At 73.0% G+C, this 56,788-nt stretch carries 54 protein-coding genes, 5 tRNA genes and 1 pseudogene (1 of these 60 cut by a window edge); 31 read left to right on the forward strand and 29 right to left on the reverse strand.

The annotated features are described in order from the left end of the window. Positions 1–63: 63 nt before the first annotated feature. The gene (locus DEI95_RS14310) at positions 64–750 is read left to right on the forward strand and encodes an alpha/beta hydrolase fold domain-containing protein (protein ID WP_111060657.1); all 687 of its coding nucleotides are present in this window, start codon (positions 64–66) and stop codon (positions 748–750) included. Between the two features lie 130 nt (positions 751–880). Further along, positions 881–1,537: a hypothetical protein gene (locus tag DEI95_RS14315; protein WP_111060658.1), complete on the forward strand. Its 657-nt coding sequence runs from the start codon at positions 881–883 to the stop codon at positions 1,535–1,537. Positions 1,538–1,595: 58 nt separating this feature from the next. Here DEI95_RS14315 and DEI95_RS14320 read toward each other — a convergent pair whose 3' ends face one another. The 7 genes from DEI95_RS14320 to DEI95_RS14350 form a co-directional block, all read right to left on the reverse strand. Further along, on the reverse strand, positions 1,596–2,501 hold the full coding sequence (locus DEI95_RS14320) for an NAD(P)-dependent oxidoreductase (protein ID WP_181436360.1): 906 nt from the start codon (positions 2,499–2,501) through the stop codon (positions 1,596–1,598). Further along, positions 2,498–3,691 carry a cytochrome P450 gene (locus DEI95_RS14325; RefSeq protein ID WP_111060660.1) on the reverse strand — a complete coding sequence of 398 codons (1,194 nt, stop codon included), beginning with the start codon at positions 3,689–3,691 and terminating at the stop codon, positions 2,498–2,500. The genes DEI95_RS14320 and DEI95_RS14325 overlap by 4 nt, the downstream gene beginning before the upstream one ends. Beyond that, the gene (locus DEI95_RS14330) at positions 3,688–4,497 is read right to left on the reverse strand and encodes a glycosyltransferase family A protein (protein ID WP_110911276.1); all 810 of its coding nucleotides are present in this window, start codon (positions 4,495–4,497) and stop codon (positions 3,688–3,690) included. Before DEI95_RS14330 ends, DEI95_RS14325 begins: the two co-directional genes overlap by 4 nt. Before the next feature lie 70 nt (positions 4,498–4,567). Continuing rightward, positions 4,568–4,804, reverse strand: a complete 237-nt coding sequence (locus DEI95_RS14335) for a hypothetical protein (RefSeq protein WP_110911277.1) — start codon at positions 4,802–4,804, stop codon at positions 4,568–4,570. Positions 4,805–4,945: 141 nt separating this feature from the next. Further along, positions 4,946–5,833 (reverse strand): SMP-30/gluconolactonase/LRE family protein, encoded by an 888-nt coding sequence (locus DEI95_RS14340; RefSeq protein WP_181436363.1) that lies wholly within the window; start codon positions 5,831–5,833, stop codon positions 4,946–4,948. A 64-nt stretch (positions 5,834–5,897) separates the two neighbouring features. Continuing rightward, entirely contained in the window at positions 5,898–6,446 is a 549-nt protein-coding gene (locus DEI95_RS14345) for an alternate-type signal peptide domain-containing protein (protein ID WP_110889759.1), read from the reverse strand. A 117-nt stretch (positions 6,447–6,563) separates the two neighbouring features. Then, positions 6,564–8,135, reverse strand: a complete 1,572-nt coding sequence (locus DEI95_RS14350; RefSeq protein WP_110889760.1) for a peptide chain release factor 3 — start codon at positions 8,133–8,135, stop codon at positions 6,564–6,566. A 183-nt stretch (positions 8,136–8,318) separates the two neighbouring features. Between DEI95_RS14350 and DEI95_RS17130 the strand changes: the two are divergent. Next, a pseudogene (locus DEI95_RS17130) lies at positions 8,319–8,510 on the forward strand (type II toxin-antitoxin system PemK/MazF family toxin); the annotation flags it as partial. A 96-nt stretch (positions 8,511–8,606) separates the two neighbouring features. Here the strand turns inward: DEI95_RS17130 and DEI95_RS14360 are convergent. Further along, positions 8,607–9,008, reverse strand: coding sequence for a MerR family transcriptional regulator (locus DEI95_RS14360; RefSeq protein WP_110900083.1), 402 nt, complete (start codon positions 9,006–9,008; stop codon positions 8,607–8,609). Between the two features lie 93 nt (positions 9,009–9,101). Here DEI95_RS14360 and DEI95_RS14365 point away from each other — a divergent pair, with 93 nt between their 5' ends. The 3 genes from DEI95_RS14365 to DEI95_RS14375 all read left to right on the forward strand — a co-directional run bounded on the left by DEI95_RS14365 (position 9,102) and on the right by DEI95_RS14375 (position 11,856). Continuing rightward, complete coding sequence (locus DEI95_RS14365) at positions 9,102–9,803, forward strand: SDR family oxidoreductase (RefSeq protein ID WP_110911281.1); 702 nt, start codon at positions 9,102–9,104, stop codon at positions 9,801–9,803. A gap of 127 nt (positions 9,804–9,930) precedes the next feature. Continuing rightward, positions 9,931–10,149 (forward strand): hypothetical protein, encoded by a 219-nt coding sequence (locus tag DEI95_RS14370; RefSeq protein ID WP_110889764.1) that lies wholly within the window; start codon positions 9,931–9,933, stop codon positions 10,147–10,149. Positions 10,150–10,266: 117 nt separating this feature from the next. Further along, positions 10,267–11,856, forward strand: coding sequence for a Na+/H+ antiporter (locus tag DEI95_RS14375; protein WP_110889765.1), 1,590 nt, complete (start codon positions 10,267–10,269; stop codon positions 11,854–11,856). Positions 11,857–11,919: 63 nt separating this feature from the next. On the opposite strand, the gene DEI95_RS14380 is transcribed toward DEI95_RS14375, so the two are convergent. Continuing rightward, positions 11,920–12,519, reverse strand: coding sequence for an ABC transporter ATP-binding protein (locus tag DEI95_RS14380; RefSeq protein WP_111060662.1), 600 nt, complete (start codon positions 12,517–12,519; stop codon positions 11,920–11,922). Positions 12,520–12,599: 80 nt separating this feature from the next. Between DEI95_RS14380 and aztB the strand changes: the two genes are divergently transcribed. The 17 genes from aztB to csrA all read left to right on the forward strand — a co-directional run bounded on the left by aztB (position 12,600) and on the right by csrA (position 27,719). Then, complete coding sequence (aztB, locus tag DEI95_RS14385; RefSeq protein ID WP_111060663.1) at positions 12,600–13,514, forward strand: zinc ABC transporter permease AztB; 915 nt, start codon at positions 12,600–12,602, stop codon at positions 13,512–13,514. Beyond that, on the forward strand, positions 13,439–14,659 hold the full coding sequence (locus tag DEI95_RS14390) for an ABC transporter (protein WP_111060664.1): 1,221 nt from the start codon (positions 13,439–13,441) through the stop codon (positions 14,657–14,659). The genes aztB and DEI95_RS14390 overlap by 76 nt, the downstream gene beginning before the upstream one ends. Beyond that, on the forward strand, positions 14,656–15,579 hold the full coding sequence (locus tag DEI95_RS14395) for a metal ABC transporter substrate-binding protein (protein ID WP_181436365.1): 924 nt from the start codon (positions 14,656–14,658) through the stop codon (positions 15,577–15,579). Before DEI95_RS14390 ends, DEI95_RS14395 begins: the two co-directional genes overlap by 4 nt. A 26-nt stretch (positions 15,580–15,605) precedes the next feature. Next, positions 15,606–16,817 carry a hypothetical protein gene (locus DEI95_RS14400; protein WP_110824881.1) on the forward strand — a complete coding sequence of 404 codons (1,212 nt, stop codon included), beginning with the start codon at positions 15,606–15,608 and terminating at the stop codon, positions 16,815–16,817. Between the two features lie 215 nt (positions 16,818–17,032). Continuing rightward, positions 17,033–17,320, forward strand: coding sequence for a flagellar FlbD family protein (locus tag DEI95_RS14405; protein WP_110824882.1), 288 nt, complete (start codon positions 17,033–17,035; stop codon positions 17,318–17,320). A 1-nt stretch (position 17,321) separates the two neighbouring features. Continuing rightward, positions 17,322–18,134 carry a motility protein A gene (locus DEI95_RS14410; protein WP_110824883.1) on the forward strand — a complete coding sequence of 271 codons (813 nt, stop codon included), beginning with the start codon at positions 17,322–17,324 and terminating at the stop codon, positions 18,132–18,134. Between the two features lie 2 nt (positions 18,135–18,136). Next, complete coding sequence (locus DEI95_RS14415) at positions 18,137–19,066, forward strand: flagellar motor protein MotB (protein WP_110824884.1); 930 nt, start codon at positions 18,137–18,139, stop codon at positions 19,064–19,066. Between the two features lie 66 nt (positions 19,067–19,132). Then, positions 19,133–20,014 carry a flagellar motor switch protein FliM gene (locus DEI95_RS14420; protein ID WP_110825195.1) on the forward strand — a complete coding sequence of 294 codons (882 nt, stop codon included), beginning with the start codon at positions 19,133–19,135 and terminating at the stop codon, positions 20,012–20,014. Then, positions 20,011–20,724, forward strand: coding sequence for a flagellar motor switch protein FliN (gene fliN, locus DEI95_RS14425; RefSeq protein WP_110889772.1), 714 nt, complete (start codon positions 20,011–20,013; stop codon positions 20,722–20,724). The genes DEI95_RS14420 and fliN overlap by 4 nt, the downstream gene beginning before the upstream one ends. A gap of 5 nt (positions 20,725–20,729) precedes the next feature. Then, positions 20,730–21,299 (forward strand): flagellar biosynthetic protein FliO, encoded by a 570-nt coding sequence (locus DEI95_RS14430; RefSeq protein ID WP_111060665.1) that lies wholly within the window; start codon positions 20,730–20,732, stop codon positions 21,297–21,299. Continuing rightward, on the forward strand, positions 21,296–22,123 hold the full coding sequence (gene fliP, locus DEI95_RS14435; RefSeq protein ID WP_110900093.1) for a flagellar type III secretion system pore protein FliP: 828 nt from the start codon (positions 21,296–21,298) through the stop codon (positions 22,121–22,123). The genes DEI95_RS14430 and fliP overlap by 4 nt, the downstream gene beginning before the upstream one ends. A 24-nt stretch (positions 22,124–22,147) precedes the next feature. Beyond that, complete coding sequence (locus DEI95_RS14440) at positions 22,148–22,423, forward strand: flagellar biosynthetic protein FliQ (protein ID WP_110824888.1); 276 nt, start codon at positions 22,148–22,150, stop codon at positions 22,421–22,423. Next, positions 22,423–23,184 carry a flagellar biosynthetic protein FliR gene (locus DEI95_RS14445; RefSeq protein WP_110824889.1) on the forward strand — a complete coding sequence of 254 codons (762 nt, stop codon included), beginning with the start codon at positions 22,423–22,425 and terminating at the stop codon, positions 23,182–23,184. Before DEI95_RS14440 ends, DEI95_RS14445 begins: the two co-directional genes overlap by 1 nt. 4 nt (positions 23,185–23,188) lie before the next feature. Next, positions 23,189–24,388: a flagellar biosynthesis protein FlhB gene (locus DEI95_RS14450; RefSeq protein WP_111060666.1), complete on the forward strand. Its 1,200-nt coding sequence runs from the start codon at positions 23,189–23,191 to the stop codon at positions 24,386–24,388. Then, positions 24,385–26,439: a flagellar biosynthesis protein FlhA gene (locus tag DEI95_RS14455; RefSeq protein ID WP_110824891.1), complete on the forward strand. Its 2,055-nt coding sequence runs from the start codon at positions 24,385–24,387 to the stop codon at positions 26,437–26,439. Before DEI95_RS14450 ends, DEI95_RS14455 begins: the two co-directional genes overlap by 4 nt. Beyond that, entirely contained in the window at positions 26,414–27,391 is a 978-nt protein-coding gene (locus tag DEI95_RS14460; protein ID WP_111060667.1) for a hypothetical protein, read from the forward strand. The genes DEI95_RS14455 and DEI95_RS14460 overlap by 26 nt, the downstream gene beginning before the upstream one ends. A gap of 79 nt (positions 27,392–27,470) precedes the next feature. Beyond that, positions 27,471–27,719: a carbon storage regulator CsrA gene (gene csrA / locus DEI95_RS14465; RefSeq protein ID WP_110824893.1), complete on the forward strand. Its 249-nt coding sequence runs from the start codon at positions 27,471–27,473 to the stop codon at positions 27,717–27,719. Positions 27,720–27,823: 104 nt separating this feature from the next. On the opposite strand, the gene DEI95_RS14470 is transcribed toward csrA, so the two are convergent. The 6 genes from DEI95_RS14470 to DEI95_RS14495 form a co-directional block, all read right to left on the reverse strand. Then, positions 27,824–29,959: an acyl-CoA dehydrogenase gene (locus DEI95_RS14470; RefSeq protein WP_111060668.1), complete on the reverse strand. Its 2,136-nt coding sequence runs from the start codon at positions 29,957–29,959 to the stop codon at positions 27,824–27,826. A 345-nt stretch (positions 29,960–30,304) separates the two neighbouring features. Further along, positions 30,305–30,643, reverse strand: coding sequence for a hypothetical protein (locus DEI95_RS14475; RefSeq protein ID WP_111060669.1), 339 nt, complete (start codon positions 30,641–30,643; stop codon positions 30,305–30,307). A 68-nt stretch (positions 30,644–30,711) separates the two neighbouring features. Further along, complete coding sequence (locus tag DEI95_RS14480) at positions 30,712–34,077, reverse strand: ATP-binding protein (RefSeq protein WP_111060670.1); 3,366 nt, start codon at positions 34,075–34,077, stop codon at positions 30,712–30,714. Further along, positions 34,074–34,889, reverse strand: a complete 816-nt coding sequence (locus tag DEI95_RS14485; RefSeq protein WP_111060671.1) for a DUF4194 domain-containing protein — start codon at positions 34,887–34,889, stop codon at positions 34,074–34,076. The genes DEI95_RS14480 and DEI95_RS14485 overlap by 4 nt, the downstream gene beginning before the upstream one ends. Continuing rightward, a complete protein-coding gene (locus tag DEI95_RS14490; protein ID WP_110889783.1) occupies positions 34,886–36,406 on the reverse strand; it encodes a DUF3375 family protein in 1,521 nt (506 codons plus the stop codon). Before DEI95_RS14490 ends, DEI95_RS14485 begins: the two co-directional genes overlap by 4 nt. A gap of 114 nt (positions 36,407–36,520) precedes the next feature. After that, positions 36,521–36,593, reverse strand: a tRNA-Val gene (locus tag DEI95_RS14495). Positions 36,594–36,841: 248 nt separating this feature from the next. Between DEI95_RS14495 and DEI95_RS14500 the strand changes: the two genes are divergently transcribed. From DEI95_RS14500 to DEI95_RS14510, 3 genes are all read left to right on the forward strand, one after another. Beyond that, positions 36,842–36,913: transfer RNA gene (locus DEI95_RS14500), tRNA-Gly, on the forward strand. 86 nt (positions 36,914–36,999) lie between these two features. Further along, a tRNA-Cys gene (locus DEI95_RS14505) sits at positions 37,000–37,073 on the forward strand. A gap of 23 nt (positions 37,074–37,096) precedes the next feature. Continuing rightward, a tRNA-Val gene (locus DEI95_RS14510) sits at positions 37,097–37,171 on the forward strand. Positions 37,172–37,349: 178 nt separating this feature from the next. Here the strand turns inward: DEI95_RS14510 and DEI95_RS14515 are convergent. The 3 genes from DEI95_RS14515 to DEI95_RS14525 all read right to left on the reverse strand — a co-directional run bounded on the left by DEI95_RS14515 (position 37,350) and on the right by DEI95_RS14525 (position 40,591). Beyond that, a complete protein-coding gene (locus tag DEI95_RS14515; RefSeq protein WP_146243685.1) occupies positions 37,350–38,261 on the reverse strand; it encodes a hypothetical protein in 912 nt (303 codons plus the stop codon). Between the two features lie 43 nt (positions 38,262–38,304). Then, positions 38,305–39,051, reverse strand: a complete 747-nt coding sequence (locus DEI95_RS14520; protein WP_111060673.1) for a hypothetical protein — start codon at positions 39,049–39,051, stop codon at positions 38,305–38,307. A 502-nt stretch (positions 39,052–39,553) separates the two neighbouring features. Next, positions 39,554–40,591, reverse strand: a complete 1,038-nt coding sequence (locus DEI95_RS14525) for an LLM class flavin-dependent oxidoreductase (protein WP_111060688.1) — start codon at positions 40,589–40,591, stop codon at positions 39,554–39,556. A 124-nt stretch (positions 40,592–40,715) separates the two neighbouring features. On the opposite strand from DEI95_RS14525, the gene DEI95_RS17020 reads away from it, so the two are divergent. Beyond that, a complete protein-coding gene (locus tag DEI95_RS17020; protein WP_258367618.1) occupies positions 40,716–40,841 on the forward strand; it encodes a hypothetical protein in 126 nt (41 codons plus the stop codon). Positions 40,842–40,862: 21 nt separating this feature from the next. On the opposite strand, the gene DEI95_RS14535 is transcribed toward DEI95_RS17020, so the two are convergent. Further along, positions 40,863–42,296 carry an NAD(P)/FAD-dependent oxidoreductase gene (locus DEI95_RS14535; RefSeq protein ID WP_111060675.1) on the reverse strand — a complete coding sequence of 478 codons (1,434 nt, stop codon included), beginning with the start codon at positions 42,294–42,296 and terminating at the stop codon, positions 40,863–40,865. Beyond that, positions 42,293–43,189 carry a UbiA family prenyltransferase gene (locus tag DEI95_RS14540; RefSeq protein WP_111060676.1) on the reverse strand — a complete coding sequence of 299 codons (897 nt, stop codon included), beginning with the start codon at positions 43,187–43,189 and terminating at the stop codon, positions 42,293–42,295. Before DEI95_RS14540 ends, DEI95_RS14535 begins: the two co-directional genes overlap by 4 nt. A 62-nt stretch (positions 43,190–43,251) precedes the next feature. Between DEI95_RS14540 and DEI95_RS14545 the strand changes: the two genes are divergently transcribed. Together DEI95_RS14545 and DEI95_RS14550 are read left to right on the forward strand one after the other, a co-directional pair. Then, positions 43,252–44,448, forward strand: coding sequence for a glycosyltransferase (locus tag DEI95_RS14545; protein ID WP_111060677.1), 1,197 nt, complete (start codon positions 43,252–43,254; stop codon positions 44,446–44,448). Between the two features lie 121 nt (positions 44,449–44,569). After that, positions 44,570–46,552, forward strand: coding sequence for a cellulose binding domain-containing protein (locus DEI95_RS14550; RefSeq protein WP_111060678.1), 1,983 nt, complete (start codon positions 44,570–44,572; stop codon positions 46,550–46,552). 12 nt (positions 46,553–46,564) lie between these two features. Here the strand turns inward: DEI95_RS14550 and DEI95_RS14555 are convergent, their stop codons facing one another. Next, positions 46,565–47,947: a serine hydrolase gene (locus DEI95_RS14555; RefSeq protein ID WP_111060679.1), complete on the reverse strand. Its 1,383-nt coding sequence runs from the start codon at positions 47,945–47,947 to the stop codon at positions 46,565–46,567. Positions 47,948–48,070: 123 nt separating this feature from the next. On the opposite strand from DEI95_RS14555, the gene DEI95_RS14560 reads away from it, so the two are divergent. After that, positions 48,071–48,142, forward strand: a tRNA-Gly gene (locus DEI95_RS14560). 45 nt (positions 48,143–48,187) lie between these two features. On the opposite strand, the gene DEI95_RS14565 is transcribed toward DEI95_RS14560, so the two are convergent. The 6 genes from DEI95_RS14565 to DEI95_RS14590 all read right to left on the reverse strand — a co-directional run bounded on the left by DEI95_RS14565 (position 48,188) and on the right by DEI95_RS14590 (position 53,966). Then, entirely contained in the window at positions 48,188–48,439 is a 252-nt protein-coding gene (locus tag DEI95_RS14565; RefSeq protein WP_110824908.1) for a DUF6510 family protein, read from the reverse strand. Beyond that, a complete protein-coding gene (locus DEI95_RS14570) occupies positions 48,439–49,254 on the reverse strand; it encodes a ferredoxin reductase (RefSeq protein WP_309146546.1) in 816 nt (271 codons plus the stop codon). The genes DEI95_RS14565 and DEI95_RS14570 overlap by 1 nt, the downstream gene beginning before the upstream one ends. Further along, positions 49,251–49,844, reverse strand: a complete 594-nt coding sequence (locus DEI95_RS14575; RefSeq protein WP_110825197.1) for a molybdopterin-dependent oxidoreductase — start codon at positions 49,842–49,844, stop codon at positions 49,251–49,253. The genes DEI95_RS14570 and DEI95_RS14575 overlap by 4 nt, the downstream gene beginning before the upstream one ends. 116 nt (positions 49,845–49,960) lie before the next feature. Further along, positions 49,961–50,821, reverse strand: a complete 861-nt coding sequence (locus DEI95_RS14580) for a glycosyltransferase family 2 protein (RefSeq protein ID WP_258367619.1) — start codon at positions 50,819–50,821, stop codon at positions 49,961–49,963. A gap of 53 nt (positions 50,822–50,874) precedes the next feature. Further along, positions 50,875–52,467 (reverse strand): D-glycero-beta-D-manno-heptose 1-phosphate adenylyltransferase, encoded by a 1,593-nt coding sequence (rfaE2, locus tag DEI95_RS14585; RefSeq protein WP_111060681.1) that lies wholly within the window; start codon positions 52,465–52,467, stop codon positions 50,875–50,877. Next, entirely contained in the window at positions 52,464–53,966 is a 1,503-nt protein-coding gene (locus DEI95_RS14590) for an aldehyde dehydrogenase (protein WP_111060682.1), read from the reverse strand. Before DEI95_RS14590 ends, rfaE2 begins: the two co-directional genes overlap by 4 nt. Before the next feature lie 216 nt (positions 53,967–54,182). Between DEI95_RS14590 and DEI95_RS14595 the strand changes: the two genes are divergently transcribed. Then, on the forward strand, positions 54,183–55,283 hold the full coding sequence (locus DEI95_RS14595) for a glycosyltransferase family 9 protein (protein ID WP_110889792.1): 1,101 nt from the start codon (positions 54,183–54,185) through the stop codon (positions 55,281–55,283). A 91-nt stretch (positions 55,284–55,374) separates the two neighbouring features. Here DEI95_RS14595 and DEI95_RS14600 read toward each other — a convergent pair whose 3' ends face one another. Both DEI95_RS14600 and DEI95_RS14605 read right to left on the reverse strand, forming a co-directional pair. Then, positions 55,375–56,079, reverse strand: a complete 705-nt coding sequence (locus DEI95_RS14600; protein ID WP_111060683.1) for an SDR family oxidoreductase — start codon at positions 56,077–56,079, stop codon at positions 55,375–55,377. A 49-nt stretch (positions 56,080–56,128) separates the two neighbouring features. After that, positions 56,129–56,788, reverse strand: partial view of a PfkB family carbohydrate kinase gene (locus tag DEI95_RS14605; protein ID WP_111060684.1) — the final stretch only. The gene runs 732 nt beyond the window's last position; the window shows 660 of its 1,392 coding nt (coding positions 733–1,392); its start codon lies beyond the right edge, outside the window; its stop codon occupies positions 56,129–56,131.

Below are 56,788 nucleotides of genomic sequence, written 5' to 3' on the forward strand. Positions count from 1 at the left end.
CGTCCGCCCAGACCGCCCCGACCGCCCCGACCCGTTCGACCACCCACACCGAGGAGACCACCCGTGCCTGAGACCACCGCCCTGCCCCGCCCGCCGTTCGACCCCGAGTTCGTCCCGTTCCTGACGGCCATGGACGAACGCGGCCGGTTCCACCTCACCGATCACCCCGACCCCTACCCGGTCGAGGACTGCTACGCCGGCCTCGTCTGGACCGCCGAGCACGCCGACGACCTCGGCATCGACGCGGAGCGCATCGTCCTCGTCGGACAGAGCGCCGGCGCCGGGCTCGCCGCCGGCACCGCGATCCTCGCTCGTGACCAGCAGGGGCCGGGCGTGATCGGGCAGGTGCTCGTCAGTCCGATGCTCGACGACCGGGACGCCACCGTGTCGGCACGACAGTTCGACGGCGTGGGTGTCGCCGACCGGGAGATGACCGGGTTCGGCTGGGACGCGTACCTCGGCGACCGACGCGGTGGCGACGACGTGTCCGTCTCCGCCGCCCCCGGCCGCGCGACCGACCTCGCCGGGCTGCCGCCGGCGTACGTCGACTGCGGCAGCGCCGAGGTGTTCCGGGACGAGACCGTGGCCTACGCGAGCGCACTCTGGGCGGCGGGCGTACCGGCGGAGTTGCACGTGTGGCCGGGAGCGTTCCACGGGTCGACGAGCATGGTGCCGGAGGCGGTCCTGTCGCAGCGATCCGTCCGTGCCCTGCGGGAGTGGACCGGACGCCTCCTGGGGACCACCGCCTGACGGGACCCGGGCGGGCGCGCCCCCTCGTCGGGGGGAGGACGGTCCCGGGCCGTCTCCGCCCGGGACCCGTAGGCTCGGTGGTGGATCCGCCGGTGCACGGGGCGCACGGCGGGAGGCAAGGGGGAACCACATGTCCGTCACGTCCAGGATCACCACCGCAGCAGCGGCCGCCGTGCTCGTCGCCGTCGCACTGTCCGGCTGTGCCGGGAACGGGGGCACAGCGCCGCGGGCCGAGCGGTCCGCCCCGACGACTCCGGCGTCGACGACACCGACACCGGTGTCGCCGACGCGCACACCGACGGCGGAGGCGGCACCGCCCACCGACCTCACCTTCGAGGACGGCGCCGGCCTCTCCGCCAGCACCCTGCCCGCGTTCAGCCTCGAGGTCTCGGGACTCGACGGGTGGGAGCAGACCGGCGAGGACCCGACCGCCGGGTCGCGGGAGTACACGAACGCGGACGGTTCGGTCGCCACGATCACGCAGCAGCGCATCACCGACCTCGACCCGGCCATGGGCGACCGGGCGGCCACGGTGCAGATGTTCACCGCGGCGGGTTTGCCGGCCGAGCAGCTCGAGGAACAGCTCCTGCCGACGATGACCGGTGGCACGGCTCAGTTCCTGTCGATCGCGGGGCAGGGCAGCGACGGGTCGTGGTCCGCGACGGTGGCGCGCGCGTTCGCGAAGCCCGGAGCGGCGCTCATCGTGAAGGTGCGGACGTCCTCGCAGGAGGCGCTCCGCCCGGACCTGCACGACGTCCTCGTGCACGCGCAGGTCGCCCTGACCTGACCTGATCGTCGTGCGCTCGACCGGGCCGCTCAGCACGACGTGGCCCGCCCGGACCTGCTCAGCTCGGGCGCAGGGCCGCGAGCCGTGCGAGGGTCCCGGGCTCGGGCGCCCACCCGAGGAGTTCCTCCGTCCCGCCCACGTCGTAGGTGCGCTCGAGACCGAGCTGCCGGACCGAGTACGGGGAGATGCCCGACCGGCCCCGGGCGACCGCGGCGACGTGCCGAGCGGCGCGCATCGGCACGTGCACGACCCGCAGCGGCCGGCCGACGACGGCCCGGAACGCGTCCCCGATGGGGACCGGGTCGTCGTCCGTCACGTTCACCGCGTGCGTGCCGTCGACGTCGGCACGGAGTGCGGCGAGGACGGCGGCGGCGAGGTTGTCGACCCAGGTGAGCGCGTGGGGCGCGCGTCCGCCGAGCGGGAGCGGCAGCACCCCGTGTCGCGACGCACGCAGCACGCGGGGGAGCAGCGTGGCGTCGCCGGAGCCGTAGACGGCGTGCGGGCGGAGGATGACCGCCGACGCGCGGCGGGCCGCCACGAGCTGCCCTTCGTTCGCGAACTTCGACTCACCGTAGGTGCCGAACCAGCGGTAGCGGCCCGTCGCCTCGGCCGGCTGGGCGCGGACGGACGGGCGAGCGAGGTCGTACACCGAGGACGAGCTGACGTGGACGACCCTGCCCGTCGTGAGGGCGAGCGCGGATTCCATGATCCGGGAGTTCCGGTCGAACATGCCCCGGTCGAACCCGTCCCGGACCTCCGCTGCGCAGTGGACGAGCGGCACGTCCCCGAGCCGCGGCACCCGGGCGCGACCGGCGGCGAGGTCGACGTGGACGTGCTCGTCGGCGCCGCCCCGACCGGGACGGCGCCCGAGGTCGATGACGTGGTGCCCCTCCCGCTTCAGGGCCGAGATGACCCGGCCCCCGACGAACCCGCTCCCGCCGGTGACGGCGACGGTGCTCGTCACGGCGTGCGCTCCGCACGGACGACGAGCCGGCTGTAGGAGGCGGCCATCGTGCGCTGCTTCCGCACCCGCGACCGGACCCGGAGCGGACCGGCCGCCGCGGCCGCACGGGCGAGCGCCGCCGCGAACACCTCCGCCTCGAGCGTGGCGAGCGGCATCCCGATGCAGAAGTGCGCTCCGGCGCCGAACCACAGCTGCCGCATCTCCTTCGGCACGGGGCGGGAGGGGTCGAAGTCGCCGGCCCGGGCACAGGCGAAGATGTTCGCGAGGATGATCCGCTCCCCGGCACGGACACGGACGCCGTCGACGCGGTGGTCGCGGAGCACGCTGCGGATCATGACGGGTGAGGGCACGGTGACGCGCATCGCCTCCGCGACGGCCGCGGGGACGTCCTCGGGGTGTCGGGCCAGGTGGTCGAGGTGGCCGGACTCGATGACCAGGTTCGTGAAGCGCGGGACGAAGCTGACGATCGTCTCGGTCCCGGCCACGATCATCGCGGTGACGACCGACACGGTGTCCTCCTCGGTGATCCCCTCGGCTCGCATGAGCGCGGGGACCGTCCCGGGAGCGGCCGCTCGGTAGGCGGCGCGGGTGCTCGCGTTGAGGACGGCGAGCTTCTCGTGGACCACCGCGAGTTGCGCGTCCGAGAACTCCTTCGTCGTCAGGGTGACGAAGCCGAGGATCTCCCGGGCCCGGGCGAGCTGCGCCGCGGCGTCGTCCTCCGGGTACCCGGTCAAGCGACAGATGATGAGCGCGGCCGCGCGTTCGATGACGGCCACGACGTCGACGTCCTCGCGTCGGCCCACCGCGTCCTCGAACCGGTCCAGCTCCGGGGTGAGCACCTCGTCGACGATGCTGCGGAGGAACCGCTGGGAGAACAGGGGGGTGAGCTTCCGGCGCAGGTGCGCGTGCTCCTCCCCGTCCATGTTGAGCAGGCCCCTCGGACCGATGATGGGCGTCCAGAGCCGGTCCGAGCCTCCCGGCCCGACCTTCGAGTAGGTGACCGGGTCGAGGAGGATCTGTCGCATCCGCGCAGCGTCGCTCACGACGACCCCGAGACCGGGGACCCGCACGACCCGGCCGAGCCGGGTGATCCCGCGGAGCGCCAGGTAGCCGGCACGGTGGGCGTGCAGGACGACGCGGCGGTCCTCCCGCGTGGCTCGTCGCGCGGCACGCGCGTCGATGCCGGTCACGGTCGGACGTCCACCGTGCTCGTGGACCGCGGGCGGTACCGGTGGCCGGCGTACCAGGCGAGCGACCGGACGATGCCCCACACGGCGATCCGGCGGACGGACATCGTGACGACCATCTCGCGGTGCAGGCCGTACCGGTCCGTCACCCGCCGGACGGCGTTGGTGAGGTCACGGTCCTCGTGCGTGTCCTCGATGGCGGTCCGCGGGAACCCGCCGACGCGCTCGTACAGCTCGCTGGTGATGGCGAGGTTGTTCCCGGCGACCATCACGTAGGGCCCCTGGTACTGCCTGCCCCGGTTCTCCGGCAGGAGGCGCCCACACCAGATCGCGACCTCGTTGACGACGCACAGGAACCGGTAGCGGAGCGGCCCGACCGGGAAGTCGTCGCGCCTCGGCAGCGTCAGGCCGCCGAAGAACAGGTGGTCCGTCTCGGCGAACAGGCGCTTGACTGTGGCGGTCCAGTCCGGGGCCGGGAGGCAGTCCGCATCCGTCCGGACGAGGTGCGTGCACCCGGCGGCGATCGCGGCGCGGGCGGCGGTGTCCGATGCGGCACCGGTGCCCTTCTGCCGCTCGACGACGACCTGCCAGGACAGGTCGTGCCGACGGACGTGGTCGGCGACGATCCGCTCCGTGCCGTCGGTCGACCCGTTGTCGCAGACGACGACGGTGAAGTCCGGGTCGACCTGGTCGCGGAGCGCGTCGAGCAGACCGGGGACGAGGCGAGCCTCGTTCCAGGCGGGGACGATGACACCGAGACGGATGCCGACGCTCGTCTCGGGTGTGTCGGACGGGACGGGACGGGACATGGTCGCTCTCCGGACTGACGGAACTCGTGCGCGTGGTGCCGCCGAGGCGGAGTCGTGCGCGGACGGCTCGTCAGGCGACGGAGGACATCCCTGCGGCACCGGAGGTCCCGGGGTGCGCTGCCCTCGAGATGCCCTCGGCGGTCGACCGCGCTGCGTCCATGTCGGCGACCGCGCGGTCCCCGACGGCCCGGTCCGGACGTCCCAGGTGGCCGAGGACTCTCCGTCGGCGGCGGTCCTGCAGCTCGAGGACGACGAGTGCGGACACGACGAGCACGGCCACGGCGGTGAGTGTCAGGACGACGATCACGGTGTTCCCCCCTTCCCGGACGATGTCCGGTAGGGACAACCTAGCGGCCCGGGGACCGCTGCCGGGAACGGTCTCCTGGGAGCGTGTCGGATTGTCCCGGGGGACTGCCGTCCCGGGGACTGCCGTCCCGGGGACTGCCGGTCAGGCGCCGTCCGGCGCGCCGGTCACGGGCCCGGGGACGGCGACCTGCACGGCACTGATCCGACCCGCGCGCGTCTGCGCGGTGGTGGCCGGGTCGTAGCTGTCCGCGGTGGCGAGGTACAGCGTCCGGCCGTCGGGTCCTCCGAGCGCGCAGTCGATCGCGCAGCGGCCGGGGGCGTCGATGCGGTCCGTGACCTCGCCGCCCTCGACGACGCGCAGGAACTCTCCCGTGTCGACCGAGCAGACCCAGATCGCCCCCTCGCTGTCCACCGTGCTCCCGTCCGGTGTGACCCCGTCCGGCAGCGCCGCCCACTCGCGTCGTCCCGTCAGGCTGCCGTCCGGCTCGATGTCGAACGCGGTCAGACGGCCGCCCCAGGTCTCGCTGACCACCAGGGTCCGCGTCCCGGGCAGCACGTTCGCACTGTTCGGGAACACCAGTCCGTCCGCGGCGAGCCGGGAGGAGCCGTCCCGGTCGATCACGTACAGCGGGCCGGGGCGCAGCTCCTCGCCGCCGTACAGGTCGTACCCGAACGCGCCGATGTACGTGCGGCCGCTCTCCGGGTCGACGACCAGGTCGTTCAGGAGCGACGGCTCGGTGGCGGACAAGTCCGCGAAGACGCTCGTCGTCCCCACGGCGTCCACCGCCACGACCGTGCGGGACTCCATCGCGCTGACGACGAGCCGTCCGTCGGGCAACCACCCGAGCCCGGACGACTGGCCGTCCACGGTGGTCTCCAGACGCGGCCCGTCCTCCGTGCCGGGGTCGATCGAGAAGACCTCGCCCGTGTGCATGTCGGAGTACCAGAGCCGCCCGCGGTACCAGCGGTTCCCCTCGGGGAAGCGGATACCGGTGACGACGTCGGTCGCGGACTGCAGGGTGGTGTGCACACCCCCAGCCTGCCACCCGGCCCGGCGTCCGCGCACGGGGAGGACGTGTGCCGGACGACCGGGCTCAGGGTCCGATCGGCTTCTGGGTGAGCGTGAACGCGATGCCACTGAGGTCGATGGACTGCCCCTTGCCCGTCGTGACCTCCGACGAGAGCCCGATCGTGAAGGTGACGTCGAGGACCGAGGTACCGTGCGTCGGTGTCACGGTCCACGAGGTGCGGCCCGCGGGCGCGAGGCTCGAGCTGGTGGAGGCGAGCGACAGGGACTGCGTCGACGCGGCGATGAGTTCCGCGTCGCCCGTGATGCTCTGCGGCACCCAGGTCAGGTCCGCCGTCAGGTCGTCGCCGGTCGCCGTCACGTCCAGCGTCTGGTGGAACTGGTACGCGTTGCCGGGGACCATCCGCACCGTCGTGATGTCGACCACGTCCGACCGACCGTTCGTGATGTCCGTCCACACGCCGTCCGGGTTCGCGGACAGCGCGAGCGTGCCGGAGGAGACCGTCGCCGGACGGGTGGAGGCCTCGGCGTTCCAGAGCGCGAAGGTGCCCGCGCCGCCGAGGAGCAGAGTGAGGCCGCTGGCGCTGGCGACGACACCGGTGACGATCTTGTGCATGGGAGCCCGTTCGGGTCGGGTCGGTGGATGCCCCGACCGTACCGGTCCCCAGAAGTGCGGACACGAGACGCCGTCCGCTTCGTGCGGCCCCAGATCGAGGGGCACGCGCACCGTTGGTCAGACGGGTGCCGGCAGTTCCAGACCCGACAGCTCGCGCATCACCGAGTTGAGGTGCCACTGGTCGCGGAACAGCCCGTACCGGTCGCGGTCGGTGGTGACGATCTCGAGGTCGCGCCGCTTCTCGAGGATCGCGAAGTCCGCGTCCGTGACGGTGCGGACCATCGTCCACGGCAGTGGCTCGACCCGGACGGCGGTGCCGAACTCGGCCATCAGGCGTGAGGTGAGGACCTCGAGCTGCAGGGACCCGATGACACCGACCATCGGCGCCTGCGCGGTCCGGCGCTCGGAGTGCAGCAGCTGGACCACGCCCTCCCCGGCGAGCTGCTGCATGCCCTTCCGGAACTTCTTCGCCGTGCTCGGGTCGGTAGGGGCGACCGTCGCGAACATCTCGGGTGCGAAGCGGGGGAGCGGCTCGAACTCGACCGGTTCCTCGCTGAAGAGCGTGTCCCCGGGGTGCAGCATCGTCGCGTTGACCAGGCCGACGACGTCGCCGGGCCAGGCGAGGTCGACGGTGTCGCGCTCGCGTCCGAACACACTCAGCGCGTGCTTCGTGTTGAACCGCCGACCGGACTGGGCGTGCGTCAGCATCATGCCGCGGTCGAACCGCCCGGAGCAGATCCGGACGAAGGCGACCTGGTCGTGGTGGGCGGGGTCCATGTTCGCCTGCACCTTGAACACCTGCGCGGCGAACGGCTCGGTCACCGGACGGGCGGCACCGTCCGCGGTTCGGCGGGGCAGGGCGGCGGGTGCGGCGTCGCGGAGGAAGCGCAGCAGGTCGACGGTGCCGACGTGCTTGGTGGCGACGCCGAAGAACACCGGCATGCTCATCCGGTCGTGGAAGTCGCCCTGGTCGGGCAGGCCGCGGACCTCGCGGGTGAGCTCGACCTCCTCGACGGCGGTCCGCCAGGCGGCACCGAGCAGCTCGGCCGCCTCGTCCGCCGACCGCTCGGTCGTGACCGGCAGGTGCCCGCCGCCGCTCGACTCGAAGGTCGTCAGCGTCCCCGTCGCGGTGTCGACGAGGCCCTGCAGGTGCCCGGCCTCGCCGACCGGCCAGGTCACGGGCGTCGGGGTCCGACCGGTGCGCTCCTCGAGTTCGTCGAGCAGGTCGAGCGCCTCGCGTCCGGGCCGGTCCCACTTGTTGACGACCGCGATGACCGGGATGTCCCGCGTGCGGCAGACCTCGAACAGGCGGATCGTCTGCGCTTCCATGCCCTTGGCGGCGTCGATGAGCATGACGGCACAGTCGACGGCGGCCAGTGCGCGGTAGGTGTCCTCGGAGAAGTCGGCGTGACCGGGGGTGTCGACGACGTTGATGAGCGTGCCGCCCGCGTCGAGCTGCACGACGGCGGAGCTGATGGAGATCCCGCGACTGCGCTCGATCTCCATCCAGTCGGAGACGGTCGCTCGGCGGGTCGCCTTCCCCTTGACCGCACCGGCTTCGTCGATGGCGTCAGCGGCGAGGGTCAGCGACTCGGTCAGGGTCGACTTGCCGGCGTCCGGGTGGGCGATGACGGCGACCGTGCGGCGGCGCTCCGCTTCCCGCTCGATGACCGTGGCCTCCGCCGTCATGCCGAGACCCGGCCGTGGCGTCGTCCGACGGTGTCCTCTGGGCGTTCCGGCATCTGCACCCGACGACGATACCGACTGCACCCGACACCAGACGAACGACGGGGGTAGCCGTCGCCGGACGGGCGCCGGTATGACCGGTTGCAGCAGGACTGGCTCCTGGCGAGCGACATCGCGACCGTCCTCGTGGTGCCGCTCACGTCGGACACCGCCCTGGAGGCGTTCCCCGGCAACGTGTTCGTCCCACGTGAGACGTCCGGGTCGGAGAAGGACTCGGTGGCGGTCGTGTCCCAGATCGGTCCGGTGAGCCGCGAGTACCTCGACCCGTACCCGGCGGGCCGTCTGCCGACCTACCTGCTCCGCGAGGTCGGTGCAGGGGTCCGGCTCGTCACCGGGATCTGCAGCAGCACGCCGTCACCGGTCGAGCCGGACCACCGGCCCGGCGGCGGACTGCCCACCGGCAGCGGGTCGCCGTCAGGCCGCCGCCGCGCCGACCGTCGACGGCTCCGTCCGGAGCGCCGGGCAGTGCTCGGGTGTCGGGTGCTCGCTGATGTCGATGACCTCGTCGAGCCGGTCCCGCGCCGCCGTCAGCTCGGCGAGCTGGGCCGTGATCCGGTCGCGCTCCTGCACGAGCAGGGCGAAGCTCTCGGGCGTGGCCTGCCCGGCGTCGACGCACGGCAGCAGTCGGACGATGGTCCGGCTCGGCAACCCGGCGGCGAACAGCTGCTGGACCAGCCGGACCCGGTCGACGGCGTCCGAGCCGTAGGTCCGCTGCCCGCTCGCGGTGCGGGTGGCGGCGAGCATCCCCTGCTCCTCGTAGTAGCGGAGCGAGCGGACGCTCACCCCGGTCTCGGCAGCGAGGTCCCCGATGCGCATGTCGTCTCCGTCCCGGGTTTGCCCCTGACACTGATGTGAGGTCCTACCGTAACCGAGCCGGAGCGGGACGGACCCGTCCGGCGGAAGGACACCATGGACATCACCGGATCGGTCGCGCTCGTCACCGGCTCGAACCGCGGCATCGGACGCCGCTTCGTCGAGCAGCTCCTGGAGCGCGGCGCCACGAAGGTCTACGCGACCGCACGCCGTCCCGAACTCGTCGACGTCCCCGGCGTGACGGTCCTGCCCCTCGACATCACCGACCCCGCGTCGGTCGCGGCGGCAGCAGTCGCAGCGCCCGACGTCACGCTGCTGGTGAACAACGCGGGCATCTCCTCCTCCGGATCGCTCCTCACCGACGACCTCGCCGACGCCCGCCGCGCGGTGGACACGCACCTGTGGGGCACCCTCGAGGTGGTGCGTGCGTTCGCCCCCGTCATCGAGCGGAACGGCGGCGGTGCGATCGTCAACGTCCTGTCGGCGCTGTCCTGGTTCGCCGCCCCCGGCGCCGGTGGCTACTCCGTCGCGAAGGCCGCCGAGTGGAACATGACGAACGCCGTCCGCCTGGAGCTCGCGAGTCGCGGCGTGACGGTGCAGGGCCTCCACCTCGGCGCCGCGGACACCGACATGATGGCCGGCTACGACGGCCACATGACCGATCCTGCCGACGTCGCCCGCGCGTCACTGGACGGTGTGCAGGCCGGCGCGGCCGAGGTCCTCGTCGACGACTGGAGCCGCATGGTCAAGGCGTCCCTCGCGGCCGACCCGACGGCGCTGACCGACCAGCTCGGCTGACCGGCCGCCGGCGGCACCGCCCCGGGGCCGGAGGTGGCCCGGCCCGGACGTGGCCCGAGGGCGGACGGGAGGCCCGGCGCACGACGTGTGCAGCGCCTCCCGTCCGTCGATGCGGGAGGATGGGGACGTGGACGGACAGGGACAGCAGCCGCGCTGGCGGACGACGTGGTCGATGGTGCAGGTCGGGGTCCTCACCGCTGCGGTGGTCGGGTGCATCGTGCTGCTCCTGACCGGCGACGGGACGCTCGACCGGGTCTACGCGGTCGCGCTCGTGTTCTTCGGGATCGCCCTGCTCGGCCACGTGACGTTCCTGGTCCTCACGAAGCGGGCTGAGCGGGGGCGCTGAGCCGCTCCGGACGCGCTGTGGCCGCGCCGTTGCTCCGCGCCGCTGCTCCGGGGCGCGGTTCGCTGTGCGGACCAGGCGTGAGCGCGCACACCACCGCCCTGGCAAGCTGTGCTCCTCATGGAACTCATCGCACCCGAACTCGTCGTCGTGCTCGTGGTCGCGATCGCCGTCGCCACCGCCGTCTCGAACCGGCTGCGTGTCGCGCCCCCGGTCCTGCTGCTCGCCTTCGGTGCGGGGATCGCGTTCATCCCGGTGTTCCGCGAGGTCGAGCTGCCCGCGGACGCCGTGCTGCTGCTGTTCCTGCCGGCACTGCTGTACTGGGAGAGCCTGACGATCTCGCTCCGGGAGATCCGTGCGAACCTGCGCGGCATCGTCCTGATGGGGACCCTCCTCGTCGTGCTGACGGCCGGCGGGGTCGCGACGCTCCTGCACCTGCTCGGCATGCCGTGGGGTCCGGCCTGGGTGCTCGGTGCCGCGGTCGCCCCGACCGACGCGACCGCCGTCGGTGCGCTCACGCGGTCCCTGCCGCGGCGCAACACGACGGTCCTCCGGGCCGAGTCGCTCGTCAACGACGGCACCACGCTGGTGATCTACGGCATCGCGGTCGCGGTGACGGCGGGGGAGCAGGAGCTCACCTTCTGGAACGTGTCCGGGATGCTGCTGCTGTCCTACGTCGGCGGGATCGCCGCGGGGCTGCTGACCTCGTGGCTCGGGATGCTCGTCCTCCGTCGGGTGCACGCGGTCGTGCTCGAGAACCTGCTGACGCTGCTCGTGCCGTTCGCCGCGTTCCTGGTCGCCGAGGCGGTGCACGCCTCCGGTGTGCTGGCGGTCGTCGTGGCGGGCCTGGTCGTCAGCCAGGTCGCTCCGAAGCTCGACCGGGCGGAGACCCGGCAGCAGGTGCGGTCGTTCTGGTCGTTCGCCACGTTCCTGCTCAACGGCGCGCTCTTCGTGCTCGTCGGGATCGAGGCGACGATCTCGGTCCGGGCCCTGACGGGCGGGGAGATCGCGGTCGGCCTCGGGCTGATCGGCGCCGTGTCGGTGGCCGTCGTCGTGCTCCGCTTCGCGTTCCTCAACCTCACCTGGGGCACGGTGCGGCTCGTGACCCTCCGGACGGGAGGCTCGCCCCGCGAAGGACACCGCGACCGGTTGGTGAGCGGGCTGACCGGGTTCCGCGGCGCGGTCTCGCTCGCGGCTGCGGTCGCCGTCCCCCGGATGGTGGAGAGCGGCGGCGCGTTCCCGGACCGGGACCTCATCGTCTTCGTCACCGCCGGCGTCGTCGTGGTGACGATCGTCGGCCAGTCGCTCGTGCTGCCGGCGGTCGTCCGCTGGGCGGCGTTCGACGGCAGCAACGAGGTGGTCGAGGAGCGTCGGTCCGCGGAGCGCGTCGCGATCGAGGCGGCGCTCGACGCCCTGCCGAAGCTGGCGCGCCGCGTCGGCGCCGACGCGGAGATCGTCGACAGGATCCGCGAAGACTACGAGGGCCACCTCGCGCTCGTGAAGGCCGAGGAGAGCGACGACGACGACCACCCGTTGCTGCAGCAGCGCGGGACGGCGGTGGAGCTCGAACTGGCGCTCGTGCGACTCAAGGCGGCCACGGTGCTGCGGCTACGGGACGAGGGGGAGATCGACGACCTCGTGCTCCGACAGGTCCGTGCCGAGTACGACGCCGAGGAGACCCGGCTGCTCCGCCTGGACCAGCGCGGCTGACGGGCTCGACCAGCGCGACCGACCGGCCACGCGGACGGTCCGGTGACTGCGCGGTCGCTCGCGTCAGGTGAGGGTGCCGCGCTCGAGGGTGAGCACCCGGTCGGCTGCGGCGAGCGCCTCGGGGTCGTGGGCCGCGTGCACGACGACCGCACCCCGGCCGGCTTCGGCGGCGAGGGCGTCGAGGACCAGCCGGAGCGAGCGCGCGTCGACGCCGGCGGTCGGTTCGTCGACGAGCAGCACCGCGGCCTGCTGCGCGAGTCCCATCGCGACGAGTGCGCGCTGGCGCTGCCCACCGGACAGTGTGTCGAGCGGGCGGTCGGCCAGCCCGACGAGGTCGAGGCGCGCCAGTTGCTCGTCGACGACCGCGCGGTCGCGGGGCCGCAGGGGGCGCCACCACGGTACGGATGCCCACCGGCCCATCGCCACGGCGGCACGCACGGTGAGCGGCGGGCCCGGGGTCGACACCGACTGCGCGACGTGCGCGACCGAGCGCGGCGACACGCCGCTGACGGTGCCCTCGGCCGCGCGGAGGACCCCGGCGACCGTCTCGAGCAGGGTGGACTTGCCGGAGCCGTTCGCGCCGACGACGACCGTCACGGCACCGGGCTCGAAGACCGCGTCGGCTCGGTGCAGGACCGCCCGCTCACCTCGTCGGACGGTCACGGAACGGAGTTGGACGGATCGGGGCGACACCTGAGCAGATTAGCAGTAAGGAGAATCATTCCCATGTAGCGTGGTCGCCCGTGACCTGGCTGACCGACCCGTTCTCCGTCGACTTCATGCTCCGTGCCCTCGTCGCCGGAGCCACGGCCGCGGTGCTCTGTGCCGTCGTCGGGACCTGGGTGCTCGTCCGGGGGATGGCGTTCCTCGGCGAGGCGCTCGCGCACGGCATGCTGCCCGGCGTCGCGGTCGCCACCCTGACCGGCGTCCCGGCCGTGCTCGGCACCGCCGTGAGTGCCGGCGTGATGGTCGCGGGCGTGCAGGCGCTCCGTCGCCGTGGCGGCCTGTCGTACGACACGGCGATCGGCCTGCTCTTCGTCGGCATGCTCGCGCTCGGGGTCATCATCGTGTCCGGGTCCCGGTCCTTCGCCACCGACGTCACCGCGATCCTGTTCGGCGACGTGCTCGCGGTCACCACCGCCGACCTCGGCACGCTCGCGGTCGCAGCCGGTGCCGCCCTCGCCGTCGCCGCGGTGTTCCACCGACCCTTCACGGCCGCGGCGTTCGACCCGCGCAAGGCCGCGACGCTCGGCTTGCGGCCGCGCCTGGCCGAGGTCGTCCTCGTGGCGCTCGTGACCCTCGCCGTCGTCGCCTCCTACCGGGCCGTCGGGACGCTGCTCGTCGTCGGGCTGCTCCTGGCCCCCGCCGCGGCCGCCCGTGCGTGGACCCGCGGCACCGGCCCGACCATGGCGCTCGGCGCGGTGCTCGGGATGGCCGCGGTCGCGACCGGCCTGCTCGTCTCCTGGCACGCCGGCACCGCCGCCGGCGCGAGCATCGCCCTCGTCGCGATCGTCGCCGTCGTCGTCTCGCACGGTCTCCGCCGTGCGACCCGTCTCCTCGTCCACCGTCCCCGGAAGGAACCATGCACCACCTCCGCACCCGACCAGCCCCGATCGCCGTCCCGGCAGCGCTCGGCGTCGCTGCCGCGCTCCTCCTGAGCTCCTGCTCCGCACCGGACGCCGACCCGCCCGGCGCCTCCGGTGGACCGTCGTCCGCCTCGGCGAAGCCGCACGGGTTCGTCGAGGGCGCGTCCGAGGCATCCGAGCCCCAGCTCCGGCTGCTGCTCGCCGACGCCGACGGGAGCGTCGCCGTCCACGACCTGCTCGCGGCCGAGACCGAGTCGCTCGACGACGTCCCGGCTCCCGAGCACGCGGCGACCGACGGCCGGTTCCTCGCCACGAGCGACGGGGAGCGGACGACGATCGTCGACGGCGGCGCCTGGACCGTCGACCACGGCGACCACACGCACTACTACGACGCCGCGGCCCGGGTCGTCGGCAGCCTCGACGGCGCAGGGCCGGTCACGATCGCCTCCTCGGAGTCGACCACGACCCTCGCCTGGTCGGCGTCCGGCCGGGCGGTCGCCCTCGACCGCGACGCCCTCGGCCAGGGCGAGGTGCGGGAGACCGCGAGGGTCGACGACGCCGGCGTCCTCCTGCCGCTCGGCACGCTCCTCGTCTCCGGTGACGCGGCTGGGGACCGCGTCCGGGTGCTCGACGCCGCGGGGGAGCCGACCGGCGTCGACGCCGCGTGCGTCGACCCGGCCGGCGGCATCGTCACCCGTGTCGGCGCGGTCGTCGGGTGCGCGGACGGCGCGGTGCTCGTCACCGAGGACCCGGACGGCGGCGACCCGGTCGTCGAGACGGTCGGCGTCGCTGCCGGGTCGACGCTGCCGCGCGCGACCGACTTCGCGAACCGCACCGGTCGGCCGACCGTGGCCGCCCTCGCCGGGGACACCGGCTACTGGTTGCTCGACACCCGGGAGCGCTCCTGGCAGCACGTCCCGACCGACCGCCCCCTGCGCCAGGTCGTCGCGGTCGACGACACCGACGAGCACGTGGTCGCGCTCGATGCGGACGGACGGGTCCTCGTGTGGTCCGAGGGGGACTCCGCTCCCGTGACGACCGAGCCCCTCGTGTCGTCCGCTGCCGGTGCGACCCTGCAGCTCGACGCGCAGCGCGCCTACCTCTCCGACCCGGAGGAGTCCGTCGTGCACGAGGTCGACTTCGCCGACGACGCCCGGGTCGCCCGCTCCATCGACGTGCCGGTCCGGCCCGACGTGCTCGCCGAGGTCGGCCGGTGACCGGCGTCCGGCGGCTCGCGGTCGTGGCTGCCGTCGCGGTCGTGGCGCTCGGCACGACCGGCTGCTCCGCGGCGGAGCGTGACGACCGACCACTCGTCGCGGTCACGACGAACATCCTCGGCGACGTCGTCGAGCGTGTGGTCGGGGACAGTGCCGACGTCATGGTGCTCATGCCACGCGGTGCCGACCCGCACTCGTTCGAGGCCTCGGCGCAGGAGGCCGCCCGGCTGCGGACCGCGGACCTGGTCGTGGAGAACGGCCTCGGGCTCGAGGAGGGCGTCGCACGCCACGTCGCGGCAGCCGCGTCCGACGGGGTCCGGGTGTTCACGGCGGGGGAGGCGGTCGACGTGCTCGAGTGGACGAGCGAGGACGCCAGCGGCCCCGATCCGCACTTCTGGACCGACCCGGCCCGCATGACCGCCGTCGTGGACGCGCTCGGCGAGGAGCTCCACGAGGTCCCCGGGCTGGAGGACGGCGCGCTCGACAGGGCACTCGAGGGCTACCGGGACGACCTCGAGGCGCTCGACGGGGACATGACCGCCGCGTTCGCCGCGCTGCCGGAGGACCGCCGTGCCCTCGTGACGAACCACCACGTGTTCGGGTACCTCGCCGACCGGTTCGGCTTCCGCGTGGTCGGGGCCGTGATCCCGAGCGGCACCACCCTCGCCTCGCCGAGCGCCGCGGATCTCCGCGACCTCGCCGCGGCGATCGAGGACGCCGACGTGCCGACGATCTTCGTCGACGCGTCCCAGCCCGCCCGTCTCGCCGAGGTGCTCGCGGACGAGGTGGACGTGCACGTCGCGATCCGGTCCCTCGCCACCGAATCCCTCACCGCCGAGGGTGAGGGTGCGGCGTCGTACCTGGAGATGATGCGCTCGAACACCGACGCCATCGTCGACGGCCTGTCGGTTGGCGGATGAGAATGAGAATCAATACAGTGTTGGTCATGACGAAGAAGACCCTCCTCGCCCCGGCCGTGCTGCTCGGCGCGTCCGCCCTCCTCCTGACCGGGTGCGCCGGCTCCGGGACCCCCGCCGCCAGCGACAGCGCGTCGCCCGGTCCCGACGCAGCGGGCGCCGACACCGGCCACCGCATCGCCCTCACCTACGACGGCGGCCTGCTCGTCCTCGACCGCGACCTGCAGGTCGTCGGTGACCACACCGTCGACGGCTTCACCCGCGTCAACCCGGCCGGCGACGACCGCCACGTGATGGTGACCGTCCCCGACGGCTTCCGCGTGCTCGACACCGCGGCCGGCACCAGCGCGGACTCCGCCCTGACCGACGTCACGTTCCCCGCCGACACCGGTGGGCACGTCGTCGTCCACGGCGACCGCACCGCGCTCTTCGCGGACGGTTCCGGCGACGTCACGACGTTCGACACCGCCGACCTGGCGAGCGCCGTCGAGGGCGGCGGTCTGCCGGAGGTCGACACGACCGAGTCGGAGGCCGCACACCACGGCGTCGCGATCGAGCTCGAGGACGGCACCCTCCTCACCACCATCGGCACCGAGGAGTCGCGCTCCGGCGTCCGTGCCCTCGACGCCGACGGTCAGGAGACCGCCCGCTCCGAGGAGTGCCCCGACGTGCACGGTGAGGGCACGGTGGCCGACGAGGTCGCCGTCTTCGGTTGCTCCGACGGCGCGCTCGTGTACCGGGACGGCGTGTTCGAGAAGGTCGACGCCCCGACCGAGTACGGCCGCAGCGGGAACCTGTTCACGACCGAGTCGTCGAGCATCGCGGTCGGCGACTTCAACGACGACCCCGACTCCGAGGGCTACCTCCTCGACCAGATCGCCCTGATCGACGCCGCGACGGGCGACTACCGTGTCGCCGACATGCCGGACGGCGTCGGCTTCACCTTCCGTGACCTGGCCCGCGGGCCGGAGGACTCCGCGGTGGCGCTCGGCAGCGACGGCGCCCTGCACGTGTTCGACGAGGAGACCGGCGAGGAGCTCGACAGCTTCCCCGTCATCGACGAATGGGAGGGCCCCGCCGAGTGGCAGGACGCCCACCCGGCGCTGAAGGTCGTCGACGACGTCGCGTACGTCACCGACCCGGCCGAGCGCACCGTCACGGCGGTCGACCTCACCAGCGGTGACGTCATCGCCACCAGCGACCGCCTGCCCGGCGTCCCGAACGAGATAGCGGTCGTCTGACCGGTCCGCCGCGACCTGACGGACGGGAGGCTCGCCACCAGCCGGTGACGAGCCTCCCGTCCGTCGTCCGGTCGCCCCGGGCGAGCGCGCCTCGGCTCCGTCCGCACTTACGGGGCCGCGCCGGGAGCCGATAGTGCCCACTGACCACCCACGGACGGGCGGTCGAACACCTGCCCCACGGACGGCGGCGGGTCGATCGAGAACCAGGACGGGCCATGATCGTCGTCACACGACTCAACGGCAGCGGATTCGCTGTCAACCCCGATCTCGTGGAGCGCATCCAGGAGACGCCGGACACGACGCTCATCATGGTCGACGGGGCGAAGTACATCGTCCGCGAGTCCCTGGCCGAGGTCATCGAGCGGATCGCCGCGTACCGCGCCCGGATCGTCAGCATGGCCTACGGGACGGACCTGCCGTCGGCGCGGGACCTGACCACCACCGGGCCGCAGCCCACGCTCGCCCCCGTGGCGACCCTCCGCTCGCAGGACGGGGGGCGCTGAGATGGACATCGCGACCATCATCGGGATCCTCCTGGCCTTCGGCGCCCTGTTCGGCATGGCGCAGATGGAGCACGTCGAGATGGCGGGGCTCTTCCTGCCCGCACCGATGCTCCTCGTGTTCGTCGCCACCATCGGCTGCGGCGTCGCGAGCACGACCCTCAAGGACGCCCTCGCCGCCTTCAAGACCGTGCCCAAGGCGTTCACGGGCAAGGTGACGCCGCCGCAGACCGTCATCGACGACGTCGTCGGGCTCGCCGAGACGGCCCGCGCGAACGGCCTGCTCGCCCTCGAGCAGGAGGCCGACAAGCACGACGACCCGTTCATGAAGAAGGCCCTGCAGAACATCGCCGACGGCACGGACGGCGACGAGCTCCGGATCCTGCTCGAGGACGAGATCGAGTCGAACGCGGCGCCGATGCGGAGCGCGAGCGCGTTCTTCATGGGCCTCGGCGGCTTCGCCCCGACGGTCGGCATCATCGGCACCGTCGTCTCGCTCACCCACGTCCTCGCGAACCTCGGCAAGCCGGACGAGCTCGGGCCGCTCATCGCGAGTGCGTTCGTCGCCACCCTCTGGGGCCTGCTCACCGCGAACTTCCTCTGGCTGCCCTTCGGCGGCAAGCTCCGCAAGCTCGCGCAGCTCGAGTCCGACCGGCAGACGCTCCTCATGGAGGGCCTCCTCGCCGTGCAGGCCGGCAGCCAGCCTCGGCTCCTCGGGGAGCGCCTCACCGCGATGGTGCCGCCGAGCGCCCGTGGCGCATCGGGCAAGGGCGGGAAGAACAAGTCCGACGCCGACGACCAGCAGCTGGCGGCCTGACCGTGAGCGCGAACCCCCGCGGTCGCGGACGCGGCCGGAAGAAGGGCGGCCACGACGAGGCCGAGCACCCCGACGAGCGCTGGATGGCCTCGTACATGGACATGATCACGGTGCTCATGTGCATGTTCCTCGTGCTGTTCGCGATGTCCTCCGTGGACCAGGACAAGTACATGGCCCTCAAGGAGTCGCTCGCCACCGGGTTCGGCGAGGTCGAGTCGCAGAAGATCGACACCGCCTCGGGGACCATCGTCACGAAGGACGAGGTCGAGGACGGCACGGGCTACTCGGTGGACAAAGCACAGGCCGACCACTCCACGGCGGCGTCCGGTGCCGAGGACACGAACGCCGACCCAGCGGCCGCCGTCGTGCCGGCATCGGCGACGAAGGCCGACCTCGCGGCGGCGAAGGAGGAGCTCGACGACCTGCAGGCCATCGAGCGGGCCATCTCGGGGAACCTCGAGAAGGCCGGGCAGGACGCCAACGTCCAGTTCCGCCTCGACTCCCGCGGCCTCACCGTCCGGCTCGTCGGCAGCGACACGTACTTCGGCACGAACAGCGCCGACCTCTCCGACCAGGCGAAGCAGATCATGGACGCCATCGCGCCGGTGTTGCGCGGTGCGGACCACGACGTCAGCGTCGAGGGGCACGCCGACAGCCGCAACTCCACCGCCCCGTACGCCACGAACTGGGAGCTCAGCTCGGCCCGCGCGACCGGGGTGCTGCGGGACCTCGTCGAACGCGGTCAGATGCCGGCCGAGCGCATCCAGTCCGTCGGCTTCGGGTCGAGCCGCCCCCTGGCCAAGGGGACCCGGGAGCAGGACCTCGCCCTGAACCGCCGCGTCGACATCGTCGTCCTGTCGAACGCCGACCAGGACGTCAGCGCCCTCATGCCGGCCCTCGCCTCCGCGCAGGACGGGGCCCGCACCGGGTAGCGCCACGTCGCCCCAGAAGAGGGGCCAGAGCTGACGGCCGCCCGCCGGTGGCCGAGAGTGCGCTTCGTGACCGAGACCCTGACCGCGCCCGAGGTGTACGACTTCGCGCGCCCGTCGACGCTCGCGCGTGAGCACGCCCGGGTCCTCGAGCTCGCCTTCGAGACCTTCGCCCGCCAGTGGGGCACGCAGCTGACCGCGAAGGTGCGCGTCCTCAGCCAGGTCACGTGCGAGCAGGTCGCGATGATGACCTACGACGAGTACGCCGCGTCGCTCCCCGCGCTCACCGGCATGGTGCTGCTGCCGATCGAGGACGTCGCCGCGAAGGGCGTCCTGCAGGTGCCGCTCGACGCCGCCCTGACCTGGGTGTCGCACTCGCTCGGTGCCTCGAAGCCGCTGCCGACGCCGGAACGCACCTTCACACCGATCGAACAGGCACTCGTCCGCCGCCTCGTCGAGGACGCGCTGGACGACCTCCGCTACTCGCTCGGTGGGCTGCTCGAGCGCCCGGTGTCCGCCGGCGCCTTCCAGTTCAACAGCCAGTTCGCCCAGGCCGCGCAGAAGTCCGACCTGATGATCGTCGCGTCCTTCGAGATCCGCGTCGGCGACCGCATCGCCGACGGCACCCTCGCCCTCCCGGCCGAGGCCGTCCTCCCGCAGCTCGTCGACCGGCCCGCCGACGTCTCGACGGCCGACGCGAAGGCCCTCATCGACGCCCAGCTCGCCGCCGTGCCGGTGGGCGTCGCCCTGCGCTTCGCCCCCGCGACCGTGCTGCCGGCCCAGGTGCTCGGCCTCGCCGTCGGCGACGTCCTGCCCCTGCCGCACCCGCAGCACCGCCCGCTCACCATCTCCGTCGACGGTGAACCCGTCGGCACCGCCGCCGTCGGCGCGAACGGCTCGCGGCTCGCGGGCGTCGTCGTCACCACCACCGCATCGGAGCCGTCCGCATGACCGTCGTCACCTCCACGCTGCACACGACCGCCGCCGAGGCGCTCGCGAGCGCGTTGCCCACCCCCGTCCCGCTCGTCGCGACCGTCCAGCCGGGAGGCCCCACCCCCGACCTGCAGGCGCGCGCGGTCGACGCCGTGGTCGCCTCGTTCGTCGGCGGCGTGTCCGCGGACCTCGCGGTGGTCCTGCTCGACCTGGGCGGCATCACCGCCGCCGGCGGCGTCGACTCCGGGCTCGTCTCGGTGGCCGACGTGCTCCGCCCGTCGCTCGAGGCCGCGGTCGCACCGCTCGGCGCCGGCGTGCTCGGCGAGGGCCGCCGCGAGTCCGCCGCCGCGCTCGTCGCCGACCCGGAGACCGTCGTCTTCGCCCTCAGCGGTGCCGGGGCCCCGGCCGGCTGGGTCGCCGTCCGGATCCGCGAGAACGGCACCGTCGCCGAGACCGTCAGCGCGGCGCCGACCCTGCCCGCGGGCAACCTCGGCCGCATCAACAGCGTCGAGATGACCCTGACCGTCGAGATCGGTCGCACCCGGATGTCCGTCCGCGACGTGCTCGGCATGGAGCCCGGCGCGGTCGTCGAACTCGACCGCTCGGCCGGGGCGCCCGCCGACGTCCTGCTCAACGGCCGCCTCATCGCCCACGGCGAGGTCGTCGTCGTCGACCAGGACTACGCGGTCCGCATCACCAAGATCCTCGACGTCGCCGAGACGGTCTGACCCCGGTGGACACGCTCGTCATCGCGCTCCGCGTCGCGCTCTCCCTCGGCGTCGTGCTCGCCCTCATGTGGGTGCTGCACCGACGCATGCAGAAGGGGCAGTTCGGCGCCGCCCGCGCGCGCGGGCGTCGATCGGCCTCGGTCGAGGTCGTCGGTCGTCAGGCGATCGGCGGCAAGGCGAGCGTCGTCGTGGTCGACGTCGACGGTGAGCGGCTCGTCCTCGGCGTCGCCGAGCAGGGCGTGACGCTCCTCACGAGCGGGCAGGCGCCCGCACCGGAGCTGACGATCGTGACGGGTCCGGTCGCGCTGCCGACGGCCGACGCGTTCGGCGCGCAACTCGACCGGCAGGACCAGGCCGCACCGGGCCTCCCGGCCGTCGCGACCGCCCCGGCCGACGCCGAGGGACGCGTCACCGACCCACTGCCGCTCCGGCCGCGCGGGCGCCGTGCCCACCGGACGGTCCGTGCGGCGGACACGCGGGTCGTCCCGACCGCGGCCCAGCTGCAGGGGTCGATCCTCTCGGCGGACACCTGGCGCCAGGCGGCGTCGGTCCTCCGCTCGCGGCGGACCGGGTGAGCGCCGCCCGCACGGGCAGGCTCCTGCTGTTCGTCCTCCTCGGGCTGACGGTGGTCGCCGGCTTCCTCATGCTCACGACCACCGGAGCGCACGCCGCCGGCGTCGTCGAGCCCACCGCCCCCGCGGCGCCGTCCGCGCCCGCGACCCCGTCGACGGGTGGCTTCAGCGTCGACGTGAACGGGCCGGACGGCACCCCGTCGTCCGCCGTCGTCACGCTCATCGGGATCACGTTGCTCAGCGTCGCCCCCGCGCTGCTGCTCATGATGACCTCGTTCACGAAGATCTTCGTCGTCCTCGCGATGACCCGGAACGCCCTCGGCCTGCAGTCGATCCCGCCGAACCAGGTGATCGCCGGACTCGCGCTGTTCCTGTCCCTCTTCGTGATGGCACCGGTGATCGGCCACGTGAACGACGACGCCCTGCAGCCCTACCTCGCCGGGAAGATCGACTTCCAGCAGGCCGTCGACGCCGGGACCGCACCGCTGCGCACCTTCATGCTGCACCAGACCCGGGACGAGGACGTCGCCCTCATCACCCGCGCGGCCGGTCGGGACAACCCCGCGCGGATGGCCGACGTGCCGATGACCACGGTCATCCCGGCGTTCGTCATCTCCGAGCTGCGCAGCGCGTTCATCATCGGGTTCGTCATCTTCATCCCGTTCCTCGTCATCGACCTCGTCGTCTCCGCGGCCCTCATGTCGATGGGCATGATGATGCTCCCGCCGGTGATGATCTCGCTGCCGTTCAAGATCCTGCTGTTCGTCCTCGTCGACGGGTGGGGTCTCATCATCACGTCGCTCATCGAGAGCTACCACGTTGTCTAGCGCGGTCCGGCCCGGGAGGCACCCGTGAACCAGCAGGCGGTCATCGACCTCACCCTCCAGGCGCTCCTCGTCGCGGGGAAGCTCGCCGCGCCCGTCCTCGTCACCTCGCTCGTCGTCGGGTTCGCGATCTCGCTGTTCCAGTCCGTGACGCAGATCCAGGAGGTCACGCTCTCGTTCGTGCCGAAGGCCCTCGCCGTCGCCGTCGCGCTCGTCGTCTGCGGCAACTGGATGATCTCCGAGATGGTCGCGTTCACGCACGTGGCGTTCGACATGATCCCGAAGCTGCTCGGGAGCGGCTGATGGAGCTGCTGTTCGACGCGGCCCGGCTCGAGGGCACGATGCTCGCCGGCGTCCGGCTCGTCGCGTTCTTCGTCGTGGCCCCGCCGTTCTCCTACCGCGCGTTCCCCGGCGTGGTGAAGGTCATCCTCGGCCTGGGGCTCGCGATCGGCGTCGCACCGAAGGTGACCGCCGGCTACGAGCAGCTCGACACCGCGACCTTCCTCGTCGCGCTCGTGACGCAGCTGCTCGTCGGCCTCGTCCTCGGTTTCATGGTGTACCTCGTCTTCGCCGCGGTGCAGTCCGCCGGAGCGCTCATCGACCTGTTCGGCGGCTTCACGCTGGCGCAGGCGTTCGACCCGCAGTCGCAGGTGAACGGCGCGCAGTTCACCCGCCTGTTCCAGATGGCGTCCCTCGCACTGCTGTTCGCCTCCGGCGGGTACCAGCTCATCATCGGGGGACTCGTCCGCTCGTTCGACGGGGTCCCGCTCGTGGACGGACGGTTCCCGATCGACGGCGTCGCCCCGATGCTCGTCGCGGCCTTCGGGCAGATGTTCCTCGCCGCGCTGCAGATCGCCGGGCCGCTCGTGGTCGTGCTCTTCCTGGCCGACGTCGGCCTCGGGCTGCTCACGCGTGTCGCCCCCGCGCTCAACGCGTTCCAGATGGGCTTCCCGATCAAGATCGGGCTCACCGTCCTGTTCGCCGGCGCGCTGTTCATGGCGCTGCCGAGTGTCGTGTCGTCCCTCACCGGCGACGCCGTGCAGGCCATCACGGGCAGGGGGTGACGGCATGTCGGACAGCGGAGAACGCTCCGAACAAGCGACCGCGAAGCGGATGCGCGAGGTGCGTCGGAAGGGGCAGCTCGGCCGGTCGCAGGACCTCAGCGCCTGGATCGGCATCGCCGCTGCCGCGCTGATGTTCCCCTCGCTCATCGGGCACGCGTCGGCCGCCGGACAGCAGCAGATGCGCGCCGTCGCGCTCGTCATCGCCGACCCGAACGTCGGCACCATGCGGCACGTGCTCGACGAGGGCCTCGGCTCGATCGGCGCGACGCTCGGTCCGATGCTCGGGGTCGTCGCGGTCGCCGTGCTCGCCACCTCGGTCGCGCAGGGCGGGGTGCACGTCAAGAAGCTCACGCCGGAGCCCGACCACTTCGACCCCGTGGCCGGCCTCAAGCGGGTGTTCGGGACGCAGGCGCTGTGGAACGGCGTCAAGGCACTGCTGAAGACCGCGGTGGTCGGCCTCGTGCTCTGGTTCGCGGTGCAGGGACTCGTGCCCGTCCTCATGTCGAGCGGGTCCCTGCCGCTGACCAGTGTCCTCGAGGCGGCCGGCGCCGGCGCGGGCACCCTCCTGCAGGCCGCCGTCGCCGCCGGACTCGTGCTCGCCGCCCTCGACGTGTTCGTCGTCATCCGCCGGAACCGCAAGCGCACGATGATGACGAAGCGCGAGGTCAAGGACGAGAACAAGCAGGCCGAGGGTGACCCGCTCGTGAAGTCGCAGCGCCGGTCCCGACAGCTCGCCGCCAGCCGCAACCGGATGATCGCGGCCATCGGCACCGCCGACGTCGTGATGACGAACCCCACGCACTACGCCGTGGCGATCAAGTACGAGGCCGGCAAGTCGGCACCCAAGGTCGTCGCGAAGGGGGCCGGCCCGGTCGCCGACGCCATCCGGCAGAAGGCCGAGGAGGAGCGCGTGCCGATGGTGCGGGACGTCCCGCTCACCCGTGCGCTGCACGCGGCGTGCGAGCTCGGCCAGGAGATCCCGGTCGACCTCTACACCCCGGTCGCCCGCGTCCTGTCCTTCGTCATGACGCTCGCCGCGCACGGCGCCGCGAGCGGCACGCACACCCCGCCCCGCCCCACCACCCCGGAGGAGGTCGCCACCGTGCTCGACCCGACCACGCTCAGCGGCGACGTCCGCCCCCGCAAGCTCCGGACACCGCGTCCCGCCACCGACCACACTCCCGGAGAGGCCCTCCCCGCATGAAGCGCGCCGACCTGCCGAAGTTCGCCGTCCCGGTGCTCATCGTCGGCATCATCCTGCTGCTGATCCTGCCGGTGCCGCCGTTCCTGCTGGACGTCCTCATCATCTGCAACATCCTGCTGGCGCTGGTGATCCTGCTCACGACGCTCTTCGTGAAGAAGCCGCTCGACTTCTCGGTGTTCCCGTCGCTGCTGCTCGTCGCGACGCTGTTCCGGCTCGGGCTCAACGTCGCCTCGACCCGCCTCGTGCTCGCCCAGGGGTTCGCGGGCGACGTCATCCAGGCCTTCGGGCACGTCGCCGTCGCCGGCTCGGTCATCATCGGCGCGGTGATCTTCCTCATCCTCGTGGTGATCCAGTTCGTCGTCGTCACGAAGGGCGCCGAGCGCGTCGCCGAGGTCGGCGCCCGCTTCACCCTCGACGCCATGCCGGGCAAGCAGATGGCGATCGACGCGGACCTCAACGCCGGGCTCATCACGGACGTCCAGGCGAAGGAGCGCCGCGCGGCGGTGTCCGCCGAGGCCGACTTCTACGGCGCGATGGACGGTGCGTCGAAGTTCGTCAAGGGCGACGCGATCGCCGGCATCCTGATCCTCGTCATCAACCTGGTCGGCGGGATCGCCATCGGCATGCTGCAGAACGGCATGTCGATCACCGACGCGCTGTCGCACTACGGCATCCTCACCATCGGCGACGGCCTCGTGTCCCAGATCCCGGCGCTCCTCATGGCCGTGTCGACCGGCATGATCGTCACCCGCTCGGGCGCCGAGTCCGACATCGGCACGTCGGCGTCCGACCAGCTCTCGCAGTCCCGCACCGCGCTGATGATCGCCGGTGCGGCGGCGATCGCGATGGGGTTCATCCCCGGCATGCCGATCCTGCCCTTCCTGCTGATCGGCGCGGCCCTCCTCTTCACCGGGTGGCGGATCGGCCAGAACGCCAAGCGTGCCGCAGCGACGGCAGCCGAGCAGCAGGCCATCGCGGCCGCAGCACCCCCGAGCGACACCCCCGAGGACCTGCTCGAGCAGATGCGCGTGCACGCACTCGAGATCCTCCTGGCGCCGGACCTCGTCGACATGGTCTCCGGCGCGTCCGACGACCTGCTCGGCCGGGTCCGGGCACTCCGACGGAAGATCGCCGTCGACATGGGCATCGTCGTGCCGCCGGTCCGCACCCGGGACAGCATCGACCTGCCGCCGTCGACCTACGCGATCCGCATCGCCGGCGTCGAGGCCGGCCGCGGCACCGCCCCCGCGCGGAGCGTGCTGGCCCTCGGCGAGCAGCTCGACGGCCTGCCGGGCGACCCCACCGTCGAGCCGGTGTTCGGACTGGCCGGCAAGTGGGTGCCCGCGGAACTCCGGCACGCCGCCGAGATGACCGGCGCGACCGTGATCGACCGGGTCTCCGTGCTCGTCACGCACCTGCAGGCCGTGATCGGCGACAACGCCGCTCGTCTGCTCACCCGCGAGGACGTCAAGGTGCTCGCGGAGGGCGTCAAACAGGTGAACCCCGCTGCGGTCGAGGAACTCGTCCCCGGCATGCTCTCGATGGCCGAACTCCAGCGCGTGCTGCAGGGCCTGCTCGCCGAGCGCGTGCCGATCAACGACCTCGGGCGCATCTGCGAGGCGCTGACCCTCCGTGCGAAGGTCTCCACCGATCCGGAGGGTCTCGTCGAGTCCGCGCGGGCCGCGCTCGGTCCGGCCCTCGCCGCCCGCCACCTGGACGGCGCCGTGCTCCGTGTGATCATGATCGACCCGGTGCTCGAACAGGCGATGCTCGAGGGGCTCCGTCCCTCCGAGCAGGGGACCCAGATCCTCCTCGACGCGCACCGGATCGAGCAGGTGCTCGGTTCCGTGCGGGACTCGGTCCGCGCCGTCGAGGAGCAGGGGCTCTCCGCCGTCCTGGTCTGTGCCCCGCAACTCCGCCCGGCCGTGCACCGCATGGTGTCCGCGCAGGCGAACGGCCTGCCCGTGCTCTCGTACCAGGAGGCCACGGCAGCGGGGTCCACCATCGAGACCGTGGGAGTGGTCCGTGCCGCCGATCCGATCGCAGCGTAGCGGCGCCACGCTCGACGAGGTCCGTGCCGCGGTCCTCGCCGAGTTCGGACCCGCGGCCCGCATCGTCGCCGCCGAGCGGGTGACGACCGGTGGGGTCGCCGGACTGTTCCGCCGGGCGCACGTCGAGGCGACGGTCGAGTTCCCGGACCCCCTCGACCCGCCGACGGCCCGCGTCACGATCGCCGCGTCACCCGCCAGGCGGATCGGCATCGCAGCGCTCCTCGCCGACGCGGAGGCGGCCGAGGCCCGGATCGCGGACGCCGACGGGACCTCCACCACCCGGGCCGACGCCTTCGCCTCGGTGCTCGACGGCTTCGCGGCCGACGGACTGGCCCCGCCGCGCCGGGCCGTCGCCGGTCCCGTGCCGGCCGAGCCGGGCCTCCAGGACGTCCCGTCCGGGGCGGCGTCCGCCGCGCCCGGTGCGTCGACCACATCGGTCGCGTCCGCCGTGACGGGAGGCCCGGACGCGGACCCGAGGGCCGCGGACCCGTGGGCCGACCTGCGTCCCGAGCTGCCCGCCGCCGCGGCTCCCGCACCCGTCCGGACCCCCGCACCCGCGGTCTGCTCGGCCGACGGCGGCCTCGTGCTCCTCGTCGGTCGGGCGGCCGACGTCGACGCCGCCGCCGGGGTCTTCGCCAGTCGGCACGGTCTGCGGGCGACACCGGCGTCCGACCGACGCAGCGGGATCCTCGCGCGCGCCGACGCGGTGCGGGACGGCGTGGCGCTGCTCGCGGTCGCGGCGTGGACCGACGTGGCGACGACCACCTCGCTCGCACCCGACCAGGTCTGGGTCGTGGTCGACGCCGGGCGCAAGCACGAGGACGCCCTCGCGATGCTCGCCGCGGTGGCGGACGCTCCGGTGCCGCTCGCCGGTGTGCTCGCGATCGGCACCGAGGAGACCGCGACGCCGGACAGCGTGCACCTGCTCGGTCTGCCCGTCCGGACGCTCTGACCGCCCGTCCTCGGGCCGCCGACGGCACCGGGCCGTGTCCCGGACGGGGGCGGCGACCCGGAGTCGCTAGGCTTGCCGGGTGCTGGTACTCACGCGCAAGGTCGGCGAGCGGATCCTCATCGGTGACGACATCGTCATCACGGTGCTCGACTCCCGCGGCGACGGCGTCCGCATCGGCATCGACGCGCCCCGCGGTGTGAAGATCCAGCGCGAAGAGGTCGTCCGTGCCGTGGCCGAGGCGAACGTCGCCGCCGCTGCCGGAGCCGACGACGACGCCGAGGCGCGGCTGCGCGCAGCGCTCGGCGCCCCCCGTCCGCCCGTCGGCTGACGGGCGACGGGGTCGGTCAGACCCTCCGGATCAAGCCCAGCGGCTCGACCTGCTCGGCATCGAGCCGAGCGGCTTGATCGGCGACCTCCGGCCGGGTCCGCCGATCAGGGGCGGGGCTTCTTCTCCTGCTCCGGCAGCCGTCCGGCGGCGCGCTCGGCCTCGTACCACGCGCGGGCCTCGTCCTGTCGTGCCTGCTCCGCACCGCTCGCGATGGGGGAGCGCACGTGCGACGGCTCGTACCCGAAGGACGCGATGAGCTGCGGCACCACCGGACGGAGTCGGGCGACCAGCCGGTCCACGTACGCCGACACGGCCCGGGCCCGCTGCGCCGAGATCCGCCCGTGCAGCAGGTGCCAGTCCAGGTGCTGCTCGACGAGCCCGAGCGCGAACAGGTCGCGGAGCCAGACGAGCACCGTGCGGGTGTCGCCCGGTGGGACGTCGTCGATCGCCTCGGTGAACGCCTCCCACTGCATGAGTTCCGCGTGCGCCTTCGACGCCTCGATCAACTCGTGCTGCGAGCGGTTCAGCAGCACGGCGGCGCGGGCGCGGTCCTTACCGGCGGTGCGGAGGCGCATGCCGATCTCGGTGACCATCGTCTCGACCCGACCGACGAGCAGGGCGCGCTGCGTCTCCGGGTCCTGCAGGTCCGCGACCGAAGCCGCGAGGGACCCTCGGTCGGACACCGTCTGCCCGAGTCGGCGCAGACCGGTCGCGTCCGCCAGCTTCGACCCGACCTGCGCGGCGACGAACTTCGCCGTCGACGCGGCGTCGCGCGGCGCGGCCTTGCGGAAGTCCGTGAGCAGACGCTTGCCGACGAGCTGGAGGAGCACCGTGTTGTCGCCCTCGAACGTCACGTAGACGTCGAGGTCGGCACGGAGGCCCGTGATCCGGTTCTCGGCGAGGAAGCCCGCGCCGCCGGTCGCCTCCCGGCACTCCTGCAGCGTGTCGAGGGCGGACCAGGTCGACATGGCCTTGAAGGCCGCGGCCTGCGTCTCGAGGTCCTCCCGGCGCTCCGGGGTGTCCTGCCGGCCGCTGAAGACGTCGTCGAACGTCTGCAGCAGCTTCTCGTGGGCGAACGACTGGGCGAACACCGTCGCCAGGCGGGGGATGAGCCGGCGCTGGTGGCGGCCGTAGTCGAGCAGGACCCCCTCCTGGCCGTCGCCGGTCGGGAACTGACGGCGCTCCATGGCGTAGGTCAGGGCGATCTGCAGCCCGATCTTCTGCGCCACGACCGCGGCGCCGTCGAGGGAGACCCGTCCCTGCACCAGGGTGCCGAGCATCGTGAAGAAGCGGCGCCCGGGGGAGTCGATCGGGGAGGAGTACGTGCCGTCCTCGGCGACGTCGCCGTAGCGGTTGAGCAGGTTCGTCCGCGGGACCCGGACGTGGTCGAACCAGAGCCGGCCGTTGTCGATCCCGTTCAGGCCGCCCTTGACGCCGTCGTCCTCGCCGCCGACGCCGGGCAGGAAGGCACCCTCGTCGTCGCGCAGGGGGACGTAGAAGGCGTGCACGCCGTGGTCGACGCCCTGGGTGACGAGCTTGGCGAACACGACGGCGGCCTTGCCGTGCAGGGCGGCGTTGCCGATGTAGTCCTTCCATGCACCGCGGAACGGCGTGTGCACGACGAACTCCTGCGTCTCCGGGTCGTAGGTCGCGCTCGTGGCGATGTTCTGGACGTCCGAACCGTGCCCGGTCTCGGTCATCGCGAAGCACCCGGGCACGTCGAACTCGATGATGCCGGGCAGGAACTCGCGGTGGTTGCGCTCGGTGCCGAGGTGGTGCACCGCGGAGCCGAACAGACCCCACTGCACCCCGGCCTTGATCTGCAGCGACGGGTCCGCGACGGTGAGCTCCTCGAACGCCGCCAGGTTCCCGCCGTGGTTGTCCTGGCCGCCGAACTCCGGCGGGTACGGACGCTGGATCGCGCCGGCGTCGACGAGGATCCGCAGCTGCTCGAGCGTGCGCGCACGGTGCTCGGCGAGGGGCTGCCCCTCGATCTTGTGCAGCGCGGGGTCGCGGACGAGACGGCGGGAGATGCGGCGGTCCTCGGCCCAGCGGCCCAGCAGGTGCTCGGCGAGCAGGTCGACGTCGATGCGGACGTCGGTGTCGGTGCCGCCCGCGGGCGTCCCGGCTGCGGTGTCCCCGGTCGCGTCGGCCTTCGGCGCGCTGACCCCACCGGTGCTGGTGCGGATCGTGCTGCCGGCGGTGGTGCTGCTGGTGCGGCTCGGTGCGGTGTCGACCATCGGGTGCCTCCTGGACTGCGCGGTTCCGGACCGCGCCACTGCCACGGCGGTCCGACCCCACCAGCGTAGGCACCCGTGTTGCGCATGACATGACCGCCGTGCCGCCCCACAAACACCACCCGGCGTCGCCTCGTCCCGATGGTGGGAACCCTCCAACGCCCGGCGTCCGGCGTCCGGTAGCCTTGACGCAGCCACACCGGCCCCGGACCACGAGGAGTCACCCCATGCTCGAACTCATCGCAGGCATCATCATCGGCATCGGCGTCATCGGTGGTGTGGGCACCTGCATGGCGGCCGCCGCGATGATGAAGGCCGGCTCCGAGGAGTACTGATCCTGCTGACCGGTCAGGACGCTCCGGCGTCCACCGGCTCGGTCACCGGGTCCATCGGGACCGGGACCAACTGACGACTCTGGACGGTCGCGCGCTCGAAGGGGCCGCGGCCGTCCGTCGTGTACGCGGGCTCGTCGAACTCGACGACCCACGCCACCCGGACCCCTGCGCCCGCGTACCCGGCGAGCTGGGCGCCGCCCGGCGCGACGATGAGCCCGATCGGGTCGTCCGCCCACTGCTCGCCGCGGTCCGACGGCACGACCCGCACGACGGCTCCGATGCCGAGCACGGGCAGGTCCGGCACGCCGGACGCGTCAGGGGCAGCGGGGCGGGGGTCACGACGTCCGAACACGCGACGACCCTACCGCCGCGTGCCCCGGAGGAGCCCGCCAGACCTGCGCCGACCCCGCCGGACCTCGGTCAGGCCCGCCGGATCTCGGTCACGGACGAGTACCCGGTGTCCGGGTGCTTCCGCATCGAGAGCAGGCGCTCCATGGACGGCTCGAGCGCCGTGACCTTGTCGAGCGGCGCGCTGACGACGAGCTGGAAGCCGAGCCGGAGCCATGCCGTCACCGCACGACCGGCGAACTCCGAGTCCGCCTTGATGAACGCCTCGTCGAGGAACACCGGGGCGAACCGGGGCCGGGGCCGGGTCTCGTCGCCGAGCTGGTACCGCAGGGCCGCGCCCACGATGAACGCGACGAGCTCCTGCGTCTCACCGCCGGACTTGTCGCCGAGGGACGAGTACACGCCCAGGTCGTTGCCCTCGACGTCGTAGCGCACCGCGGTGATCTCCATGTGCCGCCGGACGTCGAGCACGGCGTCGCGCTGCGTCGTCCGGCCTCGGGGTGCTTCCGGGTCACGCCGGATGACGCCCATGAACCGCCGCAGTCGCCGGAAGCGGGTCTCGAGCACGTCGTCGGTCAGTTCGGCGTCGACCGAGGCCGACAGCGCGCGGAGCTCCTTGCGGAACTGCGTCACGTCCTCGCGGGTGACGCGGCGGATGACGATCTTCAGCCGGTCGCGGTTCGCGCCGAACGGCAGGTCGCGGAGGATCTCGTTCACGGGTTCGAGCCGCTCCTCGATCTCCACGACGGCGCGGTCGAACGCGCCGGAGAGCGGGACGAGGTCCTCGCCGCTCCACTGTGACAGCCGACGGCGCCACTCGCTCCGCCGGGCGTGGAGGCCCGTGGCGACGATCTGGTCGAGGATCGCGCGGTAGTCCGGGTACGAGGCCACCCCGGTCCCCAGGTTCGGGTCCGGCCAGGCGTCCTGGTACCGCTCGAACGTCGTGGTGAGCGCCACCGACGCCGTCGCGGCGCCGTCGAGCGCCTGTGCGAGTCGCTCCTCGAGGCGACGGCGGAGACGTCTGGTCGCGTCGTCGAACCCGTCCACCCCGTCGGGGGCGCCGACCTCGTCGAACGCCTCGGCGAGCAGGCGTTCCTGCTGTTCGTCCGGCAGCCGGTCCGGTGCGTCGGCGAACCGTTCGAGGATCTCGGCGGCCGCGTCCTGACCGTCCACGAGCACGGCGTGCCGCTCCTCCAGGCGCTTGACGCCGAGCCGCGCGGCGGACCGTCGGTCGGCGGCCTCGTCGAGCGCGGCGCGCAGGCGGGCGACGGACTCGCGGAGCGTCCGCAGGCCGTCGTCGGCGGCGAGCAGGGCGTGTCGCTCCTCCTCGAGGCGGGCGAGGGCGGCGTCGGCACCGGTGACGTCGACGGCGTCCCACGTGACGTCGACGCGGTGCTGGTGCGCTGCCCGGAGCACGTCGAGTGCGGCGAGGTCCTGCGCGACGTCGGTGCGCCGGGCCTCCAGGGCGGTCAGGTCCGCCGCGATCTCGGCGAGCTCGGTCTCCACGGCACGGACCCGCGACTCGTTCGTGAACCCGATGACGTTCGCCTGGCGTCGGTCGCCGTGCGCACCGCGACGGCCGTCGCGGAGCTGGCCGGACACGGTCACCCGACGGCCGCCGCCGCCGAGCTCGGCGGCGTCGGCGACGCAGCGGGCGTCGATCCGGTCGGACTCGATGCGCTCCCGCACCCACGTGCTGAACGGCGAGGCCTTGATCGCGAGCTTCCCGGACACCATGGCGCGGTCGCCGGGCAGGTCCAGGTGCGGGCCGAGCGGCACGCCCTCGAACTGCACACGCACGGGCAGACGGAGGCCGTCGATGGCGGCGCTGAAGTCGTCCAGCCGGTCCTCGTCGACGAGCAGGGTCCGGGCGACTGGGGCGAGCACGGACTCGATGGCGGTGCGCCACTGCTCCTCGGCCGGCAGCACGTCGAGGAGCTCGGCGACGAACGGCACGTCCGCCGGGTCGAGTCCGGCGGCCCGGGCCATCGCGACCCGCGCCTCGTGCATCGGCAGCGGCATGGCGCCCTGGCGGTGCTCGAGCGACCGGCGCTCCTGGCGCAGGGTCCGTTCGCGGTCGAGGAGCGGGTACTCCTCACGGGTCAGGGCGTCACGCCGGGCGTCGAGCTCGTCACGTCGTGCGGCGTAGGTGCCGAGGAACTCGTGGCTCGCCCGCTGCGCCTCGGTGAACGCCGACTCGGTGGTGACCGGTTCGTCGAGGGGTGCGGTGCGCTCGTCGAACACCTCCCGGGAGCGGGCGACGGCGGCACGCTCGCGGGTCCCGCGGTCGATGCGGTCCTCGAGCTGTGCGAGTGCGTTGCCGCCGGAGTCCCGGAGCCGCGCCTCGGCGTCGCGGAGCTCGACCTCCACGGCGGCGTGCCGGGCGGACGCCGCCTCGACCTCGGCGCGTGTGGCGGTCCGCTCGCGGGCGTTCCGCTCGACCTCGAGGTCGAGCAGTTCGCGCTTCCGCGACGCCGTCCAGTGCGCGAACGGCGAGACGTCGGCGCCGGTGGCGATGCCGTCGAGCGCGGCGGCCGCGGCCCGGGACCGCTCGATCTCGTCGTGCAGGTCGGTGATGGGGGAGAGGATGCGGACCTTGCGCTCCTCGGTGTCCATGGCCTCGTAGGCCTCGTCGAGCGCCGCGAAGTGGGCGAGGGCACGGTCGGCTGCCTCGTAGGTGCCGGGCGTCTCGAGCACCAGGGACTTGTAGAGCGCGTCGACGGTCGGCATGTGCTGCCCGGCCTGGATCCGGGCGAGGAGGCGCATCGCCCGGTTGCCGCCACCGGAGTCACCGATGCCCAGGCGCGTCTGCAGCGTGTACGCGAGCTCCTGGTACGTGTCGCGGATGACGAGCCCCGGGATCCGCCCGGTGAGTTCCAGGTGCGCGAACCGGGAGGGCACGAAGTCCTCGAGCCGCCGCAGGTCGAACACGTCGTCGACCGTCGCCATGGTCATCTGGATGTCGGCGACGCCACGGGCACGACGCGGCACGATGTACGCGCGCAGGACCGTGAAGCGGCGCTCGTCGTCGTTCCGGAACGTGACCGCGACCGCGCCCCACGTGGTCTGCTCCTCGCCGCGCAGGGTGACGTCCTGCAGCGCACCCGTCTCCGGGTCGCGGCGGGTGTCGACCTTCCCGCGCAGGTACGTCAGCAGGTTGCGCTGGTCGGCGCTGCGGGCGCGTCCCGTCGTCGCGTCGTTCGAGGCACCGTTGAACGGCACGTCGGACGGCATCATCACCGCCAGGTACGCGTCCATGAGCGTCGACTTGCCGGTCCCGGACGCGCCGGAGATGAGCGTCGCCGTGCCCGACAGTTCGACGTGACGGTGGCCCTGGAAGCCGCCCCAGTTGACGACCTGCATGGACTCGGCCCGCCACTGGGCGACGGTGTCGAACAGCGCGGGGATCCCGGTGGTGTCGACGTCGACGGTGCTCACGCGCGGTCCTCCTCGTTGTCGTCGGCGTCCGTGCCGGCGTCGGTCTCGACGTCGCCGTCGCCGGTGACGTCCGCCCCCGTCGGACCGGCCGGGAGGCGCGTCCCGGCCCCGTCGGTCGGCTCACCGCCGCCGGTGGCCGCGGTCCGCAGCCAGGTGTCGAGCTCGACGAGACGCTCCAGCGGGAGCAACACCTCGACGACGCTCGCGACCCGGAAGCGGTCCGGGTCGGTGGTCTTCAACAACACCCGAGCCGTGACCAGGCGCTCGATGGCCTTGGCGACGCGGGCCTCGTCACGGGTGCGGTCGGTCGCGGTCGCGGGGCGGAAGCCGGACACGTGCCCGAGGATCTCGGACCGGTCGACGACGACCTGGTCGGGCCCAGGACGGGCGTCGGCGCGCAGACGCATCCGCAGGTAGACGAGGACGATCGTCTCCTCGCGCGTGTACGGGGCGTCGCGGAGCAGGGTCGGGAAGCCACGACGGGTGCTCTCCGATCGGGCCTGCCGCTTGAAGGCCACCTCGCGGTCGCGGTCGACGTGGAGTTCGAGGAACAGGTCGTTGAGGCGGGAGCGGAGCTGGTGCTCCGCGTCGAGGACCGCACGCCACTCGTCGACGTGCGTCCGGGCGCTCACGTACGGGTGCCGGAGCAGCGCGACCAGGGCCCGACGCTGCGGTTCGTCGAGTCGGCCCTCGTCACCCTCGAAGAGGGCGAACGTGCTCTCGTCGCGCTCGGCGAGCTCGTCGACGAACACGCCGGAGGCGTCCTCGAACGCGACCTCGTCGTCGACGGGTGCTGGTGTCGTGTCGGTCACCGTGCCTCCTGGCCGGGTTCGTCGTCGGGGTGTGCCGTCCGGCCCTGGTGGGGCAGCGCGGCGGTCGGCATGTGGAAGGTGACCGGTCCGCCGTCCGGCCGGACCGTGCGGTGCGGTGCGGTCTCGGTGCCGGCCTCGAAGTCGTCGTGTCCGGTGAGCAGGTGCGCGAGCCCGAAGAGCTCGACGGGACGACGCTGGTCGGGGGGCAGCTCGTGGAACGCCTCGACGCTCGATCCGGCGGTGGAGGCGTCGAGGACCGACCGGAGTTCGGCGAGGAGTGGGCCGCCGTGGCGGCGCAGCGACTCGACGTCGATCTCCTCGAAGACGTCGTCGTCCGGCTCCTCGATCGGCGGCGGCACCGACTCGGCGTCCGGGTCGTAGAACTTCTCACGCAGCGTGCCGACGGCGGCGGACGGGGGCAGCAGGCCGAGCGGGACGCGGTCCCGGGCGGAGCTGACGTCCATCCACGCCGCCAGGCCGCGGTTCACCGAGCGGAGCACCGCGTCGAGTTCGCGGTCCCGCACCACGTCGTGGGCGACGATCTGGTCACGGAGCGTCGCGGTGAGCATCCGACGCTGGGCGAGGACGTCCTCGATGCCCTGCCGGAGGATGCCGACCGTGCCGCGGAAGGTCCGGCGCTCGGTCGGACTGAGCGAGGCGGCGAACGGGTGCTCGAGGATCGTGGTGATGTCGTCGCGGAGCCGCAGGAGCAGGGCGTCGTCACGGAGGAGCTCGAACGCGCCCTGGAACGCCCGGCCCTCCGGCGTCGACTCCATCAGGTTGTCCGTGCGCGCGAGGTAGTCGTCGAGGATCTCGCCGATCGGGCGGACCTCCTGCCGGAAGTCCTCGACGATCTCGCGGTGCATGGTCGCCACCGCCTCCTCGACCCGCTTGAAGTCGCTCGGCAGCTGCCGGATGAGGTCGGTGATGTTCGCGTAGCCGTCACGCATCCGGTCCTCGTCGACCGTGACGACCTCGTCGCCGCGGGCGAGACGGTCACGCTCGGCCTGGAGTTCGGCGATCTGCGCGTCCAGGCGTCGCACCTGGGCGTCCCGGTCCGGTTCGGCCCGGTCCGCCCAGCGGTGCACGGCGTCGACGATCATCGCGAGACGGCTCTCGCTGATGAGGGCCCGCTCGGCGGACAGGGCGTCGATCAGGCTGAGCGCCTCGAGGGCGTGGCTCGTCAGGCTGTACTGCTCGTCGCCGTCCGAGGAGTTCGAGCGCACCAGCCACTGTGCGGCCACCCACTCGCGGCAGAGGGACCGACCGTTGGGCCGGGACACCTCGCCCTCGGGGGAGTCGCTCGCCGGCACCCGCGCACCGGTCGCCTGCAGGCGGGCGACGTGCTCCTCGACCTGCAGGTGCATCCGCTCGGCAGGGACGTACTGCACGTCACGGTCGAACACCGTGCGGAAGACCGAGACCACGGCCGCGCTCGTCGGACGCGACATCAGTCGGAGCGTCGGCCGGTCGAGCACCTGTCTGACCCTTGCGAACTCGAGGTCGACGTCGGTCATGGTGCCCCTGGTGGTCGGACGGGTCGCGGGATGCGAAGAGGTCGTGGGATGCGAAGAGCCCGACGCGGTTGCGTCGGGCTCTTCGGGGTGTTCTTCCGGCCCTGGACGGGCACGTGGGCGATACCAGACTCGAACTGATGACCTCTTCGGTGTGAACGAAGCGCGCTACCAACTGCGCCAATCGCCCCCTGCACTTGCGTGCGGATCGATAGTAGCGGATGTCGGGCTGTGCTCCGAACACGCGTCGCCGGTCGCGCGCGTCGCTCACGGCCAGACCGGCCGGGAGGCCCGTGGAGACCCCGCCGATCCGCACCGCTCCGGGGGACACGCCCGGTCGACGGAACCGGTTTTGGAGAAACAGCGTGATCTGGGTACAGTTTACGAGTCGCCGCGAGAGCGGGTCGGACAACACCGGTGTGACTCAGGTCAGACCATGCGGATGTGGCGCAGTGGTAGCGCATCACCTTGCCAAGGTGAGGGTCGCGAGTTCGAATCTCGTCATCCGCTCGAGGTGCCTGTCTTCTCCGGAAGACAGCAACTCTCCAGAAGAGGTATCCCACCGATCGGGTACTACGCCAGACGTGGACCTTGATGGTGGGGTGGCCGAGAGGCGAGGCAGCGGCCTGCAAAGCCGTCCACGCGGGTTCGAATCCCGTCCCCACCTCCAGTCCGCTCCGGCGGAACTCATCTGGGCGATTGGCGCAGCGGTAGCGCGCTTCCCTGACACGGAAGAGGTCACTGGTTCGATCCCAGTATCGCCCACCAGGACGAAAGCCCCCGGGAGACCGGGGGCTTTCGTCGTTGTCGGCAGCCGGCGCCTGCTCGGTGCTCGGCACGGAGCACGCACGGGGCTGGTGATGATGGCCCGCCATCCGCTCCTGCGGACGTCGTCCGAGCCGGCTTCGGAGCAGGTGCAGGTGCAGGACGGTCACGCTCCCCGAACTCAGCCGACCCCGTCGACGCTGTAGATCGTCGGTGCCGGCACGAAGCGGAGCCACGGGGTGTGCGTTCGGAACCAGAACGAGCCGCCGCCGACCGTGAAGACGTGCGGGCCCTCCGTCCGGTTCAGCGTGCGGGCGACGGCGTCCTGATTCTCGGAGTCGACGCCGCGGGACAGTGTCAGCGGACCGCATTCGGACGTGTCGATTGCGACAGCCGGGTGGGACGAGCCGATGCCTCTCGTCGAGCGGTTCGACACCGTCACGGCTTCAGCCGCGGTGATGGTGCACGTCACCTGCTGTTTGTGTGCGTCGTCGTAGGCGACAGCGACCCACAAGCCGGGGCACATCAGCAGCGAGACGATGAAGAAGCCGACGATGAGCACCATCGTGAACAGGCGGTAGACCGGCCGAGGTCGTGTCTGGACGGTGAGCTTGCTGAAGAAGTCGGAGAACTCCGCCCACGGCTCGGCCGCGTTCTGTTCCAACCATCCGACGAGCACGTCGTGGTGACGGTGGTAGCGGTCCGTCGTGAATCCGCGCCCGCGAGCGGTCACACCACTGATGACGGTGTTGCCCTTCCCCGAGGCGCGGAAGTGGACGAGCTCACCGGGCCTGATGACCTGCGTCCGGAAGATCCCACGGGTCACCTCGAGCCGGTCCGGGAACACCCGCACCCCGGCGAACAGCGCGCTGACAGACAACACGAGCGCCAACGTGCCGACGAGGAGCAGCATCCCGCTCGTCCACACATGGGTGAACACAGCTGCCCCGAACACGTCGCGGCTCCACGCCAGCCAGAGCCCCATCGCGAACACGCCTGCAGAGAGGGCCGTCCACGCGATCGGCGTGATCATGCTCCCGCGGACCGTCACCGGGCGCTCACCCCGCACCACACTCGTTGCTTCCCCCGTCACGAGTCGACCGTACCGAAGCGCACCGACCGCCGAGCGCCATCGGTCAGCCCTCCGGCAGCGTGCGGACCCAGTGTTCGAACGTCACGATGTCCTCGTCGACGATCACTGCGGCCGGGCGGGAATCGTCCTTCTCGTCGATGAGCACGAGGGTGTCGTCTGGCAGACCAGCTGTCGCCTCGCCGATGACGGAATCGGGCGCTGCGACGCCGACCCGGGTGAGGAACGTCAGCCGCTCTCCCGGGATGGACTCCACCGTGTCCGTCTCCTTGTCGAAGAACCCTGCGAGTTCGGAGACACGGAAGCGGGTGGCGCCGTCCCGGGTGGTGATGGTGATTGCGGGCACGGTGCGGCGTCCGAACGTGTGGATGGTTGGCTCTGCGGTGACATCGGACCCTGACCACGGCTTCGCTGCCGCCAGCGGCACCTTGTCCACCTTCGACGGCTTGGTCTTCCGGGGGAACGCAGCCGTCACCGCGAGGCCGCCGGCAATGACGGCCAGGAACCACGCCGGGCCGGAGACGACCTTCGTCCAGAGCAGGACCCAGAAGACGACGAGCCATCCGGCCCAGGTCAGGTTCGACAGCCACTTGGAGTCTCGCCGCGCGCCGAGGAACCACAACCCGGATCCGTACGCGAGCCCGGCCGCCGTCGGCAACCAGAACGCCACTGGATCGCTGCTCAGCACCGGCCGGTGCAGGACGGCCGAGGTGATGACTGCGACGACGGCGATGGTCCCGAGGAGGTACCGGTTCGCGCGGCGGTCTCGTTCCCGGGCGGTGAGTGTAGCCATCGGTGGTCCCCCTGTGCTTCGTGGCGTGCTCGTCGGGCGGCAGATGCGGCACGACGTCCGGAATCCCGCTCGATGCTGCCCAGTCAAGCAGAACCCTGGAGTTCGCCTCCGGCCTGCTCGCCCCGCCGGGATGACGTCGAGGCGTACTGTGAGTGGGACGTCGGCTCCGAACATGACTCCGGACGGAAACGACGTGCTGAGCATGGACAACGAGATCGGCTGATGATGCTGCGACGGATGCTCATGGTGGGAGCGGTTTCCGCTGCTGCTGTCTTGCTCAGCGGGTGCGGCAACGGCACGTCCGCTGGTGACAGTGGAGAACAGACGGTGACTCCGGCGCCGCTGACGTCTGTTGGACCGACTGGTGACCCGTCGTCGTACTGGACAGATGAGCGGGTGGAATCCGTCGAACCGGAACGCATGCCGACCGTGGGCTGACGTCAGGGAAAGCACTGGTCGAGGCCGTCAACGAGTCCCCGGGAAACGGGACTCTTCGTCGTTCTCAGGACTGGCTGGACTCGCTGTCGTGCGGCGCCCACCCGAGTTCCGGCCCGAGTCGCTCGGCGATGTCCGAGACGATCTGCGCGTACTCGTCGGGCTCGAAGGAGAACGGCAGTGCGAACGCGACCTCGGTGGCGACCTGGTACCCCGCGTCGGCGCGGAGCCGGTCCGCGATCTCGACCGACGAGCCGACGAGGTCCGCGGCGAACAACAGTCCCGCCGGACCCGTCGGGACACCGACACGGCCGGCGCGGCGTTCGGCGTAGGCCCGGTACCGCGCCTCCTGCTCCCGTGTGGCGGTGTCCGTCGGGATCACCACGAGGCCCTGGGAGACGCGCGCGGTGCTCGGGTCGGGGTGTGCGTCGAGGTAGGCGTCGACCTGGGCGCGCTGGTTCGCGGCGAAGTCGGTCCCGATCTCACTCCGCGTGACGCTCGAGGTGAGCAGGTGGAACCCGTTGCGGGCCGCCCAGACCGCGGACGCCGTGCTGCCCGTGCCGTACCAGAGCCGGTCGACGAGCCCCGGACTGTGCGGCTGGACTCCGGTGGCGAACTCCTCGAACCCGCGCCGCTCGGCGACGGGGACGACCGCGTCGCCGCGCACCAGGTCCCGGAAGCGCAGGAGCCGGGCGTTGCCGAGGTCCTCGTGCTCGGCGGTGTCCGGGTAGATCGCCTCGCGGTAGAGGTCGAAGTTCATCGGGGTCCCGACGGAGAAGCCCGGGTTGAGTCGTCCGCCGAGGAGCACGTCCACGGTGGCGAGGTCCTCGGCGAGACGGAACGGGTTCTCCGCGCCGATCGGGGTGACGGCCGTCCCGAGCGCGATGCGGCTGGTGCGCTGCGACGCGGCCGCCATCACCGCGACGGGGGAGGAGACGCCGTGCTGCAGGTGCCGGTGCCGGAGCCACGCGCTGTCGAGGCCGAGCGCCTCGGCGCGTTCGATGACGCGGAGCGTGTCCTCGTGACCGGCAGCGGGGCGGGCCGGGTCGAAGGTCCCGATGGTCAGGAAGCCGAGGCGTGCGAGGGGTCGTCCGTCAGTGGGCATGCTCTGATCGTCCCAGACCGGTGCCGTCGCGGCATCCGCTGGGTTCTCCACCGTGCCCCGATCGGTTCCGCCCCGTCTCCTCGGGCTCCTCTCCGCCGTCCTCGTCAGCGCCACGGTCGCGACGGTGGCAGTCCTGCCGAACGGGACCGCACCCGACGACGTGCACCCGAGCGTCGCGACGGCGAAGCGGTACCTCGGACCGCGCATGACGGTCGCGATCACGCAGGCGGTCGTCGGCGTGGAGCCGTAGGGCCCGTCTGGCGCCCCCGCGTCAGACCGGGGTCGACTTCAGCAGCCGGTTCACCGCGATCATCGCGCCGCCCACCACGGCGGGGACACCGCCGCCAGGGTGCACCGACGCGCCGACGCGCCACAGCCACGGGCGCCAGGGGTCGTTGTACGAGGGACGGTGGAACGGCCCGCTGAGCCACGGCGGACGCGCCGCGCCGTAGAGCGCGCCGTGTGGTTCGCCGCCGCCGCCGTAGTACTGCGGATCGAGCACCGTCTGCTCGTCGATCAGGTCGGTGATCGGCCGGTCGAGCCCCATCGCGCGTGAGACGCGGTCGACCTCGCGCCGCACGAACGGGTGCTCGGCCGTGTAGTGACCGCCGTCGGCGGGGGCGGTGAGCAGGATGCCGACGGTGCTGCGCGGGTTCGGGTAGACCTCGCCTGCGCGGTACTGGTTGACGAACACCATGGTGTCCGCTGGCTCGTCACCCGCCTCGAGGCTGCGGTGGAGCGCGGCGGGCTTCGTGGGCAGCACCACGCTGTGCGTGGCGAGGTCCGCCGGCAGTTCCTCCCGCAGCACGCCGTACAGGGCGATGGCCGAGCAGGAGAGGGCGCGGGGGCGCAGACGGGGGAGCGTGGGGACCCGCGACGGACCCATCAGCGTGGTGAGCCGATCGGCGTCCAGGGCGCTGACGACGAGGTCGGCGGGGTGGCGACCCACATCGGTGGTGACCGATCCACGCTCGATGCGGGTGACGGCCTCGCCGGTGCGGACGTCGACCCCGGCCGCCTCGGCCAGCCGACCCAGCGCGAGCACGATCTCGTAGACGCCACCGCGCGGCACCCATGCCCCGGTCTCCGCCATGATCGCCGGCATGCTCGCGTAGAGGGCCGGCGTGCGTGCGGGCGACACGCCGGCGTTGAGGGTGTGGATCGCGATCACCTCGCGCAGCCCGTCGGGTAGCCAGGGGAGGCCGTCGAGGTACGCGCGCGTGGTGAGGCGGGAGCCGTAGACGGCCAACAGCCTCCGGAGAGCGGGGAGGGCAGCTCGGTCGAGGGGGTCGGCGAGCAGCAACTCGGTCACGTCGTCCGCGAGGGGTGCGTGCAGGTCGGAGAACCGTCGCCAGGCGGCGTACCAGGGGTGACCGGGGGCCACCGGCAGGGAGGTCTCGTCGTGGTTGAAGAAGTAGCGGCCCACCTCCGGCATCCGCACCAGGTCGAGGTGCCCGTCGTCGCGGGCGCGGTCGGCGGCGGGCCCGCCGTCGCCGAGCCGTCGCAGCAGCTCGTCCCACACCGCCGGGAACGTCATCAACGACGGCCCCGTGTCGATGCGGTCCTCGCCCAGCTGGATCCGTCGGCTCTTGCCGCCGAGCTCGGTGGAGGCCTCGAGCAGGGTGACGCGGTGGCCGGCGTGCGCGAGGAGCGCGGCGGCGGTGAGGCCGCCGATCCCGCCGCCGACGACGACGATGCGGCTCACGAGGCACCTCCCAGCACGATCCAGACCATGAGCAGTACGCCGGCGAACGACCCGGCGATGTACGGGAAGGCGACCGACAGACGGTAGAGGCGGTGCCCGGTCTCCGGCGTCGGGTCCCGGAACAGGCGCACCACGAGGATGCCGGCGATCAGGAGGTTGACGGCGGCCACCGGGACGCTCACCACGGCGAACAGCGCCGTCGAGACGATCCACCAGGCCCCGCTCCAGAGAGCCGTCCCGCGCGCACCGAGCCGCACTGCGGTGGTGGCGATGCCCGCGTCACGGTCCTCGACGATGTCCTGGACCGCATCGAAGGCGTGCTTCGCCACGCTCCAAGCCATCAGACCGATGGCCGCGGGCCAGACCGGCGTCACCGCGAGGGCCGCGGGCACGATGACCAGTGGCAGTGCGTAGGCGGCGTTGCTCAGCGAGTCGAGGAACGGCCGCGCCTTGAAGCGCAGCGGCGGCGCCGAGTAGAAGACGAACACGCCGACGTAGAGCAGGATCGCCGCGTTCGCGAGGAGCGGCAGCGTCAGGAGGAAGCCGACGAGGAACGGGACGTTGACGACCGCGACCGCCCAGGCGATGAGCCGCACCTCGGACTGTCGGATCCTGGCACCCTCGATGGAGCCCTTGCGGGGGTTGGCCGCGTCCGTGTCCTGGTCGTAGATGTCGTTGACGCCGTAGATGAGGAGGTTGAACGGCAGGGTGAGCCACAGGATGACCGGTAGTGCCCGCACGTCGAACAGCGCGCCGGTGAGCCACACGGCGACGAGCCCGGAGCCGATGGTGTTGATCCAGAGCACGGGGCGCGAGATGTGGACCAGTCGGCGCACGGCCACGCCGATCTCCGACGGTGCTGTGCGCGACACCCGCTCACTGCCGTCAGTCACGCGACCGAGCGTACCCGGCCCGCCTCGACCTCGGTCAGCGGCGTCCCGGCCAGACTGGGTGGATGCGCATGATGCTGCTGACCGCCGGCACCCGGGGCGACGTGGAGCCGTTCGCAGCCCTGGCGCGACTCGCCGCGTCCCGCGGTCACGAGGTCCGGCTCGCCCTGCCCGACGACGCGCCCGCGCCCGAGGGGGTGGAGACCGTGGCCCTCGGTCTGGACGTGCAGCGGGTGCTCCGCCCGGCTGGTCGCACGCCGTGGGCTCTCGCGCACCACCTGCGTGCGGAGGTGCGGCCCGCGATGCGTCGGATGTTCGCGGCCGCGGTGCGGGAGACGGTCGCGTTCGGCCCCGACGTGGTGGTGCACCACCCGCTCGTCCTCAGCGCGCCGATGGTGGCGGACTCGCTCGCCGTGCCCCGCGTGCTGGTGGAGTTCGCGCCGGTGGCCACCCCGAGTGAGCGCTTCCCCGCCGCAGGTGGCCCGACGGCCACGCGCGACCTCGGCGCTCACAACCGGTCCACCTACGCCGTACCGCGCACCGTCGCACGGTTCTTCGACGCCGACGTGGCGCGCGCCGCTGCCGAGCTGCCGGACGGTCGTCGTCCCGCCCGACGGTCGCCGTCACGTGCGACCCTCATGGCCGTGAGCCCGGAGTTGCTGCCGCGGCCCGACGACTGGCCGGAACGGGTGCACCAGACGGGGGCTTGGTACGACGAGGCCGGGACCGCGAGCCCGGACCGCGTCGTCAGCGCCTTCCTGACGGGCGGTCCCTACGTCGTCGCCTCGTTCGGCTCGATGGCGAGGGGGGACGCGGCTGCTCGGGGAGGCGCGGTCGTCTCGGCGGCCCGCGCCCACGGGCTGCGGGTGCTGCTCGTCACCGGGTGGGGTGGACTGGCGCTGCCTCCCGAGTGCCACGGCCCGGATGTGCTGGCGGTGCGGTCGGCACCGTTCGACGCCGTGCTGCCGGGCGCGTCGCTCGCCGTGCACCACGGCGGAGCGGGCACCTCACACGCCGTCGCCCGAGCTGGCGTCCCCGCCGTCGTCGTCCCCGTCACCGCCGACCAGCCGTTCTGGGCTGCCCAGCTGCATCGACAGGGGATGGCCGCCGCTCCGATCCCACTGCGCCGCCTGTCCGCGAGCACCCTCGTGCCGGCGATGCGCGACGCCTCGTCCCGCCGGGAGCGGGCGACCGACGTGGGCCGGATCATGCGGCGGGAGCACGGGGTGCAGCGGGCGCTCGACGTGCTCGAGTCGCTCTGACACCCCGGTTCCGGTGGAGGACCGTCCCCGACACTGACGAGCCGCGACGAGCCGCCGATACCCCCGGGTGAGGACGTCGGCCCGCAGGGGGACCGACACGCTCCGACGGAAGGCGACCGCGATGCGTCTGCGCTCAGGGATCCGGAAGGTGCTGCCCGCAGCGCTCCTCCTCGCGGTGGTGAGCACGGCGGTCGTCGCCGTGCCCGGCGTGACGGCGGCTGCCGCCGGCACCGCCGCCCGGGTCGACGTCACGTGGGAGAACACGTCGAGCTGGCGCACCGGCTTCCGCTCCGCGGTCACGGTCGCGAACGGCGGCTCCACGAAGCTGCGCGGGTGGCGTGTCCTGCTGTCGTACGAGTCGAAGGCCGTGGTGATCCGCGACGCCCGCAAGGTCGCGAGCACGAGCCGGTCGTTCACCGTCGCCGGTCCCACCCGACGCGTCGACCTCGCCGCGGGTGGTCGGGCGACGTTCCGGGTCGACTCGCGCAAGGTGTCCGGTGCGAAACGCGTCCCCACGGCGTGCACCGTCGTCGGGGCGTCGGTGCCCTGCTCGGTGAACGGCGGTCCCGCGACACCCGGCACGGGAGGCCCGACCCCGGTGCCGACGGCGGCACCGGTCCCGACACCCTCGACGACTCCGACGCCGACCGCGGGACCGCACGTCGCGGACAAGAACGGCTCCGTCGTCGTCGGCTGGCGCACCGTCAACGCGTGGCCGTCCGGCTCCCAGTCCTCGGTGACCGTCACGAACCGGTCGTCCGTCCGCCTCGACCCCTGGCAGGTGCGGTTCGTGTACACCGCGCGCGTCGCCGAGATCTGGGACGCCACCGCGACGACCACGAGCGACGGCTTCACCGCGACCGCTCCGGCCTGGGCCAGGGGCCTCGACCCGAGCGCCGCGACGTCCTTCGGGTTGACCTCGGTCTCGACCCCCGGCGGGGGCCGGGTGCCGGCGGGCTGCAGCATCGTGGGACTCCCCGCGGGCCGGGACGTCGCCTGCACGGTCGAGAGCGAGTCCGACCCGACGGCAGGGCCCGGGTCCGCGCCGACCCCGACCCTGACACCGACACCGACACCGACACCGACACCGAGCCCGACCGCACCGGCACCGTCCCCGACGCAGGTCCCGGTCCCGACCCCGGCCGCGCCGGCTCCCGTGCCGCTCCCCGCGCCGCACGTCGGTGACACGCTGGTCGCACCGTACGTCGACATGGGCCTCTGGCCGACCGCCGATCTCCGGAGCTCCGCGGCCGCGACCGGCGTCCGCGCGTTCACGCTCGCCTTCATCGTCTCGGACAACGGCGGCAGCCCCTGCACGCCCGCATGGGCCGGCTTCGACGCCTACCGGATCGGCGGCCCGCAGGACTTCGCGGGGAACATCGCCGCGTTCCAGCAGACCGGCGGTCGGGTGGTCGTGTCGTTCGGCGGCGCGGTCAACGACGAGCTCGCGCTGCGGTGCACGGACCCGGCGGAGCTGCAGGCGGCCTACCAGCAGGTGGTCGACCGGTTCGGCGTCGACCGCATCGACCTGGACATCGAGGGCGCTGCGCTGTCCGACACGGCTGCGAACGAGCGTCGCGCCGTGGCGGTCGCCGGTGTCGTCCGGGCCCAGGCGGCGAAGGGCCGCAGTCTCGAGGTGTCGCTGACCCTCCCCGTGATGCCGACCGGACTCACCCGCGAGGGCCTCGCCGCGGTCGCCGGGCTGTCGGCTGCGGGGGTCCGGATCGCGGCGGTGAACGTCATGGCGATGGACTACGGCACCGGTCCGCAGCGCATGGCGACGGCGGCGCAGGACGCTGCGACGTCGACCGCCGCGCAGCTCGCCACGGTGCCCGCGTACGCGGGGTGGACGGCCCAGGAGCGGCTGTCGGCGATCGGCATCACCCCGATGATCGGCCGCAACGACACCGGGGAGGTGTTCACACGGACGGACGCCGAGGACCTCGCCCGCTGGTCCGTCGCGCACGGGATCGAGGTGCTCGCCTGGTGGGAGGTCACGCGCGACCAGCCGTGCACCCCGTCGATCCCCACGTACATGTGCTCGGGCGTGACCGAGGCACCGTGGACCTTCGCCCGTGCCTTCGTCCGCGGGGCGACGAGCTAGTCGGGGAGCCGGTCAGTCCGGCCGACGCAGCGTCGCGACGCCGTCGTGCAACGGCTGTGTCTCCCACGCAGCCGTGACGGCCCCGTCGGCCAGGTCGACGCGGACGTGCAGCAGGTGCGGTGTCTCGACGAACCGCACGTCCACCGACACGACGTCCCCGGAGCGTGCCCCGCTCGTGGCGGTCGCACCCGCGACCAGCCACTCGCCGTCGCCGACAGGAGCCGTCACCTCGCCGGACGGGTCGACCAGGGTGAGCACCCAGTGGCCGGACGGGTCCTGGGACAGGTGCACGGCCTCCAGTCCGGAGTCGCCGTCCACCGGTGCCGGCGAGGACGGCGGGGTGGCGGGCAGGGTGCCGAGCGGCTCGCCGACGAGCGGCGGCAGCGCGAGCCCGGCGAGTCGGGCGCGCAGGCGGTCGTCCGAGTCCACTGCACCCGCGCGGTCGACCGCGGGCAGAAGGTGCTCCCACACCGCGTCCAGGACGGCCTGCATGTCGGTGCTCTGACCGGTCATCGCGACGACCACGTCCGACTCGGGGAGCACGACGCAGAACTGGCCGTAGGCACCGTCACCGCGGAAGCCGTGCCGGGCCATCCAGAACTGGAAGCCGTACCCCTGCGACCAGTCCGGGTTCGCCTCGTCCGGGTTCACCACCTGCACGCTCGTGGCCTGCTCGATCCAGTCCTCGTCGAGGATGCGTTCGCCGTCCCACACGCCGCGCTGCAGGTACAGCTGACCGAGTGCGGCGATCGCGTCCGTCGTCGTGTAGCCGCCGCTGTAACCGAGTTCCGCGCCGGTGTCGTCGCGGCGCCACGAGAAGTCGTCGATGCCGAGGGGGGCGAAGAGCCGCGGCCGCAGGTACTCGAGCAAGGACGTCCCACTGGCCCGCCGGACGATCTCGGCGAGCGTGTACGTGCACGGCTGGTTGTAGGCGAAGACGCTGCCGGGTTCCTCGTCGGGCGGCAGGAGCAGGAACCCACGGACGGTGTTCGTCGGGTCGATCGCCTCGGCGCGGTCGATCGTCTCGCTCCGGTGGCCGCTCGCCATCGCGAGCAGGTGCCGCACGCGCATCCGCCGGGTCCGTTCGTCGGTGACCTCGGCGTCGAGCTCCGGGAAGTGACCGACCACGGGCGCGTCGAGGTCGACCAGTCCGGCGCGGACGGCGATCCCGACGGCGGCCGCGGTGAAGCTCTTGCTGAGCGAGTACAGCAGGTGCACCCGGTCCGGCGCGAAGGGGGCCCACCACCCTCCGGCGGCGAGCTCGCCGTGCCGCAGGACCATCAGGCTGTGCGGCTCCACTCCGGGCGCGGCCTCGAGCGCGGAGACGAGCTGGTCGATGCCCGCGGCGTCGATGCCGAGGGCGGACGGGGAACTGCGTCGGAACGTCGTCGTCACCCGTCCGACCCTAGCCCGACCGGCCGTTCCGAGGTCCGGCACGCCCGACACGCGGACGGGAGGCCCGGATCACCCCGCCGGTCGGGTACAGTTGTCGACGTTGGCCACCCCGGTGGGCAGCGTGCGGATGTGGCGCAGTGGTAGCGCATCACCTTGCCAAGGTGAGGGTCGCGAGTTCGAATCTCGTCATCCGCTCGGAACAGCAGGACACGTGAACCCCTTGGCGGTCGGCCGGGGGGTTCAGTCGTTCGCGACGGCTCGCGCGCCGGGGAGGGCGACCCAGTGCTGCGCCCCTGCGTCGACCACCGTCACGAGCACCGTGTCGCAGCCGCGGCAGCGGGCGACGCTGCCCATCGCGGTCCGGTACACCCGGGTCACCGCCAGACGGCCGGTCGTGTCGCAGCCCGAGCAGCGGAGCCGGGCCGAGGTGGCATCGACCCCGAGCACCTCGCCGAGGTCCCCGGCCAGGGCGTTGCCGTCGACGATCGTCATCAGGAGCCTCCGAACCGTTCCGCACGCACCCCGGTGGTGTCGTGTCCGAGTTCCCCGAGCCAGCGCAGGACCTGTTCGACGAACGGCGTCGATCCGCAGACGTAGACCTGTGCGTCGGCGTCCGGCGGCAGGACGGCGGCCGCGAGCCGGTCGCGCGTGAGTCGTCCGACCGGGGCCGTCGACCCCTCGGGAGCGCGTCGGCTGTACACGACGTCGAGGTCGAAGGGCGCGCGGTCCGCGGTGCGCAGGGCTGCGTCGAGCTCCGCGCGGAAGAAGACGTCCTCCGGGGTGCGGACGGCGTAGAGCAGCCGGAAGGGCGTCGGGTCCTCGGCGTCGGCGTGCGCGGCGACCATCGGCAGGAGCGGCACGACGCCGGACCCGCCGGCGATGAGCTGCACCGGGCGGGACGCCGGGTCAGCGCCCGGACGCCAGACGAACCAGCCGCCGAGGGGACCGTGCACCTCGAGTGCGTCACCGACCTCGACGGCGTCGACGAGGAACGGGGACACCTCGCCGTCCTCGACCCGGTCCACGGCGAGCGTCACGCGCGTGCCGTCCCCGGAGGACGCGATGGAGTAGGACCGCGTGGCCTGGTAGCCGTCCTCGGCCGTCAGCCGCAGGTCGAGGTGCTGCCCGGGGTCGTTGCCGGGCCAAGACGACACGTCGAGCACCAGCCGTCGGGCGTTCGGGGTCTCGGGGGAGACCGCGGCGACGGTCGCCGGGTGCCACGCCGGGCGGCGGAGCGGACGGCCCGGCGCGACGGGACCGGTGCGTGCCTCCAGGCCGGGGGCGCCGTCGGTGCTGGACAGGGTCACCAGTACCGCTCTTCCTTCCACGGGTCGCCGTGCATGTTGTAGCCGGCGTTCTCCCAGAAGCCGGGCTCGTCCTCGGCGTGCATCGTGATGCCCCGCACCCACTTCGCGCTCTTCCAGAAGTACAGGTGCGGCACGAGCAGCCGGGCCGGACCGCCGTGCTCCGGGCTGAGGGGCTCGCCGTCGGCCTCGAACGCGATCCACGCCTGACCCTCGAGGAGTTCGTCGAGGGGGACGTTCGTCGTGTAGCCGCCGAAGCTGTGCACCATGCAGAAGTCGAGCGAGGTCTCGATGTCCGCGAAGAGCTTGTCGAGGGGGACCCCGCGCCAGGCCATGCCGAGCTTCGTCCAGTGCGTGACGCAGTGGATGTCGACCGTGACGTCCTCGAGCCCGAGCGCCCGGACCTCGTCCCATGTCCAGGTGTGCAGGCCGGACTCGGTGCGGATCGAGAAGCTCCACTCGGAGGGCTCGATCTCGGGTGTGGCACCCGCCGAGAGCACCGGCCAGTCCTGCACCAGCGTCTGCCCGGGCGGGATGCGGCTGTCGTCGGCGTCCCGGCGGCGTCCGCCGAACCCGCGTGTGAAGGTGGCCATCGCGTCCTCGTTCCCATGGTCGTCGCCGGCGTCGTCCGTGCCGCTGCGTCGATCCTGCCGCACGGCCGACCGCTTGTCAGCAGCCGCGCGGCGCTGGGCGTGGCGTGCCAGATCGGTCAGGTGCCCGGGTGCTGATCCGCGTGCTGCTGGTGCGCTTCGTGCGCGAAGACCACGTCCGGCGCGTCGACGGAGCGGTCCGTCACCGTGGTCGGGGCCTCGAGGTGCACGGCCCCGGACGGCACGATGCCGGCGCCGCCGAAGCGCTCCATCACCCGCCACTGGACGACCACGTCCTCGCCCGCGTGTCCGATCGGCAGGGTCTCCCAGAACCCGAAGCCGCCGACCGCCTCGAGCGCGGCCCGGTCGTACATCGCACAGGCGCCGACCCACGCGACGCGGTACGGCAACCAGCCGCCCGGCTCGACGTCGAGCTCGGCCGCGACGTGGACCAGGTTCGCGGCGTTGTGCAGGGACCAGCGGTCGAACCCGGGCGTGCCGCGGCGCACCACCTCGGGGACGACCGGGCCGTCCCACAGAGCGAACGGTGCCGTCTCGTGCGGACGGCGGTCCTCGAGGTACGACAGCCCCTGGACCGCGCTCCCGACGAAGCCGGTGCCGAGCGAGCGCAGGGCGTCGAGCATCCGGTGCACGGACCCGGGTTCCAGCCAGACGTCGTCGTCGAGGAACAGGACGGCGTCCGCGGTGGCGTGCGCGAGCAGGAAGTGCCGGTGCTCGGCGAGTCCGCGCCGCTCCGGGTGGCTGAGCAGCGTGACGGGCCGGCCCTGGGCCTCCAGGACGCGGACCATGGCGGCGATCGCCGGCTGCGCGGCGGCGTCACCCGTCGCGGACTGGTCGCTGAGCACGAGACGGAAGGCGACGTCGGTCTGAGCCGCCAGGCCGGCGAGGGTCGCGGCGAGCTCCGCCGTGCGCCCGACGGTCGGGACGAGGACGTCGACGTCGACCGGGGTGCTCTCCACCGCCGGGTCCGCGGTCGGGCGACCCCACTCGCCGGACCACCGTGCCCCGCGCGTCATGCGTCCCCGGACACGGCGGTCGCTTCTCCCGTCGGCGCGCCGGTGCCGGCGCCGGTGCCGGTTCCGGCGGCGGTCTCGCGGATGCGACGGACGACGGCGCTCGTCGAGTGCTCGGCGACGTAGTCGACCATGACGACCTCGCCGCCGTGGGCCCGCACGACCTCGGTCTCGCTGAGCATCTCGGGGGAGTAGTCGCCGCCCTTGACGTAGACGTCCGGCCGGATGCGCTCGATGAGCGGGATCGGGGTGTCGGTCGCGAACACCGTCACCAGGTCGACGCAGGCCAGCGCGGCGAGGACGCCGGCGCGGTCCTCGGCGGTGTTGATCGGCCGCTCCGGACCCTTCAGCCGACGGACCGAGTCGTCGTCGTTCAGGGCGACGACGAGCAGGTCGCCGAGCTCGCTCGCCTGGCGGAGGTACGTGGTGTGCCCGCGGTGGACGACGTCGAAGCAGCCGTTCGTGAACACGATGCGGCGCCCGGCGCGACGGGCCTCCTCGACGGCGGCGGCGAGCTCGTCGTGGTCGACGACGGTCTCGGCCGGCGCGGACACCGAGGCCACGAGCGCATCGGCCGTGCAGACCGAGGTCCCGGCTTCGCGCACCACGACGTCGGCGGCCGCCTGGGCGAAGGAGACGGCCTCACGGACCGGGGTCCCGACGGCGAGGGCGACCGAGGCCGCGGCGCAGAACGTGTCGCCGGCGCCGGACGCCTGCTGCTCGGACGCCGGCGTGGCACGCGTGCGGTGCACGTCCGACAGCGTGCTGTCCGCGCCGGCGGCCTCGAGCAGCACCGTCCCGTTGCGGTCGAGCGTGACGACCGCGTTGCGCGCGCCGGTGACGGCGAGGACCTCGTCGCGCGCGGCGACCACGGTCGTGGCCCGGTCGGCGCCCTGCCCGAGGTCGCGGCCGAGCAGCGCGGCGGCCTCGCTGGCGTTCGGCGTGACGAGGTCCGGACGGAGGGTCCGCCAGCGGCTCAGGTCGTGGGCGTCCACGACGACGTTCGTGGGGCGGTCCTGTCCGAGGACCGGCACGATCGCGGTGGCGTCGACGCCGAGGTCGTAGTCGCAGACGACGACCGTGTCCGCACGGGCGTCGGTCGCCGGCCCGGGGGCGTCCCCGGACGCGGTGCCGCGCACGGCTGCCGCCGTCGCCTCGGCGAGGAGGGCCGTGTCCGCCGCACTCGGCGGTCCGGCCAGGTCGTCGACACGGACGACGACACGGTCACCCCCGACGATGCGGTCCTTGCAGGTGGTCGTCACACCCGGAACCGCGACGAGCCAGCGCGTGTCCACCCCGGCGGCCTCGAGCCGGTCACGCAGGACCCGCCCGGTCTCGTCGTCGCCGATCAGGGCGACCATGCGGACGCGCGCACCCAGGGCGCGGGCGTTGACCGCGGTGTTCGCCGCGCCTCCCGGGACGGCGATGGTCTCGGTGACCCGGACGACGGGCGCGGGGGCCTCGCGCGAGACCCGTTCGGCGGCACCGACCGTCCAGCGGTCGAGGATGACGTCCCCGACCACCACGACGACGGGCTCCTGTGCCGCGACCGCGTCGACGACGCGACGGACCGAACGGACGTCGGCGCTCATCGGACGTCCTCGGCGGTGGCGGTGTCGGTGTCGTGGCTGCCCGCGGTCGCCGGGTCGACGGCGTCGGCGGTGGGGGCGCTCGTCCGACGCGGGGCGGCCTCGAGGTGCACGACCGTGGTGGTCGTCATCTCGTCGAGCAGGTGCGGGCCGTAGCCGAAGCCGGAGCCCGAGGCGCCGCGGGGCTCGGCGCTGCCGCCCGGTGCGCCGCCGAACACGGCGTTGATCTTCACGGTGCCGACGGGCAGCTCCGCGGCGGCACGGAGCGCGGTCGCGGTGTCGCCGGTCAGGACGGTCGCGGCCAGGCCGTACCGGTCCTCCGCGGCCAGGCGGAGCCCCTCGGCCATGTCGTCCACGACGCGGAGCGGGGCGATCGGACCGAAGGTCTCCTCGGTGAGCACGAGCATGTCGTCGGTGCAGTCGGTGAGGACGGTCGCGGGGTAGAACGTGCCGGCGCCCTCCGGCACCGAGCCGCCCGTCAGCACCCGGGCGCCGGCATCGACGGCCTGGTCGACGTGCTCCTGGACGGTCGTGCGCAGGCGCTCGTCGACGAGGGGACCGAAGTCGGCGGCGGCCGAGGCGGTCTTCCGCTCCGCGGCGCGCACCAGGGCGGCGGTGAAGTCATCGGCGATGTCGCGGTGCACGTAGACGCGCTCCACGCTCGTGCAGATCTGTCCGGTGTTCGCGAAGGCACCGAGGGCGACCTGGTCCGCCGCCCACACCGGGTCGACGTCCGCGTCCACGACCGCGGCGTCGTTGCCGCCGTTCTCGCGGATCACGTGCGCGCGGGTGCGGAGCGCGGCCTCGGCCAGGCGGTCGCCCGTCGCCGTCGAGCCGACGTGCGCGTACACCGCGATGCCGTCCTCGGCGAGGAGCTGCTCACCGGTCGTCGCGTCGCCGTCGACGCCCACGAGCACGCCCTCGGGGAGCTCTGCGGCGAGCAGGCGGTTCAGGAGCGCGATCGTGCCCGGGCTCCGCTCGCTGCCCTTGTGCACGACCGTGTTGCCGGCGACGATCGCCGCACCGAGGATCCCGCATGCGACGGCGACGGGGTCGTTCCACGGCGTCAGCGCGAGCACGACGCCGCGCGGGTGCGGGACGGCGAAGTCGGCGGCGCCGTGGTTCCCGCGGAGCGCCTCGCCCCGGTGCAGCGGGCCGAGCTCGGCGTACTGGATGAGCGTGTCGATGCCGGCCTCGACGCCGCCGAGGGCGTCGCCCGGGACCTTGCCGGTCTCGCGGGTGTTCATCGCGGCGAGCTCGTCGGCGTGCTCGCGGAGCCGCTCGGCCGCGGCGCGGAGGACCGCTCCGCGCTCACCGGGAGCGGTCCGGGCCCATCCCGTCGCCGCCGCCCGCGCACGCGCGACCGCGTCGCGCACCTCGTCCGCCGTGCTCCGGCGGGTCTCCGAGGCCACCTCGCCGGTCACGGGGTCGAGCACCGTGATCGTGTCCGCGGACGGGTCGTCCGTCGACGGGGCGGTGGTGGTGGTGGCGTCGAGCGTCATGTGCGTCCTCTCGTGGTGGTCCGGCCTCGTGGCACCGGCCTCTCCACGCTCCTCCTTCTCCGCTGGACACGCCCGGGGGATGCGTGGGTGTGTCCACGGGACGCAGCGCCGACCGCCGCCGCGGGGCTGCTGCACACCGGCCCGACCGCGGCCGGGTAGGAACGAAGGGATGCGGTCGGACGACCCGCCGCGTCGGACACGAGGAGGACGACGGGCGTGGTGCAGATCGGACGTGGCGGCGAACGGTTCGAGGGGGTCCGCGAGATCGCGGTGCTCCGCGGTGGGGGACTCGGCGACCTGATGTTCGCGATGCCCGCGATCGAGGCCCTCGCGGCCGCGTACCCGGAGGCCCGCCTGACGCTGCTCGGGACCCCGATGGCGGCGGCGCTCCTGCCGGGGCGCACGGACGCCGTGCACGCCGTCGAGGAACTGCCCGTCTCGCCCGGTGTGCGTGACGGCGGTGACGGGGCACCGGACCTCGAGGACTTCTTCGCCCGGCTCAGTGGCCGGTTCGACCTCGCCGTCCAACTGCACGGCGGCGGGCGCAACTCGAACCCGTTCCTGCTCCGCCTCGGCGCCGCGCACTCGGTCGGCACCGCCACCGAGGACGCCACCCCGACCGAGCGCTGGGTGCGCTACGTCTACTACCAGCACGAGGTGCTGCGCGCGCTCGAGGTCGTCGGGCTGGCCGGTGCCGAACCGGTCACCCTGGACCCGAGGATCGTCGTCGGTGCCGACGAGCGCGCCGCGGTCCGGGACCGACTCGGGGTACGGGGCCGCCTGGTCGCGATGCACCCCGGCGCGACCGACCCGCGCCGCCGGTGGAGCCCCGAGCGCTTCGCCGCGGTGGCGATCGCCCGGCTCGAGGCAGGCGACGACGTCGTGCTCGTGGGCGACGACTCCGACCGACCGGCCGCGACGAGCATCCGGGCGTCCGTGTCCGAGGCGGTCGGGCCGGAGGTCGCCGCACGGCTGCACGACCTGACCGCCGCGCTGCCCCTGCGGGAACTCCCGGCCGTGCTCGCCGCGGCCGACGTCATGGTCGGTGACGACTCGGGCCCCCGGCACCTCGCGGTCGCCGTCGGCACGCCGACCGTGGGCGTCTTCTGGTTCGGCAACGTCATCAACGCCGGTCCGCTCGACCGCGGCCGGCACCGCGTGCTCATGAGCTTCGTCACCCGTTGCCCGGTGTGCGACGTCGACGTCACCCAGGTGGGGTGGAGCGCCGAACGCTGCGAGCACGACCCGTCCTTCGTCGACGAGGTCACGCCGGACCGAGTGCTGGCCGACGTCGAGGACCTGCTGGCCACGACCTGAGCGGCCGCGCCCGCGCGGCGCCACCGAAGACGGACGGGAGGCCCGGTACCAGCTGGTACCGGGCCTCCCGTCCGTCACGCGCGTGCGACCGTCAGGGCCAGCTGGGCTCGGTCGCCGGCATGATCGACAGCTCGCGGATCTCGCAGCCAGCTGGCTGCGACAGCGCGAAGATGATCGAGTTCGCGACGTACTCCGGTTCGATGAGCTGCGCGTCCGGGCCCGGCTTGTACTGCTCGGTGCGGTCGGCGAAGAAGTTCGTGCGCATGCCCGCCGGGATCACGTTCGTGACACCGACGCGGCCCGCGGTCTCGGCGGCGAGGGCCTGCGAGAACCCGCGGACGCCGAACTTCGACGCGGAGTAGGCGGTGCCGTGGCCGACGCCGCGCAGGGCGAGCGACGACGAGATCGTCACGACGCGGCCGTGCGAGGCCTCGAGCGCGGGCAGGGCGGCACGGACGGTCGACGCGGTGCCGATGAGGTTGACGCCGACGATCTTCTCCCAGTTGCCGGAGGAGATCGCGTCGATCGGGGCCGGGGTGTCGATGCCCGCTGCGGTCACGACGGCGTCGAGGCCTCCGTGGCGCTCGACCGCTTCCGTGACGGCGCGTTCGACGGCGTCGGTGTCCGAGACGTCCACGGCGACGGCGTCGACGCCCTCGGGGACCGCGTCGATCCGGAGGTCGAGGACGATCGGGGTACCGCCGGCCTCGGTGACGGCGGCGACGACGGCCGCGCCGAGTCCGGAGGCGCCGCCGGTGACGAGGACGCGGCCGATGGGTGTGGTGGGGACGGGCATGGATGTCCTTCGGTTCTGGTGCTGTGGTCGTGAGGTGGAGAGCGGGGGCTCAGCCGACGCGTTCGATCGCGGCGGCCAGGCGGGTGGTGGAGCGGCCCGGGTGGAACGGGACGGTGACGACCCGGCCGCCCCACTCGGCGAGGGTGACCGACTCGGGGAGTTCGTCGGCCGTGTAGTCGCCGCCCTTCGCCCAGACGTCCGGCTTGAAGCGACGGAGCGCCTCGTCGGGGGTCGACTCGTCGAACACGACGACGGCGTCGACGCAGTCGAGCGCGAGGAGGAGCTCCACGCGGTCGTCCTGCCCCATGATCGGGCGGTCCGGACCCTTCAGTCCGCGGACCGACTCGTCGGAGTTCAGGCAGACGACCAGGCAGTCACCGAGGGCGCGGGCAGCGGACAGGGTGCGGGCGTGCCCGGCGTGCAGCAGGTCGAAGCAGCCGCCGGTCGCGACGACGACACCGCCGGCGGCCCGGACGTCGTGCACGACCCGGAGGGCGTCCCGGTCGGCGCCCGGCACCGCAATCGGTGCGGGTGGTGCGCCCTCGACGAGCGAGGCGACGCCGCCGGCCGCGAGGTACGCGGAGGCGTCGGCGACCCCGGCGGTGACCGCGTCGGCGATCTCCGCGCCCGACGCGAGCGCGACGGCGACGCCGGCGGCCAGGCGGTCACCGGCACCGCAGGGGTCGCCCGCGGTGACGGAGGGTGCCGG

Source organism: Curtobacterium sp. MCBD17_008 (assembly GCF_003234475.1).
Lineage (GTDB): Bacteria > Actinomycetota > Actinomycetes > Actinomycetales > Microbacteriaceae > Curtobacterium.

Coding starts and splice junctions, on each gene's coding strand:
- DEI95_RS14315 (WP_111060658.1), top strand. CDS start 881: ATGTCCGTCACGTCCAGGATCACCACCGCAGCAGCGGCCGCCGTGCTC.
- DEI95_RS14330 (WP_110911276.1), bottom strand. CDS start 4,497: ATGTCCCGTCCCGTCCCGTCCGACACACCCGAGACGAGCGTCGGCATC.
- DEI95_RS14345 (WP_110889759.1), bottom strand. CDS start 6,446: ATGCACAAGATCGTCACCGGTGTCGTCGCCAGCGCCAGCGGCCTCACT.
- DEI95_RS14350 (WP_110889760.1), bottom strand. CDS start 8,135: ATGACGGCGGAGGCCACGGTCATCGAGCGGGAAGCGGAGCGCCGCCGC.
- DEI95_RS14360 (WP_110900083.1), bottom strand. CDS start 9,008: ATGCGCATCGGGGACCTCGCTGCCGAGACCGGGGTGAGCGTCCGCTCG.
- DEI95_RS14365 (WP_110911281.1), top strand. CDS start 9,102: ATGGACATCACCGGATCGGTCGCGCTCGTCACCGGCTCGAACCGCGGC.
- DEI95_RS14375 (WP_110889765.1), top strand. CDS start 10,267: ATGGAACTCATCGCACCCGAACTCGTCGTCGTGCTCGTGGTCGCGATC.
- DEI95_RS14390 (WP_111060664.1), top strand. CDS start 13,439: ATGCACCACCTCCGCACCCGACCAGCCCCGATCGCCGTCCCGGCAGCG.
- DEI95_RS14400 (WP_110824881.1), top strand. CDS start 15,606: ATGACGAAGAAGACCCTCCTCGCCCCGGCCGTGCTGCTCGGCGCGTCC.
- DEI95_RS14405 (WP_110824882.1), top strand. CDS start 17,033: ATGATCGTCGTCACACGACTCAACGGCAGCGGATTCGCTGTCAACCCC.
- DEI95_RS14410 (WP_110824883.1), top strand. CDS start 17,322: ATGGACATCGCGACCATCATCGGGATCCTCCTGGCCTTCGGCGCCCTG.
- fliN (WP_110889772.1), top strand. CDS start 20,011: ATGACCGTCGTCACCTCCACGCTGCACACGACCGCCGCCGAGGCGCTC.
- DEI95_RS14445 (WP_110824889.1), top strand. CDS start 22,423: ATGGAGCTGCTGTTCGACGCGGCCCGGCTCGAGGGCACGATGCTCGCC.
- DEI95_RS14450 (WP_111060666.1), top strand. CDS start 23,189: ATGTCGGACAGCGGAGAACGCTCCGAACAAGCGACCGCGAAGCGGATG.
- DEI95_RS14455 (WP_110824891.1), top strand. CDS start 24,385: ATGAAGCGCGCCGACCTGCCGAAGTTCGCCGTCCCGGTGCTCATCGTC.
- DEI95_RS14470 (WP_111060668.1), bottom strand. CDS start 29,959: ATGGTCGACACCGCACCGAGCCGCACCAGCAGCACCACCGCCGGCAGC.
- DEI95_RS14490 (WP_110889783.1), bottom strand. CDS start 36,406: ATGACCGACGTCGACCTCGAGTTCGCAAGGGTCAGACAGGTGCTCGAC.
- DEI95_RS14520 (WP_111060673.1), bottom strand. CDS start 39,051: ATGGCTACACTCACCGCCCGGGAACGAGACCGCCGCGCGAACCGGTAC.
- DEI95_RS14525 (WP_111060688.1), bottom strand. CDS start 40,591: ATGCCCACTGACGGACGACCCCTCGCACGCCTCGGCTTCCTGACCATC.
- DEI95_RS14545 (WP_111060677.1), top strand. CDS start 43,252: ATGCGCATGATGCTGCTGACCGCCGGCACCCGGGGCGACGTGGAGCCG.
- DEI95_RS14550 (WP_111060678.1), top strand. CDS start 44,570: ATGCGTCTGCGCTCAGGGATCCGGAAGGTGCTGCCCGCAGCGCTCCTC.
- DEI95_RS14565 (WP_110824908.1), bottom strand. CDS start 48,439: ATGACGATCGTCGACGGCAACGCCCTGGCCGGGGACCTCGGCGAGGTG.
- DEI95_RS14575 (WP_110825197.1), bottom strand. CDS start 49,844: ATGGCCACCTTCACACGCGGGTTCGGCGGACGCCGCCGGGACGCCGAC.
- rfaE2 (WP_111060681.1), bottom strand. CDS start 52,467: ATGAGCGCCGACGTCCGTTCGGTCCGTCGCGTCGTCGACGCGGTCGCG.
- DEI95_RS14590 (WP_111060682.1), bottom strand. CDS start 53,966: ATGACGCTCGACGCCACCACCACCACCGCCCCGTCGACGGACGACCCG.
- DEI95_RS14600 (WP_111060683.1), bottom strand. CDS start 56,079: ATGCCCGTCCCCACCACACCCATCGGCCGCGTCCTCGTCACCGGCGGC.